A 56024-nucleotide genomic window follows, 5' to 3' on the forward strand; every position below is an offset into this window, starting at 1 on the left:
GAACCTCATGCGAATACGCAGGACGACCCACCATCAACACCATCACCCGTTAATGATCAGGCACGTTGCGACAACCACCCGAATCTGCCAACCGCGGGCGGTTAGTAAAGGCGCACAGCAATGGACGTATCCTGGTCCCATGGCGAACGGCAGCAAATCCGGTAAGGGCAAACCCACCAAAGAGGCAAAGGCTGCAGCGAAGGCTGCCCGCAAGCAGGCTTCCAAGGAACGCAGAACTCAGCTCTGGCAGGCATTCCAGATGCAGCGCAAGGACGACAAGCTCCTTCTGCCGCTGATGATCGGCACCCTGGTTGGCGCCGCTCTGGTCTTCTTCCTGGTCGGCCTCATCTGGGGCATCGAGTGGTTCCTGCTGCCGATCGGCCTCGTTCTCGGCATTCTCGGTGCTTTCATCATCTTCGGTCGCCGTGTGCAGAAATCGGTGTACAAGAAGGCTGAAGGCCAGGCCGGCGCAGCTGCCTGGGCACTCGACAACATGCAGGGCGCGTGGCGCGTCACGAATGCCGTCGCCGGCACCACCCAGCTCGACGCCGTTCACCGTGTTGTCGGACGGCCGGGCGTCATTCTCGTCGCCGAGGGTTCGCCGCAACGCGTCAAGAGTCTCCTCGCGCAGGAGAAGAAGAAGACTGCTCGCCTCATCGGCGACACCCCGATCTACGACATCATCATCGGCAACGACGAGGGCCAGGTTCCTCTCTCGCAGCTCCAGCGTTACCTGAACAAGCTGCCGCGCAACATCGACACCAAGCGCATGGACAACATCGAGGGTCGCCTCGCTGCATTGAGCGCGCGCGGCGGCGGAGCAGCGTTGCCGAAGGGCCCGATGCCCGGCGGCGCAAAGATGAAGGGTATGCAGCGCACGATTCGTCGCCGCTGATTCCGCCCACACAAAAATGACCCGAGTCCGTCGAGGACTCGGGTCATTTTTTGTTCTGTCGAATTGTCAGCGCGAGCGAACGAGGAGCGTGCCCGTCGCGCGGTCCTGCATTCCTCGACCGTCGATGTCGGTGATTGTCGCCGGGATGACAAACACGAGCAGCGCCTGGCGAGCGAGAGCGCGAACGAAGCCGACCCGGATGGGTCCTTCGATTCGCGCCACCTGCAGACCCATGACAAATTGCCCAGGTGTGAAGTTGAAGAGGGTTACCGTGAGAACACCCACGATGAACCACACAATCAAGGTGATGGTCGACGTCTGGCCGTCGAAAAAGTCACCAGTGATCAGGGAGGCAACGCCGACCGCCATGACCCAGTCGATCATGAGCGCGCCCAGGCGTCGGCCGGAGCCGACAAGCGATCCCGGTCCGTCCTGCGGGAAGCCAAGATTCTCACCGCGGTACGCCTGCTCACGTCCATCGGCGTTCTTCGGCAAAGCTGCTTGCGGCCCCGAGAGCCAAGTTCCGGTGATACGTGCCATGCTGTCCAGGATAGGCGTCGTAGCACCGTAGTCCAGATTGCCGTGTTTTAACTGTGGAGCTGATCACACAGATTTCGGAAATCCCCAGGACAATTCGACGTGTAACACTGGCGAAACAAAGGGTTGACGAGCGGGCAACACCAGATACCTACCGTCTGGCTCGACGGATTCAACCTTTCAAACAGTTGGCTGAAGCGACTTAAGGAGCACCAGCGTGGCATTCACCACGGCCGAAGAGGTCATAAAGTACATCGCGGACGAGAACATCGAGTACGTCGACATTCGCTTCAGCGACTTGCCTGGCGTACAGCAGCACTTCTCGATCCCCGCGTCTGCTTTCAACCAGGACGTGTTCGAAGACGGCCTTGCGTTCGACGGCTCGTCCGTCCGCGGGTTCCAGTCGATTCACGAATCCGACATGATGTTGCTTCCTGACGTCACCACGGCCCAGATCGACCCTTTCCGCAAGGCGAAGACCCTCAACATCAACTTCTTCGTCCACGATCCGTTCACTCGTGAGTCCTACAGCCGCGACCCGCGCAACGTTGCCCGCAAGGCCGAGGAGTACTTGGTCAGCACCGGCATCGCGGACACCGCATTCTTCGGCGCCGAGGCCGAGTTCTACATCTTCGACTCGGTTCGTTACGACTCCGGCATGAACTCCGCTTTCTACGAGCTGGATTCCGTCTCCGGTTCCTGGAACACCGGCGCAGAGACCAACGCCGACGGCTCCCCCAACCTCGGCTACAAGGTTCGCGCCAAGGGTGGCTACTTCCCCGTCGCTCCGTACGACCACTACGTGGACCTGCGCGACGAAATCTCCACCAACCTGACCAACGCGGGCTTCGAGCTCGAGCGCGGCCACCACGAGGTCGGCACCGGCGGACAGCAGGAGATCAACTACAAGTTCAACACGCTGCTCGCAGCTGCTGACGACCTGCAGCTGTTCAAGTACATCGTCAAGAACACCTGCTGGCAGCACGGCAAGTCCGCCACCTTCATGCCGAAGCCGCTCTTCGGTGACAACGGCTCGGGCATGCACGTCCACCAGTCCCTGTGGAAGGACGGCAAGCCCCTCTTCCACGACGAGTCCGGCTACGCAGGCCTCTCGGACATGGCTCGCCACTACATCGGCGGCATCCTGCACCACGCTCCGTCGCTGTTGGCCTTCACCAACCCGACCATCAACTCGTACCACCGTCTGGTGCCGGGCTACGAAGCTCCCATCAACCTCGTGTACAGCCAGCGCAACCGCTCGGCCGCTGTCCGTATCCCGATCACGGGCAACAACCCGAAGGCGAAGCGTCTCGAGTTCCGCGCACCCGACTCCTCGGGTAACCCGTACCTCAACTTCGCTGCCCAGATGATGGCCGGCCTGGACGGTATCAAGAACAAGATCGAGCCGATGGCTCCGGTCGACAAGGACCTCTACGAGCTTCCCCCGGAGGAGGCTCGCAACATCCCGCAGGCTCCGACCAGCCTCGAAACGGTTATCAACCGCCTCGAAGCCGATCACGAGTACCTGACCGAGGGTGGCGTCTTCACCACCGACCTGATCGAGACCTGGATCTCGCTCAAGCGCGAGCAGGAAATCGCTCCCGTCAACCTGCGTCCGCACCCGTACGAGTTCGAGCTCTACTACGACGTGTAACCCCGGTGGAGTAGCTGACCTGCACAGGAGTTCGCAGGTCTAGCGCTCCGTCCGCAGTACCAATAGCCGAGTCCACCCGCTTCGTGATCACATCATCGATCACAGAGCGGGTGGACTTTTCTGCAACCACCAAATCGTCAGCAGAGCAACAGGATTGGTACACCCCTGCCGGAGTTGGATTCGCTACGGGTTCCCCGCACGTGCAGATTCGCCCCTACATGCAGCCGAATGCTGGGTGCACTCCTTCACGAATGTGCGCATTACCGTTCGCCGCACCATTCCATCCGCTTGTCGACCCGACACCCAAGCGGGGACTTAAGTCCCTAAGTAATACAAACCGAACGGAATATTCTTGCTCGTGTGCGGACTTCGTGGACCGATGTGCTTCAGTCCGGGGAACGTGCAGGCCTTGCCGGATCGACCGAAAGTCGCCCCGGCAAGGTCCCAGCATCTGCTCCTTCCACTACGACGGTGGGACAGAACAGGATTGATCGCGAGAGAAGCCATGCCCAAAGAACACCGAACCAGTAGCGACTTCGCAATCATCGCGGTAGCTGCCGGCACCACAGGTGGGTTCGTGTGCGGTGCGGGCTACGGTCCGGTTGCGGCGATCACGATAGGCGGTTTTCTCGCGGGCGGATTTGCAGTCGCGAGGTACGCGATCAAAGGCCGTTGACCGCCGCTCGAGCCACTCCGAACGCACGGCGTCACATGCAGGTGGACGACCCAACACCCTGCGCGCCAGCGACTTTGACCTGTCACTGTCGCAGCTTCCGCTACCCACCGGTTGATGCAGTGCCCCCAACACTGACACCGTATGTACAGCCCACCCAGGAGTTGTTACAGCCAGGCGCGCTGCACCCTTTCCTGCTCAGCGTGGTTGATAGCGCGGCCTAGCCAGACTGCGAGGAAGGCCGCGGTTGCCGTCCAGCCCGTCAAAATTTCAACAATCATCATGTCGTGATTGTGACATATGCCGTACATCTGTAACTACAGATCGATTCGATATGTAACGCGGCTCACCGACGAACTCGCTGACCGAACGGACAAAAAGACAGGTATCGCCACAGGTAATTCAGCCCGCGCACACCGAGCCTTGCGCTGACAGGGTCGAAACGTACCGACAACGTGATCGAAGGTGGCGGCAACGATGAACCTGAGAGATCAACTGGACACCTGTCAGTTTCTACTGAACCGTGCCCAACTCGCAGGGGACGTCGACGCCATTCGGCGGCTCTCGGACCGTCGACTCATGCTGGTTAAGCAGCTAGCCAGCACGAGAGCTCACCTCCGCCTGGTGTAGGTACCGCAGTCGGGCCAGCGTTTCTGCGGCCCGGCTGCGACTGTCCGCATCCTGAACTGGCATCGAAAGATGACCGCACTTGATGTCGGCATCACCGTGTCGGCTATCGGAATGTTCCTCCTCGGTCGAATTGTCCGGTCTCGTCGTAAGTCTGGACGAATTGCCTATAAAGCCAGGACGCAGCCAAGCTCCGACCACAGTTCGAATCTCACCATGTAGTCATCGGTCCAGAAGATTCACGCGTCCAGTGCAGTCGGCAAGCCACCGTCCAGAAGGTCAAGCACGTTGGCCGCACCACGAAGCGAGTTCGGCCGGCGGATCGTTCTGCGTGACAGTTGGTTTCCGTCCCAGACGAACGTCTCGGTGGACACGAACCGGCCGAGAACGACGGTTGAGCGCCAACAACAACCGTATCCACCACAATGAGCAGTAGCACCATGTCCAGCAGCGGAGGAGCGAGTAAGCACCATGACAATTCACGTCAACGTCGACAACTTCGTACGGGCCGAAACGGACCGCATGTTCGCGGACCTGCAACGCAATGCCGGAGCAGTCAACACCTTCGCGCACAACCGCGAACCCGCATCCGTCGACAATCAGGCGGTAATCCGTCTCAACCGCGACACCCTGTACAGCTTCGCGGTCGTCGACGTCACCGAGGGCGCAACTCTGACAATCCCGGAACACGGTGACCGCTACATGTCCGCCATGGTCGTCAACCAGGATCATCTCGTCGGAGCTATCTTCCACGATGCAGGCGAATACAAGTTGCGCCCCAACGACTTCGGAACCCCGCATGTCGTGGTCGCAGTCCGCACCCTGGTCGATCCCGCCCAACCCGAGGACATCCGGACTGTTTCTGCGCTGCAGGACCGGCTCACGCTCACATCCCGTTCCGCCCAACCCTTCACCCTCCCGGACTACGACACCGTGAGTATGGACTCCACCCGCACAGCACTGTTGACACTTGCCGCCGGCCTCACCGGTTTCGACTCGACGTTCGGGCGACCTGACCAGATCGAACCGATCCGACACCTGCTCGGTACCGCCGCGGGCTGGGGTGGTCTACCCAGCGACGAGGCCTCCTACATCGGCATCGTTCCCGACGCATCGGACACCAACCAACAAATCACATTGCGCGATGTTCCCGTAGACGGGTTCTGGTCGATCTCCGTCTACAACGCCGAAGGGTTCTTCGAGAAGAACCCCCAAGACTCTTACAGCGTCAACAACATCACGGCGATACCCAACACCGACGGATCGGTCACCGTAAGGTTCGGAGACTTCCCAACTGGAACCCCCAACGCCATCCCCACCACCGACGGATGGAATTACCTCGTCCGGTTGTACCGGCCACGGGCCGCGATACTCGACGGCACCTGGCAATCTCCCCCGCTGGAACCCGCACAAAACTAACTCGGTCCCCGAAACGGACATAAGCATCGCGTTCCCCGTCGAACGCGCCCCTGATGCGGGTGCGATGTCACCCGGCCGACGGGAAGTTCACAATCGCGAGGTTGAGCGGCATCTCATTGGTCCGCGACTCCGATTTCGGCAACCTACCCTGCAGAAACATTCCGCTCAGGTAATCGTCTGCATCAGCGATCTTCGACGGCGCGACCTGCCCGTCGTAATCGAAACTCTTCAGCTCGTACGGCAACGAATCCGCCTCGAGCAGGCTCGGCCCGTCCATCAGCTGAAAATGCAGGTGCGAAGCATTGGCATTACCGGTGTTGCCGAGCCTTCCGAGCACCTGACCTTCGGTCACCTTGTCGCCGGGCTTGACCGTGACCGAACCGGAGATCATATGGGCGTACATCGCGTACACGCCGTCACCCAGATCGAGCACAACGTGATTCCCGTCGACATTCTCGACAGTCAATTTTGCGGCCAAGGCCGGGTCGCCGGCGGGCAGAACACCCGGAGCATTCGCCTCCATACCGTCGAGGATCGAGACCACCGTAGCGTCGGCGACAGCGAGGATGTCCGTCCCGTAGTCGACATAGCTTTCATTGGACGTCTTGTCACCGGTGTAGAACTCGCCCTCGTCATTGGTGCGCTTCCAGTCGATCGCGAAGCGCTGACTGTTGTTCAATTTACCGTTCACCGACATCACCGAACTGCGATGCGGGAAACCCGGTTCGCAGCAACCGTTGAGCGCAATCCAGTTGTCACCACGAACCGGCGGCGAGATAACCGGCACGGCCTGCGTGGACACGGCAACCGGCATCGCCAGGTAGTCGATCGGCCCCGGTGCACCGAATGCCGGTGAGGCAGCGCCGGTCCCGTAGAGGTGATGCAGCAAAGCCTTCGGAGCCTGCTCGAGAGAGTCCAGGGTGAAGTCGATAAACAGAACCCGGCTCTCCTGCGGCGGGATCGCAGCACTGTCGACGTAGCCCGCAGGCAGGTCGCGCAATCTATTGCAGTCACCGAAGACGCATGTCGGATCGACCAGGGCCGAACCGGAGAAGCTGGCAATGATTTTTGTCGGATCGGTGCCGTCGACGACATCGATCTTGTCCAGGCTCGCCGGTACCTTGGTGGCGTTGGTGAGCTGCAGATCGTAGGCAACATGGTACTTGCCGTCGGTTCCACGGAACGGCAACGGAGAATTCCCGATCGGATTGAGCGTCAGCGCGGTAAACGCATCCGGCACAGTCACACCGAGAACGGAACCGGCCGGCGGTGACGCGGTTACGGTGGCGGTCGCATCAGTGTCGGAATCCGACGAACACCCAGCCGCAACAAGTGCGACCGCAGCAACGAGCGAGACGAAAACAATGGGCACGCGGCGAATTGTCACGCTGAAACTCCGTTTCTTCAGTTTTGCAAAACCTACCAGGCCGTTACCGATCCATCGGACGCCGCAGATCTTCTCGTTAACCTCGGAAATACCAGGTGGGCGGTGTAATGCGTCGAACCCGAGATGCAAACAAGGCGCTGAGTAGGGCTAGGGGTAAGTAGGGCTAGGCTCGCGAAGGCACCTTCGACACAACCGAGGACGGACCCTATGAACACCTTCCAGAAGTCTGCGGCCGCGATCAACAAGGTTGTCCTCGCGGCGATGCGAGTGCCGGTCATCAACAAGGTCATCGGCGGCTCGACGGCCCAGATCACATACACCGGACGCAAATCCGGAAAGACCTTCACCTTGCCGGTGTCATACCGCCAGAGGAACGACGAAGTACTCATCAGAGTTGCGCTTCCACAGAAGAAGAACTGGTGGCGCAATTTTCTGAATGAGGGCGGTCAAATGCACGTCAAGATTCGGGGAATCGATCGCACCGGGCATGCGGTGAGTACCCGGGACGAGAAAGGAAATGTGTCTGTGAAGGTATCCCTGGACCCGGTCAGCTGAGCAACTACGGCTCCAGGGTGACGACGACGCCAATGTCACCGTAGGGGAATGAGCCCTTGCCTATATGGCCGAGGACGTTGAATAATTTCGAAATCGGCACCATCACACCATATTTCGCTTTCACTTTACTCTGAATCTCGTCGAAGTCGGAACCTGAGCGCACTAAGGTCGCGACCCCGCGGACCGGCACAGCTCCGGGTGTCACTGTGCCCCGGCTGTTGCACGGCACCACCGTGACCTGCGGATTGTTCCGCAACCGTTTTGCCTTACCGGATTTCGAGGAAGTCCAGAATCCGATGCGCCCGTCGGACAGCGGGACGACCCAGGTGGGTGTCACGACGCCGTCGCCGCTCTTTCGGAAGGTGGTTACCGAGATCGTTTTCTCTTCGCCGAGGGACATCGACCGAGCGTATTCCTGTTCCGCTGAGGTAGCCACAGAACCATTCGACTCGAGCTGTGAAACTCGTGCGGCCGGGTCCGTTTCACCCACTCTTCCTGCGGGAACATCAGTACACGTGAATGCGGAACTGATCGTTCTCCTCGTTGTTGTCGTCACCGCGCTCGCATTCGACTTCACCAATGGTTTTCACGACACCGGAAACGCGATGGCTACCTCGATCGCTACGGGTGCGCTACGCCCCAAGGTTGCTGTTGCCCTCTCCGCATCGCTCAACCTGGTCGGGGCCTTCCTCTCCGTCGAGGTGGCCGCAACTGTGGCCAAGGGCGTGGTGAATCTCGGAAATGTCGGTGGGCAAGCACTCCTGACGATCGTCTTCGCAGGCCTTGTGGGCGGCATCATCTGGAACCTCGCCACGTGGCTGCTCGGCATCCCGTCGAGCTCCTCACATGCATTGTTCGGCGGCTTGATCGGCGCAGCAGTTGCCTCGTTGGGGATGAATGGTGTTGCCTGGAACGGGGTCCTGAGCAAGGTCGTCATCCCGGCTGCGTTGGCACCCCTGGTTGCCGGTCTGGTGGCGGCAGCCGGCACCTGGCTTGTCTACCGAATCACGTCGAAGGTCCGTGAGGATACCCAGGAGCGAGGTTTCCGTTTGGGCCAAATCGGTTCGGCCTCACTGGTTTCCCTCGCTCACGGGACCAACGACGCTCAGAAGACCATGGGCGTCATCTTCCTGGCTCTGGTCGCGCACGGCACCATCTCCGCTGACGCTCCGATGCCCTTCTGGGTCAAGTTGACGTGTGCGCTCGCGATCGCGGCCGGCACCTATCTCGGCGGGTGGCGGGTCATCCGCACACTCGGCAAAGGCCTGGTCGAAATCGCGGCGCCGCAAGGCATGGCTGCCGAAGCATCCTCTGCTGCAATCATTCTTACCTCCAGCCACCTCGGCCTCCCGCTGTCCACGACCCACGTGGCGACGGGTTCGATCCTCGGAACCGGGCTCGGACGCAAAGGGGCTACAGTCCGCTGGAGCGTCGCAGGCCGCATGGGTATTGCTTGGTTGATCACGCTGCCCTCGGCCGCAATCGTGGGAGCTGCGTGCTGGGGCCTGGTAGATATCGTCGGTGGGCTACCCGGTGTGCTCGTGGTTTTTGCGATCCTCATCGCGATGGCCTCCTCGATGTACATCCGCTCGCGCAAAGCGCCGATCGATTCCACCAACGTCAACGCCGAATGGGAAGACACACTGGTTCCCCCCGAAGTTCCCGGACCTGACACCGAAATCCCCACCGACACCACGGCCCTGCACCTACCGAACCGAAAGTAACCACATTGCCTGCACCGATCCCGTCACTGGCTCAGTCGATCCTTGCGTGGCTACGCGCCGGTTATCCGGAAGGCATCCCACCGAAGGATCGAATCCCGCTCATCGCCTTGCTGCGCCGCAGACTCACCGATGAGGAAGTCCGTGAAATCGCGATCGGCGCCGCGCTTGCAGAATTGATCGACGAAAACAGCGACCAGGTAATCCGAGGCGACGAAATCAGCGCTCAAATCACGGATGTGACCAGCCAGAACGCCTCCGACGAGGACATCGCACGCGTTGCGGCGGTCTTGTCCGCAGCGGGATGGCCGCTCGCCGATCTCGATGCGGACCGAGATCCAGGCACCTGAACTGCGTGCGGCAATCGCCCCATTTCTGTATCGAAGCAGTAACGGATCCGCGATATCGCGGCACCGACCGCTCCATGTTCGCCAGAGTTGAACGACTCGGGCACAATCTGAAATCTCGAGTACACCACTATGGGGCGGAGTGGCTGGAATGCGAATTTTTCGACGAGGCGTATCGGAACGGGTCCGGCGGGCATGGTCAGGGTCGGCGGTGCTCGCGCTGACAATTCCGTTGGCGATGGGCCTGATCGGATCGTCGACCGCTACCGCGGCGCCGGTTCGAACCGCACAATCCGGCGGCTACGAAGAAGTCTTCGTCGACTCCTCGATGGGGCCGATCAAGGTTCAGATCCAGTGGGCATCTCGAGGTGGCAACGCTGCCCTCTACCTGCTCGACGGCCTCCGCGCTCGCAATGATCGCAACGCGTGGAGCTTCGAGACAAACGCATTCGACCAGTTCCGCGAGAACAACATCACGTTGGTGATGCCGGTCGGTGGCCAGTCGAGTTTCTACTCCGACTGGTATTCGACCAGCAACCTCAACCGCCAACCCGTCACATACAAATGGGAAACATTTCTCACCCAGGAACTTCCCGCATATCTCGATACCCGCGGCGTTTCGCGGACGAACAACGGTGTCCTCGGCCTCTCGATGGGTGGCAGCGCAGCACTGACCCTGGCGGCCTACCACCGTGATCAGTTCAAGTTCGCGGGATCATTCTCCGGGTACCTCAACATCTCTGCACCCGGTATGCGTGAAGCGATTCGGGTCGCGATGATCAGCGCCGGATCCTTCAACGTCGACGCGATGTGGGGCCCACCGTGGAATCCGGCCTGGTTGCGCAACGATCCCCTCGTTTTTGCACCGGAACTCAGAGGTCTGTCGATGTACATCTCGGCGGCAAGTGGATTGCCCGGCGAACTCGACAAACCGCGACGCCCGGTCGACTTCGTCAACACCGGCAGTGCAATGGGGCTCGAAGCGCTCGCCTTGCTCAACACCCGAGCGTTCCAGGTGCGTCTCAACACACTCGGTATTCCTGCCACTTTCAGTTTCCCGTCCAACGGAACACATTCGTGGCCGTACTGGGGTTCGGAACTCTGGAAGGCGCGCGGTCAGATCCTCGACACGCTCAACGCCTGGTAGGCCTAGTGGTCAGCCGCCCAATTCGGCGATCATCTGACTCAATGAGGCAGCAGCCAAGGTCAATTCGCCTTCGACCGGCGATTTTCCGCCGGACGGAAGTCGCTCGCTGAGCTGCTCCCGGGTCACCACTGAGATGCCGTCGGATTGGAACCCTTCCTCGTGTGGCTCGAAGACTGTAATGCCGCCGTCGACGGCCACCAGTTCCGCGTGCGGACTACTCCGGAGAAGCGCGCGGAGGTGTTCGGCCGTCACAGTCAGATCGTTCATGAGCGTCTCTTTCGCGTCGACGACTCCACATCCGGGCATCGAATAGGTACCCACTGTCGGTGACTCGAAATCAGAGCCGAGAATTCCGGTTTCACAACGCCGGTGACCGGGCACAGCGATCGAGTACAGCGCGAAGACGAATGGACGTGACGGCTATGAGCACGGAGAAGAAGGTATTCCTCGCGACACGGTTGGACGAGTTGATCAGGGACCTCGAAGCGGACGCACCTGCGCCTTCGCCGGGTCCCCCCGGTCATCCCGACGGGTTGCTGGTCACAGCACAACGACATCGGGCAGAGGTGGACACAGCTGACGCGAAGCACATCGACGAGATCATGAGCTTTCACCCGGAGATAGCCGCTGCGTGGTCGAACCGATCGACGTGATCATGAAGGCGTTGCCGGCGATTCTGGCGACCGTCGTGATTGCGGGCGTCGTCGCCGTCGGTGCTTATCTCGTGCTCCATAAATCGCCGCAGGCCGCGACTTCTCGCACGCTCGCCGATACGCCGGCCGTCATCGACGGGCAACCGACGACATGCGCCGAACTGTTCGGCGAGGCGTGCAGCTTCGACCTGCAAACCGAGTACAACCAGTGGGGCCACGCAATCGACAGTTTCGTAGGCTCCGGCGTGCTCGGTCCCTACGCTCGCGGCATCGGCTTCGCGTCGGCCGCAAAACTGAGTCTGCAGGCATGCGGAGTCAGCAGTACCGCAGGCAGAACAGTCTTCGATTTCAACGAGCTGGCTCAAACGGAACACCCCGATGCGAGCACGACGGACCTCTTCCCATTCTGGAACGCATCCCGCCAATTCCTTTGTCCTGCTGTGCCCTAGCGTTGGTCTGAAGCGATCGGTCAGAGCGCGGCAAACAGATCGACCGTGTTTCCGTCCGGGTCGAGGAGCACCGCGTAACGCTGACCCCACACGGCGTCGAACGGTGCCTTGTGCCCGGAAAAAACTGCGGTGATTCGTGCGTACGCTTCATCGACAGCCTCGGGGGTACCGAAATCGAACGCCAACGCCACGGGATGTCGACCGGCCGCAGTCGCATATTCAGGATCGAAACTCTTGATGGTCGACTCCGTGTCCCAAGCCAGACGCAATCCGTTGTCGAACGTGAACTCGACGTGCGGGGCATCGGACGGCGTCTCGGGGATCTCGAGGCCCAGGCTGCGGTAGAACGCAAGGGAACGATCGAGATCGCCGGTGACAATTCCGACAAGATCAAGACGAGGTGAAACCGACACTGTGTTCTCCTGTTTTCGGTTCGAAAAGTAGTCGACGAGTGTGTGACGATCAAGAGATGACTGCCACGGACGCTCGCACCACACACGGTAGTCGCAGCGCGGACACCGGTCTTGAACAAAACGGCCACGCCTACGAAGAAGAACGCATCGACGGCACACACCTCTTCGGTTGCCTGTGGACAAGCACGTCCAGCGCCGGGAACACCGATGCCGTTCATCGGATCATTCCGGATCTCTGCGCAGACTTCATAGCCGACAGCACGGGCAAAGCCTGGCTGGTCGGGCCGGCGACCGTCGCGGATCTGGTCACGACGACGCCGGGAGTAACTCGGTGGGGAGTTCGAATCAGTCCACCTGCCCTACGTTCGGTACTCGGGACCGACGCGGAAGCTGTGCAGGACACCAAAGTCGACTTCGACGGCATTCTCCCCTCCCGGACTGCCCGAGTCCTGGCGGACGCGTTGCGCTGCGGACGCGTCGACGCGACCCTCCTCGAAAAACTTTGGCCGAGTAGCTGTCCCGAAGAGGTGGCCCAGATCGGATATGCAGCGTTGACCGCGTCACCGCAAGCCAAGGTCCGCGACATAGCCGCAGATCTCGGGGTCTCCGAACGACATTTCCGGCGCACAATCGTTGCGTCGACGGGACTCGCACCGAAGATGATTCAGAAAGTCCAGCGTATGCAGAACGTACTGACGTTATCCCGCCGCAGGAACGTTTCCTTGGCCGTTCTTGCGGCGCACGCCGGATACGCCGATCAGGCTCACCTGTCCCGGGATGTTCAGGCGCTGACCGGCGTAACTCCGACCCAGCTACTGCGCGAGTACCGCTAGGGCAGTACTCAGTCCAGTTCGTCGAACCGCGGAATCAGGTATTCCGACACCCATTTTGCTTCTTCGATCAGGGGCCATCCCGCAAGAATGAGTGCGGTCAGGCCGGTACGCCGGCGAAGGGTGCGCACCGAATCGGTGATCGAATCGGGGTCGCCAACGTAGTAGACCGCCGACGAACCGGTTCCGAAGATATCGAGTGGAGACCACGCGGTAATGCCGGCATAGAGTCCGTCACCGACATACAGGTCTTCAGGTTCGGGGAGCCGACCGGCCGCGATTGCATCGACCCACCCTTGGCGCTGCGAGTCGCGGGCGGTGAAGGTCTTGAGATCCTGCGCGCCGTGTGTGCGTCGACGCACCGCGTTGTCGAGAACATGGGCAATCTGCTCGATGCCCGTCTTCTCGAACAGCGATCGGAACCGTTCGAGCGCTTCGTCTTTCGTGGGCCGTACGATCACTCCGGTCAGGGCACCGAAGTCTGTGAATTCGCGTCCTGCGGCAGTTGCCGCGTCCCGAGCGGCCGAGAACTTCTCCTCGATGAAGGAGGTCTCGCGGAGCATCGCCAGGTACGTGTCGAGGACCTTGCCTGAATTGGCCAGACCTGCAGGAGAATCCCCGGTTCCCCACAGCGGAACCTGGTGTCCCACCGGTGCATCGATCCGCAGCGGTGTGTTCGGGAAGTTGGACTCGGTGCCCTCGGCGTAGATGCGTCGGAAATCAGCCCAGTACTGCTCGCCCAGTTCATACCGCTGATCGTGGTCGACGTTCATGTCGTACTTGGTCAGGATGTTCTCGCGGCCGTTGACCGAGTTGATCATCAACCTGCCACCGCTGAAAGCGTCGAAGGTCAGGGCCTTCTCGGCCAGCAGCCGTGCCGGTGTCATGTTCGCGTAGATCGCGACCAGGAACTTCATGCGACTGGTGTGAGCTGCTGCCCAGGTCGCGGAAATGAACGGATCGTTCGGCCAGGTCGCTACCAGTGCACCTTCGAATCCGCCGTCGTCGATCGTCTTGGCAAGTTCGATCTGCCGCGCGCCGTCCACTGGGTACAACCCGCCGGGGCTCCACGGGTAGTCACCGTCCGCCTGGGTGAGGTACCAGAAAGTCTTGACGCTCATCAGTTCTGCACTCCGGTCGGCAGTTCGAAGGATTCGACGCGAGCTCGCGCACGAATGGTGTCGGCGTCTACGGCGTAGAGCGCGTCCAGGTAGGCGACCGCAAAAGATCCGGGGCCGGTGGAGTTCGCTTCGGCAATCTCGGACGCAACGGCAACGTGAGTGTGGGCCGCAACAAGTCCTTCCAACGGGGTCTGCGCCACAGCAAGATACGCAGCAACAAGGCCACCCAACGAGCATCCCGTGCTGGTGACACGGGGAAGAAGCGCGCTGCCGCCCGAAATCTTGACACCGACGACGCCGCCGTCACGGTCGCGCCCGACAACGTAATCGACCGGGCCCGAGGCAGATACGGCGTCCGCGTACTTCAACAGAGCGAGCGCTGCGGGAACAGCGTCGACCGAATCGGATGCGCTGTCGACGCCACGGGTGTCTCCGCCCAGACCGGCGAGCGCGATGATCTCCGACGCATTACCGCGGATTGCGGTCGGACGGAACTGAAGGAGGTCCACGGCAATCTCGCTGCGCCAGGGCAATCCACCGACACCGACCGGGTCGAGAACCCAAGGTGTGCCTGCGGCCTGGGCTGCTTCGGCGGCAACACGGAAAGCCGCGGCAGTCGCGTCGTCAGGAGTTCCGAGATTGACCAGCACTCCCCCGGCGATCGCTGCAAAACCGGCCGATTCGTGCACATTGTCGATATGCGCGTTGCTTGCCCCTGCCGCCAGAAGAACATTGGTCAGGAAGTTGGCCGAGACGATGTTGGTCAGTGATTGAACGAGCGGCACCTGCGCACGAAGCGCATCGAGAGCCGAAGCAACAGTTTCTGCAGAAATATCGGCCGTATTGATGTCAGACATGGGTTTTCCTTCGAGAATGTGAGGTCGGTACGGGGCCGGGCGATCAGGACTCGCGACATCGATCGCTTTCGGTGGGCCCGGTTCCCGCAACCATCGGCAGGTTGGGGTCAGCTGTCCATTCCTCGAGGGAACCGTCGTACACCTTGATGGCGTCGTACCCGCTCATCACCAGGCCGAGCGCGGTCAGGCACGCGGAAACGCCGCCGCCGCAATAGATGATGATTGGAGCGGCACTCGCCGACAGCACGTGCGCCCGCGACGCGAGATCCGTGGCCGGCAGCATCAATCCATTGTTGTCCAGCAGGCTTTTTGCCGACAGATTCCGGCTTCCCGGGATATGCCCGCGCCGCGAGTATCTCGTTTTCTCGGTTCCGGCAAATTGTTCCGGGGACAATGCACAGACAAGCGTGCCTTCCGAAGTGCCGGCCGAGACCGCTGCGACATCGTCGCGATCAACCCACAAGTCCAGATCGGCGACGTCCCAGGCCGCAACAACCTGCGCAGATGCTCGTTCCTCCCCTGATTCGACCGCAAATCCGTTCCACGTCCAGGCGGCGAGTCCGCCGTCGAGGACCCGCGCGTCGATTCCCGCGTTGCGTAGTACCCACCACAGCCGCGACGCCCAGGTCATCGAGCCTTGGTCGTAGATCACGATCGTTGCGCCCGCCCCGACCCCGGCCGCCGCCAGGTCGAGCGCCAGTTGCTCGGCCGTGGGCTTGGTGAAATGCAACGATGCGCCGCGATCGGAGAACGTTGTCATGAGGTCGACGTGGCGGGATCCCGGGATATGAGCCTCGGTCCAGCCTGCGTAGCCCGACTCGGGGCGGTAGTCACCGTCGAAACGCGCGGGCGGGAAATGAACAGTGGCGTCGAGAACTACGACGTTGCCGCCAGGCAGCAGTTGCGACAGCGTCTCACTGCCGATCAACGGTGTGACCGAAGTTTGTGTCACCGACGCACCTCTTCCGTAGCTGCAACCACGTGAGCCGAAACCCACCGAACCGAAATCAACGTCCACGAACTTATGTGAGTACTAGCGTATACGCAAGTACTCACGCGTTGTCAGTGGCATAATCAAACGCGCTTCACTCACGAAGAAGGAACGGGGAAACATGGGCGTCGAGGAAACCACGACCAGCGCAGACATACTGGTGCCGGAGGCAGCACTGGGACGTTCCGATCAAACTTCCCGCCAGTATCTTCGCTTGCGCGCCGACATCCTCGACGGAAAATTTGCCCAGGGCGCTCCACTCCACGAAACCCAATTGTGTGAAACCTACGGCGCTTCCCGCACTCCTATCCGGGAAGCCCTCAATTGGCTTGCGCACGACGGCCTGCTCGAGCGCGCCGCCCGCGGATTCCGCGTACGTTCCGGAACACCGGAAGATGTGATCGAAATCTATGCTGCGCGAGTGGCTTTGGAATCCGAAGCCGCCGGGGCGGCCGCGCTGCGCCACACCGAACTGGATCTTGCACGCCTCGAAGGGCTTCACGAACAGTGCTGCACGGCCACCGACGGCGCCGCGATTCGGGCCGGCAATTTCAAGTTCCACGAAGCACTCTGGCAGTCTGCACACAACGCGACGATCACGTCACTTCTGATCAGATTGACTACCCAACTGCGGATCTACGACAGCGGCCCGCCGTCCAACTACGGTGAACCCGACCTACTGAACTCCGAACATCAGGACATCCTGGCCGCAATCCGAGGTCGCGACGAGAAGTCCGCCCGCGAACATATGCGGGCTCACCTCGAACGCAGTCGCGAGCAACGCATCAAGATGTTTGCAGGTCGCTGACCCACCAGTACTGACCCACCAGCACTGACCTACCAGCACTTCTGACAACAAGACCGCCCGAACCGTCCGCCAGACGGGTCGGGCGGTCTTTGTCATGTCTATCGCGCCACAAAATTAGGCAAGTCAACCCTTAGCAAGGCTATGCTAGCTTTACTCCCGCTAGAAATTGATTTCAGTTTTCGATAACCATCACCACGCCAAGTCTTTTCGGAGAAACCATGCCCCCGAAGCACACCCCGTCCCCTCTTGCCGGCGCCCTGACGCGGCGCCAACTCATCCGCTCGATGGGCGTCGCAGCGGCAGCACTCGGAGCTTTCGGCGTTACAGCGTGCTCGTCTCGGACGCCGGTGTCCGAGACTGCGTCGACCGGCACGAGCACCGGTCCGTTTACCGTAGTGGATCAGTACCAGAACACGATTACCTTCGACACCCCGGTCGGCCGGATCGCGTCCGCAATCATCCCCGTTCCGTCGATGATTGCCGGTTCCGATCAGTCGATCTCGCGCAACGTCGGCGTCAACTCGAGCGCGATCTCGCTTGCCAAGAACGGCATGCTCGGAGTGATGTTCCCCGAATTCCTCAATACCCCAGTCGTTTCGGGACCCGACTTCGTCCCGAACGTCGAACAGATTCTCTCCCTCAACCCGGATGTCGTCATCCAGTGGGGCGACAAGGGCGACGACATTGTTGCACCGCTTCGCAACGCGGGCCTCAAGGTCATCCTCCTCAAGTACGGCACGCAGGAAGATCTCGAAGCCTGGATCAACATCTTCGGTGACCTTCTCGACAAGAAGGAAGAGGCGCAGGAAATCCTCGCGCGCATGGCAACTGACCGCAAGACCGTCGAATCCATTGCCGCTGCCAATACCGCCAAGGCGCCTCGAGCGATGTACTTCTACAGCACTCCCGAGACCAAGGTGTCCGCCGACAACACGTACATGGACTTCTGGATCACCCTCGCCGGCGGCAAGAACGTCGCCCGTGGTGCCGGAAAAGGCACGAGCGTAGCCGTCACCAAGGAGCAGATCCTCACGTGGGATCCCGAAGTCCTGGTTCTCGGAAACTTCGATGCAGCCACCCCGCAGGACATCTACGACGACCCCAACTGGGCATCGTTGAGTGCAGTGAAGAACAAGCGCGTCTACAAGGCGCCGATCGGCGGATTCTCCTGGGATCCGCCGTGCAACGAGTCGAACCTGATGTGGCTCTGGGTCGCTGAGATCTTTTATCCCGAAGCGAAGCTCGATCTCGATCTGCGTAATCGCATTCGTGAGACGTACACGTCGCTGTACGCCTACGACGTCACCGACGCCGAAATCGATCGAATCCTGCATCTCGAGTCCAATCAGGTGAGCACCGGATATGACTCGTTCCGCGCTTGAGCCCAACGCGGCAGCCTCCGATAGCGAGAAGTCCGCCGGAAGGTCCCCCCGGTACAGAGCTTTCGCCGTTCCACTGATCTTGACGTTCGGAATCCTCGCGATCGGTCTGGCAGCCCTTGCCATCGGCCGGTACACGATCCCGGTCAACGAGGTCGCCCGCATCCTCATCAATCGGGTGATACCGCTCGAGCAGACGTGGACCGATGTCGAATCGCAAGTTGTTCTCGGCGTGCGGTTCCCGCGACTTCTGCTCGGAATGCTGGTCGGCGGCGGCCTCGCCCTGGGTGGTTCCGCCCTGCAAGCAGTATTCCGGAACCCTTTGGTAAGCCCCCAGGTTCTGGGCGTCTCGTCGGGCGCTTCCTTCGGCGGAGTCCTCGTCCTGATGCTCGGACTCGGTTCGGCATTCCTGGTCGGTGGAGCATTCATCTTCGGTATCGCCGCCCTGATCATGGTGATGGCGATCGGAAAAACCCGTTCAGGCAGTTCGATTCTCATGATCGTGCTCGGCGGCGTGGTAACCAGTGCGTTTTTCTCGGCACTGGTCTCGTTGATCACCTACCTCGCCGATCCGTACAGCACACTTCCGTCAATTGTCTTCTGGCTCATGGGCTCTTTGGCCACTGCCGACATGGGCAAGGTGGCAATTGCCGCCGTTCCCATCCTTCTCGGCAGCGCGGTCATCCTCGGGTTGCGCTGGCGAGTGAACATCCTCTCGCTCGGCGACGACGACGCCGCGTCGCTCGGTGTGAAACCGCACCGGCTGCGCATGCTGCTTCTGGTCATGGTGGCGTTCATGACGGCAGGTGCAGTTGCTGTGTCCGGTGTGATCGGCTGGGTCGGCCTGGTTGTTCCGCATCTGGCCCGGCTGTGGGTCGGCCCGGATCACCGCATCTCGATGCCGACGACGTTTGTTCTCGGCGCTGCGTACCTGACGGTGATCGACACGCTGTCACGCACGATCAGTCCGGGCGAGATCCCACTGGGAATCCTGACAGCAATCATCGGTGCGCCGGTATTTGTCGTTCTCCTTCGCAAGTCGAGCAGAAGGGCGTTCATCGATGCTTGAGCTGGTTGATCTCGGATTCCGGTATCCAGGCCAGGACTGGGTATTTCGTCACACGAACCTCACCATCACGTCGGGCTCGATCACGTCGATCCTCGGCCCCAACGGCAAGGGCAAGACCACGCTACTGCGGTGTATTGCCGGGTTGTCCACGCCGGAGGAAGGTCGGGTTCTCAAGCATCCGAACATCGGCTACGTCCCGCAGGCCACGGGTTCCAGTTTTGCCTACACGGTCTTCGACATGGTGCTGATGGGGCGAGCGAAAAAGGTGTCGACCTTCGGAACTCCCAGCAAAGCCGATGTGGCACAGACTCGGGCGGTACTCGAACGAGTCGGCATCGATCATCTCGCCGCATCGCATTTCACCGAACTGTCCGGTGGGCAACGACAACTGGTCCTGATCGCCCGTGCACTCAACACCGACTGCACCTTCATGATCCTCGACGAACCCGTCTCGGCACTCGACCTCCGGAACCAAGCGCACGTACTGGGGCTTCTGCGTGAACTCGCAGCGGAAGGAATGGGCATCCTGCTGACCACACATCACCCCGATCACGCGCTCCATCTCGGCGGCGACGCGGTAATCATGTTCAGCCCCGAGGAAATCGTCGTCGGCCGAGTGGAAACTCTTGTGACGGGCGAAACCCTGTCGCGGCTCTACGACATCGACGTCGTCACCGACACGGTCGACGACCGCGGGAAGCCCCGCACCGTGGTCTACACGCGCTACGACAATTTTGCGGTGGCCGGAAACGACCTTCGCCTCACAGAAAGTTCGCTCACATGACCACCGCAACACACGCAACAACTCCGGTTCTGCACTTCGTGATGGGCTCCAACGCCGGCATGGCCGGTGGCACGTCGGACACGGATGTCGTCCGCAACGTAGACCTCTACGAACTCGACGCACTGGACTTGACCACCGTTACCGGACTCATCGTCAACGGCAACTGCGATCAGATCTATTTGGAACGACGCAAGGACGTCCTCACAGACTTCGTAATGGACGGCGGCCGGATCGCGATCATGGGCCATCCCCTGACGGATTTCCTTCCCGGACTGGGACAGTGGCGCAAACTGCAGTACTCCGGCCCCAAGGATCTGGCAATCTCGGCCGGCAGCCCCCACCCCGTCTGGGAAGGAGTCGATCCCGCCGATCTCAGTTTCCGCAAGGAGGTCTCCGGCTTCTACGGTCGCGGTTACAGTCAGAAACTTCCGGACAACGCCATCGTCACCAATTACATCGGCCGTCACGGCCTGCCCGTCGACTACGTCTACCCACTCGGCAAGGGCGAAGTGCTGGTACACGCAGGAATCGATCTGGCTGTGTTCCAGTCCGATCCGAATACGTCCGCACGGGTCTACCCCCAGCTGCTTTCCTGGCTTGCTCAGCTCGACCGAACGGAAATCTGATGACCACCATCGAAACAACCACTCTCGAAGCATTCAACCGCACCGACCGCGCTCCCCTGTCCACTCGCAACCTCGCACTGGTACACGGCGGCTCACACTTTCATCTTCAGACGCTCAAGGATCCAGCCGTTGTCGCGCACCAGCCGGACTTCCATTACCTCGCTGATCTACAGCCTGGCGACCTCGACGACGTCACGACGCTGATTCTTGCCGATCGTTTGCATCCGGAGCTACTCCGCAAGCATGCCGCCGAGTTCCTGGCAGTCGCCGAACGTGGTGGCACGCTTGTCGTGCTGGGTGAAAATGCGGCGCACACCTGGCTTCCCGGCGTGACCTGGAGCCCGCGTCCGACCAACTTCTGGTGGTGGCGAACCGGCGAGGATCCGTTGATCCGCACGCGCAGCCACGACCACGAATCGTGGAAGTATCTCACCACGAAGTCTGTGATCTGGCACCACCACGGACTCCTTCATACCGACGCAGACGTTGTCCCCCTCCTGATTTCGGAGGAGCCTGACGCAAACGGCAACCCACATGATGCCGGCATGATGCTCTTCGAGGACACCACCTCGACACCTGGCCGCATCATCGCCACGACACTGGATCCGACGTATCACCACGGCAACAACTTCATGCCAGGCTCGACGCGATTCCTCTATGCGCTACTGCGCTGGGTCGATCACACCTGATCGTTCGCCAATCGAAGAACGGTGCCCGTATCAATGTATTTCATTTGATACGGGCACCGTTGCGTGTCGGCAGTCAGCGAGAGACGAGCCAGTCGAACAACTGCGGAGTCATCCGCGACGATGTGTCCGCGTCGCCCTGCCAGCCCGTCAGGTCGTTACCCGAATGGACCAGCACGTAGCCATCACCCAATGGGTACACATAGTCGAGGGGCAGCTGATCTCGGCCGATACGAGTAGTGACGACGGCTCCACTCGGAAGTTTCTGCGGGTATCCGCGGGCATAGAAGCCCGAGACACCCTTGCGGGTAGTCAATTCCGCGGCGTCCACGCCCTCCCACACCGGGTGCGATTCACCCACGCTGATCGCCAAGTCCTTCGGACCGGAGAACTGCAGCTTGTGCCACAGAGCGATTCCCTCGAGAAAGTCCGTGACGACATGTCCCATCACGGCGATGCGGCCACCGGAAGACGCAAAGGCCGTCAAGCGCTCTCGCCGCCGCTCGAGGAAGATCTGATCGCAATCAGAGCTGACGATCAGTGCATCGATCGTGGACAGATCGAGATCGTCGAAGGTGTACAGGTCGACGTATCGGACTCGCGAATCGCCGGGATGGGTGGATCCCGCACGCATCACGAGATTCACGATGGACGGGGTCACTGCGAAACCGTGCTCGGAACCACGTCGTAGATCTGGTGAGCCGGACTTGCCATGACACGATCGGTCATCTCGAGCTTCAGCACTACCAACCGTGCGTCTTCGTCTGCTGTTCTGTCAGCCTTTCCGACAAGCTCGATGAATTCGTCGACCACGAATCCTTCACGAATGATCAGCGTCACACTCTGACCGCGGTAGTCGATCTGGAAGACATACTGCGCCAACGTGTTACCGCGCTCCGGACGAGCAAGCGCCTTGTCGACGGTGTATCGCCCCTCCGTGACCGCGCGCGTGACCAGTTCGAAGGTGTCGCGCACGCCGGGTCCGCCGTGTGACGTGGTGATGACCAGTTCGCGGCGCTCGACCGCTCCGTCCACGGCCAACTCCCCGAGCGCGCGCTCGATCACCTTGTAGGCGTGTGCAACACCTCCCGGCGCGAGGGGACCGTGGTATCGCAATGCGTCGTCGAAGGTGAAGTCGAGGATTGTTCCCTGATCGATCACGGAGAGAGTGTTGGTCATGATGTTGTCCTTACAGATCTTTGACTGAAGTTCGAAATCCACGGCATGAAGCCGTCGAGGAATCGTTCGGTTGCGGGCATGAAATACGCGCCGTAGTGCGACATCGGGTCCAATGTGGCAACTACCAACGTACCCCGAGTGCTGACCTGATCAACATAGGCCAGCACGTCGCCATTCGGAAGAGTGAGCAGTATCTCTGCGCCTGCCGGTGGATGTACCGCACCGTGGAAATGCCAAGTGCAGTCGGACAATCCCAGATACTCGAAGAACGAGTGCTCCGGGTGGGGAGTACTCATCCCGAGGTCTGCCCCAGGCTCGAGCCACCACCAGTAGTTGGTCGGACGGTGTTCCCACCGCACACCCGGCAGGAACTCCGGGAGCGGTTCGCCACCGCTGAATGAAACGACCGTTCCACCGCCGGCAAGATATTCCAGAATCCTGGGGGCGGCAGCATTCAGCAGACCACGATGGATTCGTTCCGGAACGATGACGGCGTCGTACCCGGAGAGATCCGTATCGGCCAACTCCGGCAGGTACAGCAAGCCGCCGGTGAGATCCTGCGCGTATTTCGGAGTGGTCAGCGCGTTGTGGTGATGCGAGTTTCCGCCGAACACTGCGGCCACGCCGGAACCAGTTCCCGTGCCGGCAGAAGCCTGGATCGGCGCCCACGCGTCAACGTGCTCACTCTGCCGACGAGGGCTTGACGCCAGTGCGTCGGCTTCGCTCGCAGCCCAGTGTGCCAACTGCTGGGGAATCTTGGCAGCCGTGTTGTTGTGCAAGCCCGCGGCGTAGCCGAACAAATCGCCGGTCGCGTGTACCAGAATCGTTCCTGCAGTCGATACTCGGTCGATGTAGGTGACCTGTTGACCACCGATCAACCGCACCAGAACCTCAGCCCCGTCCGGAACCGGGTGATGGCCCCTGGCAAAGAATCCCGCCACGCCCTTGCGCTCGGTCATGTGCCGCTTGTCGACACCGTCGAAAATCGGATGCTCGACGACATCGGTCACGACATACAGCGATCGGGTCTTCGGGAGCACCGGCTCGAAATGCCGTGCCCCGGGAAGCCAGTCCTGGTCCAGGTGCCCGTTGAAGATGACAACCTTGCCTGCATCCAGGAATCGACGAATCACGTCGCGGTTTCGCGCCAAATGCACCTGATCCACGTTCGACGAGATCACGAGCACGCTGTGCGACGCCAACGCGCCGTCGGTCAACGAGTAGCAGTCGATCAAGGAAACATCATATCCCAGTTCACCTTTCGAGAAGGGTGACCCCTCCCCTGTCGGATACATCGTAACGAGTGCAAATACAGACATGAAAATTCCTTCCCCGCCGCGCTACGAGCGGGCGGCCGCAGCCACGAGGGCCGCGGTGTAGTGATGTCTGGGGCTTCCCAGGACCGACGAGACCGACCCACTTTCGACTACCCGCCCGCCCTGCATCACAACCACACGATCCGATCCACGTTGGGCGAGTGCGAGGTCATGAGTGATGTGCACGATGGCAATGCCCTGGTCCTGGCACAACCGGTTCATGAGTTCAACGATGTCCACTCGCAACGAGGCATCGAGTCCGCTGGTCGGCTCATCCGCGAGAATGAGCTTAGGACCGGCGATCACGGCGCGGGCAAAGGCAACGCGCTGCCTTTCACCGCCGGACAACTCGTGCGGGTACCGACCTAGATATCGCTCAGCGGGAAGTAAATTCACCGATTCCAACGCAGCCACGACAGCATCCCGGCGAGTGGACTTGGCGCCGATCCGGTGGATCACCATTGGTTCGGCGACGATCTCCGCCACCGTCATGCTCGGTGGCAGCGACGCATACGGATCCTGGAACACCAGATGAATATCGCGTCGCATGGACCGAGCCGCTCGGCCTCGTATGCCGAGGATATCCACGCCGTCGAACGTCACACTGCCTGCGACCGGAACGGTCAGTCCGGCAACCACCCTGGCCACCGTCGACTTCCCTGCCCCCGAGCCGCCGACCAGTGCGACGGACTCACCGCGTGCAACCGTCAGCGATACATCCGAGACAGCGCGAACACCGTGGAATGACACCGACAGGTTACCGACCTCGAGCAGTGTCATCGGGAGACCTCCAATTCGGCCACCGGTTCGAGACGCGCAACCGCCTCGATCAACCTCTGGGTATACGAATGTTGCGGATCACCCGTAATTTCGGCGACAGAACCGATTTCGACAACCTCACCATCCTTCATCACCGCGATTCGATCGGCAATCCGTTCCACAACTGGCAGATTGTGCGAAATGATCAGAAGGGACAATCCCAGCGACGCACGTAGATTCAGCAGCAGGTGCAGGATTTCATCTTCCATGAGAACGTCCAGCCCGCTGGTGGGTTCGTCGGCAATCAGAACAGCGGGATTGTTGACCAATGCCATGGCGATCACCACGCGTTGACGCATTCCGCCGGACAACTGATGCGGGTAGGCATCGATACGCGTCGCGGCGATCCCGACTTTCTCCAACAGGTCGGCTGACCGCTCTCGTGCCTCGGAACGGGTGCAGTCCGTGTGCACGCGAACCGCTTCGACTAACTGATCGCCGATTGTGCGAACCGGGTTCAAGGCACTCATCGCCTCCTGCGGAACCAGCGCAATCCTGTTGCCCCGCAGAGATTGCAGCGATGCCGACGACATGCGCGTCACGTCCTGACCACAGACACGAACGATACCGCCTGTGATCTCGGCGCTCGGAGCGAGCAAGCCCATGGCCGCAGCGGCCACTGTGGACTTTCCACTGCCCGATTCGCCCACCAATGCCATTACTTCATGTGCTGCCATCGTGAGCGAGACGTCCTGCACCCCTGGACGATCACGGCCGTACGAGATGGTCAGATTCTCGATCGAGAGCGGTTCAGCAGGTACCGAGACAGAGGACGCAGGAAGAGTCTGTGCGCGGCCCTCATCGCCGCGCTGGACTCTCTTCTTTCGGGCCAGTACCGGCCTCGACCGTTCTTCGAGAGCATTGCCGATCAACGCAAAACCCAGGACCGTCAAGGCAATAGCGATGCCAGGTGGCAGGATCCACCACAGCCACGCATCCGTGAGGAAAGCGTTTCTCGACTGGGCCAACGCCAACATCGACCCCCAACTCGCGGAGGTGACGTCGCCCAGACCGAGGAACGCGAGCGAAGCCTCCAAGAGAATCGCCGTTTTCGTGGCCAGGATGAACTGGGGTACCACCAACGGGAACACTGCACGAGATATGTGCCTGCGCAACACATACCAGGTCCCCGCACCCATCGAATTCAATGCGTGTATGTAATCCCGTTCACGAAGTGACAGAACCTGCGAGCGCAGTTCTCGTGCCAGGCCGGCCCACAGCACTGCCGAGATCACCAGAATCTGGGTTCCCATGCCCGGCCCGACGAAGACGCCGATCACGATGGTCAGCGGCAGCACCGGCAAAGTCAGAATGACATCGACAACGCGCATCAGAATAGTATCGACGGCGCCGCGGCAATAGCCCGCGAGAACACCCACAACAGTACCGATGACAGTTGCCGCCAGCGCCGCGACAACCCCGATGATCAGAGAAATCCGAGCGCCGAAGATCAGTTGCGACAACAAGTCGTGTCCGACGTCGTCCGCCCCGAGCCAATGCGCGCCTGACGGCCTCGCAAATGGTCTCGTGACCCGCTCGTCGGGATCGTATGGCGCTATCACCGGAGCGGCAACGGCGCACAGCACCAAGACCGCGAGAATCGTTCCGCCGGCCACCGCCATACGCTTCGAACGCGACGACACTGCACCGAACAACCTCGTGCCCGTCACAGCGCCACCTCTTTCCGATCGGTTACACGCGCTCTCCGAACCCGTGGATCGATGAGCGGATAGGTGAGGTCGGCCAGGATATTCGCGGCGACGATGCCGAGTGTTGCGAGCAGGAATGCCCCCTGCAACAACGGGTAGTCGCGTGTCGTGACGGCGTCGTAGGTGAGCTTCCCCAAACCGGGATAGGCAAAGACGCTCTCGACGACCACGGCACCGGACAACAAGGTTCCCACCGTCAGCGTGAGACTGGTGAACACCGGCAACAGGGAGTTCCGCAGCGCGTGTCCGAGCGCAATCCGTCTCTCCGTCAGCCCTTTTGCACGCGCGAGTCGAATGAACGGCTCATCCAGGACTCCGACCATCGACGCCCGTGCCAGCAGGAAGAACCCACCGACACTGGCAATGACAAGTGTCGCCACCGGAAGCACCATACGGATTGCGGCCGCCCACAACCACTCCCAACCACTGACGTTGATCGGCACAGCGCCGTACGAGGGAAACCACCCCAATTGCACGGCGAACACTGCGATCAGGATCATTCCCACCCAGAATCCCGGCATCGAATCGATTGCCAATACGCCTGTGACAGTGGCTGTTTCCGTCTTGCTTCCACGACGCCACGCGGCCCAGGTGCCGAGCAACGTACCGATGACGGCGGCAATGAGCATTCCGGTTCCCACCAGCGCGAGCGTCCAGGGCAACTTTTCCATCAGCACATCGAACACGGGGCGGTTGTGCTCGATGGACATCCCCAGATCGCCCCGGAACAGACCTCCCAGGAACGAGAAGTACTGCTCCGGAACGGATCTGTCGAGGCCTGCTTCCGCACGAAGCTGCGCGATGTACTCGGGCGCCAGATTTCCGGTGTCACCGCCGTACAGGTAGCTGATCGGATCTCCCGGCGAAAGGTACGGCAGCGCAAAGTTCAGCGTCACTGCCGCCCACAGCACGAGCAGGTACTGCCCGATTCGACGAAGCGCAGGCATCGTCGTATCAGCGCACAGGTGCGATGGCGTTGACGCTCGCGCTGATCTCGCGAGGCAGGAACGACCACTTGTGCACGATTCCGTATCCGGGCGTCTCGACCCAGCCGCCGAAGGTGTCGGAGCGAACGCCGAAGTACTCGTCGGGGTAGTACAGGCCGATCGTGGTCGGCTGACGGTTGTACAGATCCTGGATCTCGTCGAGAACTGCCAGACGCGCCTCGTTGGTCTCCGTCAGCTTCCACTTGTCGTACAGAGCGTCGAATTCGGGATACGCGATCGACGGAGACTTCCAGATGTTTCCGGAGCGGTGCGACATGATGAACTGAGTCGAATCCGCAACCGCGTGCGGTGAATTCATGGTGATGTACATGTCGTAGGTCTTCTTGGTCGCAATATCGGACAGCGTTCCAGTGTCGACCGCGACAACCGACGTCTCCACGCCGACCTTTCCGAAGTCCTCGGTGAGCAGTTCAGCCGCTCGGACGTCCGGCGACAGTCCTCCGTCGACGTGAATCGTGAACGCGAGCTTCTCACCGGCCGCATTCTCACGAATACCGTCGCCGTCCTTGTCGACATATCCCATGCCGTCGAGGATCTTCTTTGCGCCGTCCACGTCGTACGGCGACTCCGTGGGGTTGGCGTACGGCGCGTCCGGGTGTACGTAACCCTGCGTCGCCGGGCGCCCCTGGCCCAATCCCACGATCTCCAGCAACTGATCTCGATCGACGGACTGATTCAGCGCCGTCCTGAACTGTGCGTCACTGAACGGAGCTTCGAGGAAGTTCAACTTCAGTTCCGGGTATCGCAGCGGCGAAGTCTTGATCACCGAGATATCGGCGGAGTTCTCGAATTCGGTGATCAACTCCGGAGTCAAAGCTCGTGTCGTGGCATCGATCTGGCCCGAACGCAGCGCGGTGAACGTCGCAGACGAGTCCGCGATGACCGGCATGACGATCTCGTCGACCGTCGGGGTTCCGGCAAAGTAGTCGGCATTTGCCTCGAACCGGTAGCCCGATGTCGGACTGTACTCGACCAGCTTGTACGGTCCCGTTCCGACCGGAAGTGCCGTTACCTCTTTGGCTTTGGCCGGATCGACTGAAGACCAGATGTGTTCCGGGAGAACCGGCAGATCCGCGAGGGTCACCGTGCCGAGTTCAGGGCACGCGTAATCGCAGACGAACCGCACCCCTCCGTCTGCCGTCGCCTCCACAGTCGAAATCGACGGAGTGTCGTTGACGTGGTGGGTGAAGCGACCGGTCGGCGCCGAATGCATGTAATGGAAGCTGAAAACTACGTCATCAGCGGTGAAGGCCTCGCCGTCATGCCAGGTGACGTCGTCACGCAGCTTGACTTCCCACGTCGTCGCACTGACCTGGTCGACCGACGTCGCAAGCCACGGCTGCGGGTCGTCGACGTACGGCGACGGCGCCAGCAGCTTGTCGTAGATCATCTCGGTCATCTGATCCGTCTGTCCGGCAAAGATATTGAGCGGACCCGAGTCCTTGTCCGTGGCGATGGTCAATGTCGTAGCCGTTGCCGGACCCGACAGCGCGGTGGTTGCACCTTCACTGGAACCACATGCCGTTGCAAACAACACGGGGGTCAGCACAAGGGCGGAAACGGCACACATGCGACGCCTCGAAGAATTCAGAAATCCCATCACGATCTTTCTAGTTAGGTCTGCATTACCTCAGTTAGGTAAGACTACCTTAAGTAGAATTGATTCTGGACATTCCCCCACATACAAAAGGGCTCTCCGGCACGAATGCCGGAGAGCCCTGGTCAAGCGCAAGCGAGGTCAGTAATCGGCCTCGGTGTACAAGATCATGCCGCGCAAGTTCTTTCCGGCGAGCATGTCCGCGTAACCCTCGTTGATCTCCTCGAGCTTGTAGGTGTTGGTCACCAACTCGTCGAGTTTGAGTGCGCCACTGCGATAGTGATCGAGCAGCTTGGGAATTTGGGAACGCGGGCCGACACCACCGAAGATGGCTCCCTGCAAGCGCTTCTGGAGCAGCGTCAGCTCGAACAGGCTGAGCGTCACCTGCGAATCGGCATAATGGCCCATGCCGACCACCACAACCTGACCGCCCTTACCGGTGGCACTGAGAGCAGGTTGAATCATGTCGCCGTGGATCTCACCGACAGTGATCACGGTGACGTCGGCCATCTTGCCCCACGTGAGTTCGCCGATCGCCGGAAGAGCTTCTTCGAGGGAAGCGTAGGTATGTGTTGCGCCGAATTCCATCGCCTTCTGCCGCTTGAATTCAACCGGGTCGATCGCGATGACAAAGCGAGCACCGGCAGACGCAGCGCCCTGCACGGAATTGATGCCGACGCCGCCAACTCCGACCACCACTACCGTGTCACCGACCTTGGCGCCGCCGATTGCCGTCGCCGATCCCCACCCGGTCGCGACACCACACCCGAGCAGTGCTGCCTTGTCGAGTGGGATGTCCTTCTCGATCTTGATAACCGAGGACTCGTTGACCGTGACGTACGGAGAGAACGTGCCGAGCAGGCACATCTGGATGACGGGCTCACCATCGAGGGTGACTCGATACGAATTGTCCGAGATAGACTGCCCCGTAAGGAGTCCCGCACCCTGGTCGCAGATATTCTGCAATCCCTTCGCACACGAGGGACAGCGTCCACACGCCGGAATGAAGGCCAGCACAACGTGATCACCTTCGGCGACGCTCGTGACACCCGGCCCCACCTTCGTCACCACCCCGGCGCCTTCGTGCCCACCCACGGCCGGATAGAGGGAAAGCGGGGTTGCACCTGTCCGCAAGTGCTCGTCCGAATGGCACAGCCCCGATGCGGCGAGCCGAACCTGCACTTCTCCGGAAATCGGATCACCCAAATCAACCTGTTCGATTTCCCAGGGCTGACCTGGCGCCTTGACTACTGCTGCCTTGACCTTCACCAGCACTCCTCGAAATTCTTCGTGATGCACGGACGACGACGGATCGAATCGAGGAACTGTGTCCCCGATCACACTCCACTGACGAGTGTGCCCGATGACGACAAAAAATGTTGCCGCTCAGACGGTCACTTTCCGACACGACCATCCTCGAGCCAGCACAACCATCTCTCCGCGTGAACGAACTTCGGAACAACGAACTCCATCCTGCCCTCTTCAGGGTCCGACTAGGTATCTACAAGTATCGACATACACATGGCCATCGGGTCGGCACTGACAGTATTCGACAACAAGATCGCACCGTTCTTCGCCGAAGGCGCCTGGGCACGCGTCACTGGTGTCGATATCCACGGAAGTCCCATTTCCGTCGAAGGAAATGGGTACCTGGCGCGGTGCCTTCAACACGAAACCGATCACCTACTTGGCCATCTCTACCTTGACCGGCTGATCGGACGCCACCACCGCGCCGCACGCAGAATGATCAAAAGCAGAGGATGGACCACGGCCGGAAACGTCTGGGTTGCAGGCGAAGAACCGGACCCATTCGGATGGTGACAGGATCAAGCGCAGTTGGCCGACCACAGGCTTAGCCGACTTCGAATTCCACCATCTATGCCGAAATTCCCCCAACCAGCCGATTTCGCATACCGGATTCCGACTATGCAGCCTCCACACACCATGGCGTTGAGGCACCATGGTCGAATGGCGGTTTCTCAGGACAGGTTGGCGCGCGCGACCGGTGCTGTTGCGGTGGCGACCGCGGCGAGTCGCGCGACCGGTTTCCTCCGCACCCTCGCGTTGGCGGCGGTGCTGGGCACAGCGGCCGTCGGGGACGCATACAACGGCGCTAACAGCATGCCCAATATGGTGTATGAACTGCTCCTCGGTGGGGTGATGAGCAGTGTCCTCATCCCTGTGCTGGCGAGGGCACGGCTCCGCGGGCGAACCTATTCGCGGGTTTTCACCCAACGCCTACTGCTGGCGACGGTTCTCGGTGCTGCTGTCGTGACCGCGATAGCGGTGGCGTGTGCCCCGTTTCTGGTTGCCGCATTGGTGTCGGATACGGAGCAGTCGCAGTTGGCGACGATGCTGGCGTATCTACTGTTGCCGGAGATCTTTTTCTATGCAATCGCTGCGACCGTGACAGCCGTGCTGAACGTGCGGGAGAGCTACGCGCCCGCAGCTTGGGCGTCGGCGGTCAACAACCTGATCGTTCTTGCGATGGTCGCGGTTTTCGCGGCGGTACCGGGTCCGGTGACGTTGCTACCGTCGACGATGACCAGTGTGCAGGTGCTCGTCCTGGGTCTCGGAACCACGATCGGGATCGTGGGTCAGGCTGTGTGGACGGTTGCGGCGTTGCAGCGTAACGGATTTCGATGGAGTTGGCGGGTACGTCCCGTGCCGTACACGTGGCGTCCGGTCCGCGTCGGAGCGAGGTTGCTCAGCTGGGTGTTGCTCTACGTCGCGATCAGCCAGGTAGGTGTCGGCGTCGTACTCCGAGTCGCGTTCAGCCACGGCGGAGTCTCGACCTACACGTACGCTGACCTGCTGTTCCAGGTACCGTACGGCATCCTCGGGGTGTCCTTGCTGACCGTGCTCATGCCCCGTATCTCCCGTGCTGTGGCGCTCGGGGACCGTGATGCGCTGGTCGCCGACATGGGCCGCGCCGCGCGGTACTCGGTTCTCGCTCTCGTCCCTGCGGCAGTCGCGATGACTCTACTCGGCCCGATGCTGACCACGGTGATGTTCGTCGGGCGCGTCGATGTCGATGCCGCACGCACTATCGGTGTGGCACTGGCACTATCGGCGTTCGGGCTTCCCCCGTTCGCGTTGGTCATGCTGCAACTGCGAGTCTTCTACGCGGGCAACGACATGCGAACACCGGCCTTGATCAACGCCGCAATGGTGCTCACGAAAGTCGCCGTCGTTGCACTCGCTGTCGCTGGTCTTCCGAACCAGACGATCGTGGTGATGCTTCCGGTCGCAAGTTCACTGTCCTACATCGTCGGTGCCGTCAGCGGGCACCTGGTGTTGCGCCACCGTTACGGCCTACTCGGCTTCCACACGGTGCTCGAAACCTTCTCTCGGGTGCTGTGGGCGTCGATAGCTGCCGGCGTGGTCTGCGTTGTCGCGATCGGATCTATGCACCAGCTCATCGACAATCCTCGCGCGGCCGCAGCAGCAACACTGGCGGCGGTGCTCGTGCTCGGAACACCGACATTCCTCGTCGCGGCCAACAAGATCGGTATCCCCGAGATCCGCAACGCCAAAGCCATACTCAACCCGTAACCACGCAGCCAAGGTGATGAAGAACATGGGTTCGCGGCACACGACGGTCACTTCTTCGATGTTGTCCCATGCGCCGAGATCGATGTTGGGGCCGCCATTTTCGAAGATGTGATCTTCCCCGGACGGTGGGGTCCGCGTCGACCGCCGAGATGAGAAACGCGTGGTGCTCAATCTCTATCGACCCGGTGATCGTCATCGCGTGATGACGGCAGTCGCCAGCCTGCAGTGAATGCGCTCAGCATTCCCCGTTTGCTGCAGCACGAAGACCTTCGATGACCAACGCCTGCTGATGCGGGGTTTGCCCTGCCCAAGGGCCGACCGGCAACGTGATCGTAAGAATGTGGTTCCAACCGGCGCCTTGAAGACCAGCTAGCGCACTGTCCACCGATCCAAAGGCCATCAGTGCCGACTTCACGTCTTCACACGCGGCAAACACTCAGGGTTCGTTGCATACTCAGATCAAACCAGAATCGGTTCGAACAAAGACCCCAGTCTCGCGTGATTGCCGGTCAGTCAGCTTGACCAATCCGCATGCAGCCCAGAATAAATCACCATGGGTGAACACCCTCGACGATGCCGCCGCTGAGCGGCAGTGGCGGCATCGTCGGAAAAATGCTCTGCGGTCAGACAGCGGTACCGATCGCGCCACGCGCTGCTTCGTAGGCTGCACCGACGCGGTACAGACGCTCGTCCGCCATGGCCGGAGCCATGATCTGCAGACCGACAGGCAGGTTGTCGTCCGCCGACAGACCTGACGGCACCGACATGGCGCAATGGCCGGCCAGGTTGGTGGGCAGGGTGCAGAGGTCGGAGAGGTACATCGCGAGCGGATCGCCCACCTTCTCCCCCAACTTCCACGGCGTGAACGGACTGGTCGGCGAGACCAGAACGTCGACCTGCTCGTACGCCTTGTCGAAATCGCGGGCGATCAGAGTGCGAACCTTCAGCGCCGAGCCGTAGTAGGCGTCGTAGTAACCCGAGGACAAGGCGTAGGTGCCGATCATGATGCGGCGCTTGACCTCCGGACCGAAACCGGCAGCGCGGGTGGCTGCCATGACCTGGTCGGCACTCATGTTGCCGTCGTCGACACGCATGCCGTAACGCATCGCGTCGAAGCGGGCCAAGTTGGACGAGACCTCACTGGGCAGCACGAGGTAGTACGACGCGAGCGCGTACTCGAAGCTCGGGCACGAGACCTCGACAACCTCGGCGCCGAGAGCCTTCAGCTGCTCGACTGCCGCGTCGAAGGACACGATGACGCCGGGCTGGTAACTGTCGGAGTGCAATTCCTTGACGACGCCGACCTTGACGCCGCGCAGGTCGCCGTTGGCACCTTCGCGAGCAGCGGCAACCACCGGACGCACCGGGGCGTCGATGGACGTGGAGTCCCGCGGATCATGCCCGGCGATGACCTCATGCAGCAGCGCGGTGTCGAGCACTGTGCGACCGCACGGGCCACCCTGATCGAGCGAAGACGCACACGCGACAAGACCGAAACGCGAGACGGTTCCGTACGTCGGCTTGGTACCGACGGTTGCTGTGACAGCAGCCGGCTGACGAATGGATCCACCGGTGTCGGTGCCGATGGCCAACGGAGCCTGACGGGACGCGAGCGCCGCTGCGCTACCACCGCCGGAGCCGCCGGGGATACGCGTGGTGTCCCACGGGTTACGCGTCGGGCCGTACGCCGAGTTCTCGGTGGAGGATCCCATCGCGAATTCGTCGAGGTTGGTCTTGCCGAGGATCGGAATGCCTGCGGCGCGAAGCTTGCTCGTCAGGGTCGCGTCGTACGGCGCTACCCATCCTTCGAGCATCTTCGACGCACAGGTCGTCGGCATATCGGTGGTGGTGAAGATGTCCTTGAGCGCAATCGGGACACCGGCGAGCGCAGACACGGGCTCGTTTCCGGCGGCCAGGGAGCTGTCGACGGCAGCGGCGGCTTCGAGGGCCTGCTCACCGGCGACGTGCAGGAAGGCGTGGTACTCGGAGTCGACGGCAGCGATGCGATCGAGGTGCGCCTGAGTGACCTCTACCGAGGACACCTCACGCGAATGGATCTTGTCTGCCAGAACCGATGCGTCCAGCGTGGTCAGGTCGGCGGTCATTCGCCCTCTCCAAGGATCTGCGGAACGGCAAAGCGATCCTGTTCGACTGCGGGTGCACCGGACAACGCCTGGTCCGGGGTCAATCCCGGCACGATGACGTCCGGACGGGTGACGTTGGTGACGGCATTGGGGTTCGCCATGGGCGGAACGTCGTCGGCCGCAACCTCGGTGACCACCTTGACGTGGTTGAGAATCGAATCCAACTGACCGGCGAACTCGTCGAGTTCTGCGTCGGACAGTGCGAGTCTGGACAGCCGCGCGAGGTGCGCGACCTCGTCACGGGAGATGGCAGGCACCGCGGGGCCCCTTTCGGAAGAGGACGTATTCATTGCCGGTCCAGCCTAGTTGCTCGGCTCCCGAGACCTGTAGTCGCGCCTCGCGTGTCCACCGCCACGTCCGGTTCGACCGAAGTGTTTCGGTCGTGTCACAACCTCGTATTGCGGGCGTGACAGGGCCGCGGCGCCGACCATCGACGAGGCGACAAGTGCAAAGATGACGTACAGCGCGAGTCACCACGACCCGGGCGGAAACCGAAAGCGAAAGGACGAACGTGTCATACCTGCTCCGCGTCAGTCTGCCCGACCGTCCCGGTAGCCTCGGCGCACTCGCCGTCGCACTGGGTTCCGTCGGAGCCGACATTCTCTCCCTCGACGTCGTGGAGCGAGGCGACGGTTTTGCCATCGACGATCTTGTCGTCGACGTCGAACCGGGAGCGCTACCGGACACTCTGATCACGGCAGCCGAGCATCTCCCCGGCGTATCGGTGGATTCCATCCGTCCGTACGCGGGAATCCTCGACACCCATCGTGAACTCGAACTCATCGACTCCGTCGCCACCGCGAAGGACGATCGCCTGCAGGTACTCGTCGACGGCGCCCCACGGGTGCTGCGCGTGGGCTGGTCCGTGATCATCGATATCGGACCGCAGGGCGCCTATCGGGTGGTCGGCAGCTCGGGCGCCCCCGAAACTCACGCCACCGAGGTCCCGTGGATGCCCCTCGAGAAGCCGGCAGTCCTCGACGGTGAAGCCGACTGGGTGCCCGAGGTGTGGCGCGACATGGACACCAGCCTCGCTGCCGCACCGCTGGGCTCGGGTGGCCGTGTCCTGATGCTCGGTCGCCCCGGCGGGCCGGAGTTCCGGCCCTCGGAGATTGCCCGTCTGGGCTATCTCGCCGGGATCATCGCGACAGTTCTGGGCTGACCTATTCAGGGCTGACCACTCAGGGCTTACTACTCAAGCCAGACCCCGCACCATCACGGTCAGCTCCATGCCCCTGATCGGCTCCCACGCCCGGTCCGGGTCCGGCACAAATCCGTTGCGATCGTAGATACGACGCGCATCGACCATCTCGGGCTGAGTCGACATGACTACCGAGTGATCGCCCCGGTCGTAGGCCTCGGCTATCACTGCGCGCACCAAAGCCGTACCCGCGCCCGACCCGCGAGCATCGGGCGATACCGCAAGCATGCGGAATTCGAGTTCGCCGGTCTTCGCGACGTCCGCGAACGGTGTTCCGGGTTCCGCCACGGTGAGCGATCCCACAACGCGGTCCCCAAGAACTGCAACCAGCACTCGGCCGTCCTGCACCCGAGTTGCCGTGTCGCGCAGACGCTCCGCATACGGGGTTCCCTCGGCAACAAACCCGCCACCCACGTACGCCTGCACCGTCAGCTCCCCCACTGTGTCGAACTCGTTGGGGAGGATTTCGCGAATCTCGATCATGGCGCCACTATTGCACCCTGCCCACCGAACTCGGAAATCGCCGAGCGCGGTGGCTATTCGTCCAATTCGGTGGGCGTGACCGCGTCAGGGCCACCTTCGAGCAACCGGCGGAAGCCGTCCTCGTCGAGCACGGGCACACCCAATTCGACGGCCTTGTCGTGCTTGGAACCCGGCGCTTCACCGACAACGACAAACGCCGTTTTCTTCGAGACGGAACCAGCCGCCTTGCCGCCGCGCACGAGAATCGCCTCCTTCGCCTGATCGCGGGAGAACGTCTCGAGCGAACCGGTGACGACGATGGAGAGGCCCTCGAGATTGCGCGGAATGGAATCGTCTCGCTCGTCCTCCATCCGTACGCCGGCGGCCGCCCACTTGTCCACGATCTGCTGATGCCAGTCCACGGTGAACCACTCGACCACGGCGGCAGCGATCGTGGATCCGACGCCGTCCACAGCTGCCAACTGCTCCATCGACGCTTCCCGAATGCGTTGCAGCGAACCGAATTCCCCTGCCAAGGCTCGCGCCGCCGTGGGCCCGACATGCCGAATGGACAGTGCCACAAGCACTCTCCACAGCGGCTTGTCCTTCGCCGAATCCAGGTTGGCCAGCAAGCGTTTTCCGTTTGCCGACAAGGCTCCGGCGTTGGTCCGGAAAATCGGCACACCGATCAGAGTGTCGGCGTCAAGTGAGAAGAGGTCACCCTCGTCGTCGATGGCCTTCGCTTCGAGGAGACCGGTCGCAGCCTCGTATCCGAGCACTTCGATGTCGAAGGCCCCGCGGCCGGCCACGTGGAACACCCGCTCACGCAACTGAGCCGGGCAGTGCTGCTGATTGGGGCAGCGCACGTCGACGTCGCCCTCTTTGGCCGGCGCCAATTCGGTGCCGCATTCCGGGCATTGCGTCGGCATGACGAACTCACGCTCGGTGCCGTCGCGGACGTCGGCCACGGGGCCGAGAACCTCGGGGATGACGTCACCTGCCTTGCGCAGCACCACGGTGTCACCGATCAACACGCCCTTGCGCTTGACCTCGCTGCCGTTGTGCAGCGTGGCCAACGACACAGTGGAACCGGCTACCGTCACCGGTTCCATGTACGCAAACGGCGTCACCCGTCCGGTGCGCCCGACGCTGACACGAATGTCGAGGAGCTTGGTCGTGACCTCCTCGGGCGGGTACTTGTAGGCAATCGCCCAACGCGGCGCTCGTGACGTGGTGCCGAGACGGCGATGCAACGACATCTCGTCGACCTTGACGACCAGGCCGTCGATCTCATGCTCGACGTCGTGGCGGTGCTCGCCCCAGTACTTCATCTTCTCGACCACGGCGTCCGCTCCGACAACCCGGCTGGTGTGCGTCGAGACCGGCAGACCCCACGCGGCGAGCGCCACGTACGCGTCGTACTGCGATGCGGGTTCGAAACCCTCCATCCGGCCGAAACCGTGGCAGATCATGCCCAGGCGTCGGCGCGCCGTCACCGCGGGATTCTTCTGACGCAACGATCCGGCGGCGGAGTTGCGTGGGTTTGCGAAGGGCGCCTTGCCTTCTGCGACCAACGACGCGTTGAGCGCGGCAAAGTCCTCGAGCCGGAAGAACACCTCACCGCGTACTTCGAGCACGCTGGGGATCGGGTACTCCGCGCTCGCAGTCAGGTACTCCGGGATGTCGTTGATGGTGAGCGCGTTGAGCGTGACCAATTCACCGGTGCGGCCGTCACCACGCGTGGCCGCCCGCACGAGCTTGCCGTTCTCGTAGACGAGGTTGAGTGCAACGCCGTCGATCTTGACCTCACAGAGGTAATGCAGATCCGGCCCGGTTTCCTGCTCCACCTTGGCAATCCAGCCGCGGAGTTCGGACTCGTCGAAAACATTGTCGAGACTGAGCATGCGCTCGAGGTGATCGACCGAGGTGAAATCCGTTGCGAACCCGCCGCCCACCAACTGTGTCGGTGAGTCAGGAGTCCGCAGATCCGGATATTGCTCTTCGAGAGCATTGAGCTGGCCCAGCAGTGTGTCGAATGCGCCGTCCGAAATAGTCGGTGCATCACGAACGTAGTAGCGGAACTGATGCTGACGGACCTCCTCAGCCAGCTCCATCCACTGCTCACGCGCCTCGTTCGGCGCAGGCTGCACGGTTCCCTCGGTGGTTTCACTCACAAGGCAGAAGAATATCGGGTGGCACTGACATGTCTGCGCGGCGCGTCAGAACGCAGACGGATCGTCCACCAAGGCCTTGCTGACGTCGGTACACAACTTCAGCGCCGTGCGGGCGTAGTCGAGGCCCGCGCCGGCCAGACCGCATCGCGGCGTCACTGCCACCTGCGTCTGCAGAAGCTCCCGCGAGAATCCGAGACGGTCGATCAGCGTCACCGCAGGCATCGCGCATTCTTTCCACGTGAGCGGCTTCTCGGGCGCCGTGGCCGGAACCACACCCAACGCCAACTGCTTGTCGGCATCGAACAACTGCCCGACGCCGTCCAGGTCGCGCGAGGAAATCAGAGATAGATCGAAACTCACGGCAGACGCCTTGCTGCGTCGCAGAAGGTCCCACGGAAGGTCCGCGCTGCAACTGTGCACGATGGTCGGCAATCCGCAGCCCTCGATAGCCGAATCCAGAATTGCCAGTGCCTCCGGCTCGGGGAGCGCCGGAACACTTTCCATTCTGGTGCGGCCCGGCAAAGATCCCGCGAGCACAGCAGGCATCTGCGGCTCGTCGAGCTGGATGATCACGCGGGCACCCGTGCGGCGGGTCACCTCGGCGGCATGACGGGCCAATCCCTCGCCCAGCGATTCGGCGATGTCCCGCAATGCGCCGCGATCCACGAGTACACGGGAACCGTTTGCGACCTCGATCTCGGCGCCGAGCGTGAGCGGTCCGGCGGCCTGCAGTTTGATCACGTGATCTCCGCCGACCAGGCGGGCGGATTCCCAGGCTTCCTCGAGCGCGTCGAGATCCTGGTTCAGGAAGTCCTCGCCGCGCTTCGCGATGGTTCCGCGCCGAGGCACAACCCGGTAGGAACGCGTCGACGCATCGAGGTTGATGTCGACGAGGATGGCACCGGTTCGGCCGACGGTGTCTGCGCCTAGTCCCCGCGCCGGCAATTCCACCAGGTGCGGAAATCCACCGAGCTCACCGAGGATGGTGGCTGCGCTCTCCCGGGCATCCGTGCCCGGCCAGGATCCGATTCCGGTGACCAGGCCACCGATGGAAACCTGCTGTGTCACAGTGTGTTCGGCTCGGATTCGGTTCCGGCGATGGTGCCGCTGCCGAGTACCTGATCGCCCAGTTCGCTGTCGGGACGGTACAGAACCACTGCCTGCCCCTTCGCGACACCGGTCAGCGGTTCACGCAGGGAAATCGTGATGCCGCCGTCGACTGCTTCCGCCACCGCCTGAGCCAGCCCGCCGTGCGCTCGAACCTGCACCATGCACTCGACCGGGCCTTCGGGGGCCTCACCGGACGTCCAGATCGCGCGCTGTGCCGTGATCGCCCACACATCGAGATTCTTGGCCGATCCGACACGGACAGTGCCGGTTTCGGGTTCGATCGACGTCACGTACCGAGGACGTCCGTCCACCGCGGGACCTTCGACGCCCAGTCCCTTACGCTGACCGATCGTGAAGCCGTGAACACCGTCGTGCGCTGCGAGCACTTCACCCGAATCGGCGTCGACGACGCTTCCCGGGCGAACACCGATCCGGGCGCCCAGGAAAGCCCGGGTGTCGCCGGTCGGGATGAAGCAGATGTCGTGGCTGTCCGGCTTGTTCGCAACGGCCAGTCCGCGCTCGGCCGCCTCTTCGCGGATCTGCTCCTTCGGTGTGTCACCGATCGGGAACATCGCGCGCGAGAGCTGCGCTGCGGTCAGGACACCCAGAACGTACGACTGATCCTTGTCGGGATCGACGGCGCGGCGCAGAACACCGTCTTCGAGGCGCGCGTAATGGCCGGTGGCGACCGCGTCGAATCCGAGCGCAACCGCGCGATCGGCGAGAGCGGTGAACTTGATCTTCTCGTTGCAGCGCAGGCACGGATTGGGCGTCTCACCTGCTGCGTACGACGCCACGAAATCGTCTATCACGTCTTCTTTGAAGCGATCCGCAAAGTCCCAGACGTAGAAGGGGATTCCCAGAACGTCGGCGGCGCGCCTGGCATCGCCCGCGTCTTCCTTGGAACAGCATCCACGCGAACCCGTGCGCAAAGCGCCAGGTGCCGTCGACAACGCCAGATGAACTCCCACGACGTCATGGCCGGCTGCAACGGCGCGGGCGGCGGCAACGGCGGAGTCGACGCCTCCGCTCATGGCTGCGAGTACTCGCATCAGCGATCCCCTCCACGCGAACCGGCACCGGCAAGACCGGCGGCCCGAGCGCGCTCTACTACTTGTGGCAGCGCTGCGATGAGCGCATCCACATCGGTGACACTCGACGTATGTCCGAGTGAGAATCTCAAGGAGCCCCGCGCAGTCGACGGTTCGACGCCCATCGCGATCAGCACGTGGCTGGCCCGGGCAACACCTGCGGTGCACGCCGAACCGGTGGAGCATTCGATTCCGGCAGCGTCGAGGAGCATCAGCAGTGAGTCCCCTTCGCAACCGGGAAACGTGAAGTGCACGTTACCGGGCAGACGATCCGACCCTGTCGGGCCGTTGAGCACCGACTCGGGGAGAATCCGGAAAACACCCTCGATCAAGCGATCGCGCAGCTCGGCCAATTCCCGTGCGCTGGAATCGATGTGCGCGGTGTTCTCCCGCAGGGCCGCTGCCATGCCCACCACACCTGCGGTATCCGGGGTACCCGAACGAAGATCACGTTCGTGTCCTCCACCGTGCAGGAGCGGCACACACGGAACCTGACGTCCCAGCAGCAGCGCACCGACGCCGTGCGGCCCGCCGAACTTGTGTGCCGCAATGCTCAGCGCCGAGAGCTTGCTCGCGGCAAAATCGACCGGCAGCTGGGCGACGGCCTGAACCGCGTCACTGTGCATCGGGATCTCGAATTCCGCTGATATCTCGGCTAATTCGAGGATCGGCATGATGGTGCCGACCTCATTGTTGGCCCACATGATCGTGACGAGTGCAACCTCGTCGGCATGCACCGACAGCTCGTCTCGCAGGGTCTGTGGGTCGACCACACCGTTGGCGTCCACCGGCAACCAGGTGACCCGGGCACTCTCGTGCTTTTCGAGCCACTCCACGGTGTCGAGAACGGCGTGATGTTCTACCGAGCTCGCCAGGATTCGGGTGCGCCTGGGGTCCGCGTCGCGGCGCGCCCAGAAGATACCCTTGACCGCGAGGTTGTCACTCTCGGTGCCGCCGGACGTGAAGATGACCTCAGACGGGCGGGCACCCAGGCTCGCCGCGATCGACTCGCGCGATTCCTCGACGCGGCGCCGCGCCGCGCGGCCGGAGCCGTGCAGCGAGGACGCATTGCCCACAGTGGCGAAGGTATCGGTCATCGCCTCGATAGCAGCTGCCGTCATCGGTGTGGTGGCGGCATGATCGAGGTACACCGGAAATGCGGTGTCAACACGGTGTGCAGGCAGAGTCATGGCCTGACCAGGATAGCCCAGCACGGTGGCTCTCTTCGCGCCGCTTACCCGACCAGGCGAACATCTTCCGGCCGTACTGTGACCCGCATCTCCAGATCCGGCGCCAGAGCAGTGGTGCCTCGCACCGCCCTCTCACATCGCTGTGCAAGATCTCGTCGGCACTCCCCGGCCTCTTCCAACGGCGCCAACCGGACCTCCACCTCGACATGCTTCTGGCGCAGGATTCGCCCGATGGATTGCCCGATCGTCTCGCTGCCGACAAAACACGGTCCGGTGCACAGGGTGCCGTCGCCGTTGGCATACCGGATCGCCATGGGCTGGACCGGGCATTGCGAATCGACCGCAGCCTGGAACATGGCCGGGCGGAATCCGCCGTACGCTCGCCCGCACCACGTAGTTCCCTCCGGAAAAGCCATGACCCGCACGCCGCGTTCCAGACGCTCACGCACAGTGCCCACGACGTCAGGCAAGTCACGCAGCCGAGCGCGATCTATCGGTACCACCCGCATCCGACGTGCCAGCGACCCGAGGACCGCCCACTCCAGCAGATCGGCACGGGCGACGAAGTTCGCAGGCGCAACGGCACTGGCAACCAGCACGTCCGTCCAGGACACGTGGCCGGCCACCACCAACACCCCGTCCGGTTCCGGCCTGCCCAATCGCTGATCGTCGACCCTCAGTTTCATGCCGAGGCAGCGGAGCAGAATCCGTGAATACGCGCGCTGCAGTCGGGCCCGCCAGGTTCGCGGCAGCAACCAGCCCGCCGACAACATCGGCGCAGTCAGTAGCGCGCAGCCGACCAGCACCGCTCGCATCGCTACCGTGATCTTCGACACACGCGCCGGATCGGGCGGTAGGCACCCGTCGCCGCAGGGGCTCGACGGCACCCAGTACGGGGTCATCCCACGAGGCGGCGTCATCCCACGAGGCGGCGTCATCCCACAGGCCCTTGCTGGGTCGACGCCGCCGATCGCAGCCGATCGAGGTACCGCTTGTTGGCCGAGTGCAGACCTTGCAACGCAACGAAATCTGCGACCCCGAAGGCGGGATCGTAGGCAGGTTCACCACAGATCACGGCGCCCATGCGCAGGTACCCGCGCAGCAGGGGCGGCATGGTCACGCGCGTGGGCGGTGCGATCTGGTCCAACGTGCGCCCGCCAAGCACCACGGGATTACGCGGAACGGCCCGACTCTCGAGCGTGCTCCCGTGCTTGTTCAGCACAAAATCTCGGACGCCGCGCACCTCAGCCCCCGGTACGGCACCGGGGTGCGGTGTGATCGGAACGGACACGCACCCCATCACCCATTCGTGGCCCGTCAGTTCGAGGTACTGCAGAATTCCGGACCACATGAGGCCGAGAACCGAACCGTTGCGATGCGCCGGATCGACACACGCGCGGCCCATCTCGACAATGCGGAGCGCCTCCGGATCCAGAGCCGATATGTCGAATTCCGTTGCTGTGTAATATCCGCCGGCTTTTGCCGCGGCGTCCGGGGTGAGCATGCGATAGCATCCGACGTAGTCGCCGGTGATGTCGTCGCGGACCAGAATGTGATCACAGAATTCGTCGAACGCATCTGCGTCCAGCTCGAAAGGTGAAGCGGGAATCGAGAATCCGGGTTCGGAGACGAATACCCGATATCGAAGGCGCTGCGCGGCCACTCGATGTTCACGGTCGGAGGAGACGATCAGGGAATATCTCGGCGCGGCAACCTCACGGCCGAGATTGTCACTCGCGGGGCGAAGGACTGACGTAATTGTCATGCGCCAGGTTTATCCAGCAGACGCAACGCTGCGGCATCAGCAAAGTGACAGGCCGATGCAGGCCTGGTGAATAACGCACTGTGCGCCTTTATTAACCGCGGGGGGTTAATAAAGGCGCACAGCAGCTTTTTAGCCCTTGTGAGCCTTCACAGCTTCGGTGAGCTGCGGTGCGACGTTGAACAGGTCGCCCACGATGCCGAAGTCGGCGATCTCGAAGATGGGTGCCTCTTCGTCCTTGTTGACCGCGACGATGGTCTTGGACGTCTGCATGCCGGCGCGGTGCTGGATGGCACCGGAAATGCCGAGTGCGATGTACAGCTGCGGGGAGACCGTCTTACCGGTCTGACCGACCTGGAACTGTCCGGGGTAGTAACCCGAGTCCACAGCGGCACGCGAAGCGCCGACTGCTGCGCCGAGGGAATCGGCGAGCTCTTCGACGACGGAGAACTTGTCCGCGCTGCCGACGCCGCGTCCACCGGAAACCACAACGCTGGCTTCGGTGAGCTCGGGGCGGTCGCCACCGACGATGGGCTCACGCGAGGTGACCTTGACGGCACTCTCGTCCTGAGCCGGAACCTCGACGGCGATCTGCTCGCCGGCACCGGCCTGCGGAGCTGCCTCGACGGCACCCGGGCGAACCGAGTAGACGGGAACCTCGCCGTTGGCCTTGGCCTCGACGGTGAACGCGCCACCGAAGATGGAGTGGACGCCCGTTCCGTCAGCCTTGATCTCGATGACGTCGGTCAGCAGACCGGAGCCCAGACGTGCGGCCAGACGGCCGGCAACCTCTTTGCCCTCGGTGCCGGCAGCGGTGATGACCGCTGCGGGGCTGGTGGACTCGACGAGTGCGGCGAGAACGTCGACCTTGGGGGTGACGAGGTAGCCCTCGATGTCGTCGGACTCGGCGACGTAGATCTTCTCGGCGCCGGCTGCTGCCAGTGCGTCGGCGAGCTTGGCTGCGGTGCCCGCGGGGCCGGCGACAACTGCCGACGGCTCACCGAGTGCGCGTGCAGCGGTGATGAGTTCGGTGCTGACCTTCTTCAGCGCACCTTCTGCGTGCTCTACGAGCACAAGTACTTCTGCCATGACTTAACTCTCCCTGAGTTTTTCTGCTGGTTGCCTAGAAGGGCGCGATCAGATGACCTTGTTGCTGACGAGGTACGCGGCAATCTTGGTGCCACCGTCTCCCTCGTCGGCGATGCGCTCACCAGCGGTGCGGGGGGGCTTCGGAGTGGAGGAGGTCACGGTCGTGCCGGCGTTGGCAACACCCACGGTCTCCGGGTCGACACCGAGGTCGGCCAGCGTGTAGACGAGAACTTCCTTCTTCTTCGCGGCCATGATGCCCTTGAAGGAGGGGAAGCGCGGCTCGTTGATCTTCTCGGTGACCGAGACGATTGCGGGCAGCGAAGCCTCGAGGCCGAAAACGCCCTCGTCGGTCTCGCGCTCGCCGGTGACGGTGCCGTCGGCGACGACGAGCTTGCGCAGCTGCGTGAGCTGGGGAATGCCCAGGTACTCGGCAATGATGGCCGGAACAGCGCCGACGCGGCCGTCAGTGGCCTCGTTTCCGGCGATGATCAGGTCTGCGGGCTCTTCGTTCTCGAACGTGATCTGTCCGAGTGCAGCAGCGAGGGTCCACGCGGTCTGGATGGCGTCGGAGCCGTGCAGCGCGGGGTCGTTGATGTGGACGGCCTTGTCGGCGCCCATCGACAGTGCCTTGCGGATAGCGTCGGTGGCGCGGTCGGGACCTGCGGACAGCACCGTCACCTCACCGCCCTGAGCTTCCTTGATGAGGAGTGCTTCTTCGACGGAGCGCTCGTTGATCTCGTCGAGCACTGCGTCTGCGGCTTCACGGTCAAGCGTGTAGTCGCCGTCGGTCAGCTTGCGCTCGGACCATGTGTCGGGGACCTGCTTGATCAAAACAACGATATTCGTCATGGGTCTTCGTCGACCTCCTGTGTGTATTTCACCTGATAAATCGTCTGTGTTGCTACGCGCAGGCCGAGGGATTCCGGAAAAGGATTTCTCGTCTCACGTCGGCTGTGCGTTAGATTACCTCACGTTAAGTTACCCGTCGGTAACTTAACGTGGAACCACCCTCACCATAACGGCACGCGGTGCAAATTATCGCTGTGATCTGAACCACGTGAACATGTTCTACCCGATTGGCACTAATCTCCCTGAGGTGAGTGAAACAAGTGTCAGCAACCACGAGGACGCGCCCCTTCCCCTGACGGGCGAACGAACGGTGCCGGGAATCCCCGAAGAGAATTACTGGTTCCGGCGCCACGAAGTTGTCTACCGCGCATTGATGGAACGCTGCACCGACCGCCGCGTGCTCGAAGCCGGATCCGGAGAAGGCTACGGCGCCAACATGATTGCCGATGTCGCGACCAAGGTCACCGGCCTCGATTACGACATCTCCGCCGTCGAGCACGTCCGCGCCCGCTACCCCCGCGTCGAGATGATCCACGGCAATCTCGCCGAACTGCCACTCGAAGACAATTCGGTGGACGTCGTAGTGAACTTCCAGGTAATCGAGCACCTGTGGGACCAGGGACAGTTCCTACGCGAGTGCTTCCGGGTTCTGTCTCCCGGCGGCGAACTTCTGATCAGCACCCCCAACCGGATCACCTTCTCCCCCGGCCGGGACACACCGCTCAACCCGTTTCACACCCGCGAGCTCAATGCGGACGAGATGACGGAACTACTGGTCGACGCCGGATTCCGCCTCCAACTCATGACCGGTGTCCACCACGGCCGCAGACTGAAGGATCTCGACGCGAAACATGGCGGATCGTTCATCGATGCGCAGATCGACCGCGCCCTCGCCGGTGAGCCGTGGCCGGCAGACCTGACCCGCGACGTCGAAGGCATCACCGTCGACGACTTCACACTGGCCGTCCCCGACATCGACGCGAGCCTCGACCTCGTCGCTATTGCCGTGAAGGAAACCGGCGAGTGAGTAACGCAACACCAGTCCAAGAACCGGGGATGTTCGCCCTGGTCCTGCACTCGCACCTGCCGTGGCTCGCCAACCACGGACGGTGGCCCGTCGGCGAAGAATGGCTCTACCAGTCGTGGGCCGGGTCGTACCTCCCCCTCACCGCGGCGCTACGACGCCTCGCCGACGAAGGTCGGTCCAACCTCCTGACGCTGGGAATCACGCCGGTACTCGCGGCGCAGCTCGACGATCCGCACTGCCTGGCCGGTATGCACCACTGGCTCGGTAATTGGCAGATCCGAGCGCACGAAGCTGCCGGGATGCCAGACGCGGCGCACCGTGAACTCGGCGCGCGGGAGCACCGTGCGTCGGCTGCAGCGTTGGAGGACTTCGAAACCCGTTGGCAGCACGGCGCTTCCCCGGTTTTCCGCGATCTCATCGACCGTGGCGCTTTCGAATTGCTCGGGGGCCCGTTGGCTCATCCGTTTCAGCCGCTCCTCGACCCACGACTGCGTGCGTTCTCCCTCCGCGAGGGCCTCGCCGACGCTCAGGCGCGGTGGAACCACACCCCGACCGGCATCTGGGGACCCGAATGCGGATACACACCAGGCATGGAACGTGGCTACGCCGAAGCCGGCGTCACCCACTTCATGGTCGACGGTCCCGCGCTGCGTGGTGACACGACCCTCGGCCGGCCGGTCCGCGACTCCGATGTTGTGGCCTTCGGCCGCGACCTGCAGGTCAGCTACCGCGTCTGGTCGCCGAAATCCGGGTATCCGGGCCACGGCGCGTACCGCGATTTCCACACGTACGACCATGAGACCGGTCTGAAGCCGTCCCGGGTCACGGGCCGAACCGTCGACTCCGCCGACAAGGCTCCTTACGATCCCGAGTTGGCGGCACGTGCAGTCGACAAGCACGTCGCCGACTTCGTCGACGCCGTCCGGGCGCGCCTGCGCAGTGAATCCGCGCGCATCGGGCGCGACGCTCTGGTTGTCGCGGCGTTCGACACCGAACTGTTCGGGCACTGGTGGCACGAGGGTCCGCAGTGGCTCGAGAAGGTTCTGCGCGCCCTACCCGAGGCGGGCATCCGCGTCGGAACCCTCAACGATGCGCGGGCCGCCGGATACGTGGGTGATCCTGTGCAACTGGAGGATTCGTCGTGGGGATCAGGTAAGGACTGGCGCGTGTGGGCCGGTGACCAAGTCAGCGATCTCGTGCAACTCAACACCGAAGTCGTCGCCACTGCACTGGGCGCGGTGGACAAATCTCGTGGACACGACAATGCCCCCGGACGTCCGGAACTGCGAAACCGGGTAAACGATCAGGTGCTTCGGGAGACACTGATGACGGTGTCGAGCGATTGGGCGTTCATGGTGAGCAAGGATTCCGCAGCGGGGTACGCCCGCGAGCGCGCACACAAGCATGCCCACGCGACCAGAGAGATCGCCGAAGCGGTGGTCTCCGGCAAGGACGCGGTCGCCACTCGCCTCGCCGACGGCTGGAACCGCGCGGACGGCCTGTTCCCCGGTCTGGACGCGCGCCGTCTGCCTGACACAGAACTGAGCCCGTCGTGAAAATTCTCATCGTCTCGTGGGAGTACCCCCCGGTCGTCGTCGGCGGACTCGGTCGGCACGTCCACCATCTCGCCGCCGAGTTGGCAGCGGCCGGGCACGAGGTGGTTGTTCTGTCGCGTCGCCCGTCCGGTACCGACGCGTCGACGCACCCGACGGTCACGCACATCTCCGAAGGCGTGCTTGTGGTGGCGGTTGCCGAGGATCCCGCGCACTTCGTGTTCGGTGAAGACATGCTCGCCTGGACGCTCGCGATGGGTCACGCCATGGTCCGAGCCGGAATGGCGCTGCACAAACCCGGCGTCGGCGAGGGCTGGCAGCCTGATGTGGTCCACGCCCACGACTGGCTGGTTGCCCACCCCGCAATCGCTTTGGCCGAATTCTACGACGTGCCATTGGTTTCCACGCTCCACGCCACGGAAGCGGGACGACACAGCGGCTGGATTTCCGGCCGCATCAACCGTCAGGTCCACTCCGTCGAATGGTGGCTGGCCAATGAATCCGACGCTCTCATAACGTGTTCCGCTTCGATGCAGGATGAGGTCACCGAACTCTACGGCCCCACACTCCCTCCGGTCAGTGTCATCCGTAACGGAATCGACTTGACCACGTGGAACTTTCGCGAGCGCGCGCCACGATCCGGGCCGCCGAAACTGCTCTTTGTCGGACGGCTCGAATACGAGAAGGGTGTCCAGGACGCCATTGCGGCGCTCCCGCGAATCCGTCGTAGCCACCCCGGCACCACTCTCGCGATCGCGGGCGAGGGCACTCAGTTCGGCTGGCTCGCCGAACAGGCGCGCACCCATCGCGTTGTCCGGTCCGTGAATTTCCTCGGCAACCTCGACCACACCGAACTGCTGAGTTGGCTGCACGGCGCCGACGCCATAGTCCTGCCGTCACGGTACGAACCGTTCGGCATCATCGCGCTCGAGGCTGCAGCGGCGGGCACACCGCTGATTACTTCTACTGCAGGCGGACTGGGCGAGGCCGTTGTCGACGGCGTTACAGGCATGTCCTTCCAACCGGGCGATGTTGCGGGGCTGACGTCGGCCGTGCGCGAAGTGCTCGACGATCCGGCCGGCGCTCAGGACCGGGCCATCGCAGCGCGGGCACGTCTCACCTCGGACTTCGACTGGCGCCAAGTGGCCGAGGAAACCGCACATGTCTACGCGGGGGCCAAGCGCCGAGTGCGCCATCCCCTGGCCCGGCCGGTGATTCCGGAGCGACCGCTACCCGGCCGCTGACGTGAACCGCATCCGCGCGTCGCCGAGCAAGTAGCCCGGCGGCAGGATGCGGCCACACAGCACCATCAGCAAGTCCTGTGCGGCGCCGTGCACTTCGGCGCCGGCGCCGAATTCCCAGTCCCGGTCGTCGGCGCGCAGACGTACGCCTTCCAGGTCTGCGCCGAAGTACTTCACGTTCTTGGGTGACAGGCCATCGAGGACACGACTGAGGCGGTCTTCCGGCACGACATAGTCGTCGCCGAGTGCAACGCGGATGTCCTGGCCGTGAATGACGTCGTGGGACAACGCCCCGTCGAAGCCACCTCCCGGCGGCTTCCAGGGGTACGCGACGTTGTCGCGCAGGGAGCTCAGCAACTGCTGCTCGGTCAACTCCCGTGCATCCGCGCGGGCACGACGGTTGGACATGCGGTTGAAGTTGCCGCGCGATTTCACCATTTCGAGAACGAATCTCGATGCGGGATAGCGGTACGGCATGGTGATGTGCGCGATCACCTCACGCACGCGCCACCCCTCGCACAGCGACTGGGTGTCCCATTGCGCAGCGGTGAGGCCGTCCAGGAAGGCCACCAGTTCGCGTCGGTGCTCCACAACCCACTCGGGTGTCTGTTCACTCATGCCGCACGCCCCTCCCGCTTATCGTTTGGCCGACTCGTCCGCCTCGGCTGCCGCCTTCTTTCGCGCGATGTCTTCGAGGGCCGCGATGTACTCGGCGCGATCCGCTGCGCCCGCTTCCCAGGCGGCCTTGCGGTTCTTGACGACCTTGGCCGGCGAACCGACAGCGATGCTGTAGTCCGGGATGTCGCCCTTGACCACGGCGTGAGCCCCGAGAACACAACCCCGACCGACGCGGGTGTTGCGCAGGACGGTGACCTTCGCGGCAACCCAGGTGTCCGGGCCGATACGGACCGGCCCCTTGACGATGCCCTGGTCCTTGATGGGTGTGTTGACGTCGTCCATGCGGTGGTCGAAGTCGCAGATGTAGCACCAGTCGGCCACCAGAGTGGAGGCACCGATTTCGATGTCGAGGTACGTGTTGACGACGTTGTCCTTGCCGAAGACAACCTTGTCCCCGATACGCAGGGAGCCTTCGTGGCAGCGGATCGCGTTACCGTCGCCGATGTGGACCCAGCGCCCGATTTCGAGGCGGGACAGATCGGGAGTCGAGTGGATTTCGACGTTCTTGCCGAGAAACACCATGCCGCGCAGAATCACGTGCGGGTTGGCCATCTTGAACTTGGCAAGACGGTAGTACCGCACCAGGTACCAGGGGGTATATGCCTTGTTCGCCAGAACCCATTTGAGGGAATCGACGGTCAGGAACTTGGCCTGATCGCTGTCGTTTCGGCGTGATCCCCGCCACCGAGTGCGCAACGGTGCGCCCCACATGCTCGTCATGAGTATTCAGACTACGGGCAGTCGACGCACCGACCCTCGGGGTGTGCCCCGTCACGTTGCCTACGGCGGGATAGTCTCTGCTCCGAACTACTTTCGCAAGCGGCAGGGAGATGTGAGATGCGGCGGGTCCTACGGTCGTCCGTGATGGTGATGGCGGCGATCGCTACGGTGATGGCTGCCGGGTGCGGAAGCGAGTCTTCCGTAGTCGACCGCTACGCAACAGCCGGGTGGCCGGCGATGCACGCCGACGCCCGCAACAGCGACACCAGCCCGGTCACGGGATCCCGCGATCTCGAGTTCGCGTGGTCACGTCCGCTCGGCGGCCCGGTTGCCGCCTATGCCTCCGTTGGCGCAAACGGCCAGAGTTTCGTGACGGCGCGCGCCGAGAACGGTTGCAACCTCTTCTCGTTCCAGCTCGATACCGGTCGCAAGGTGTGGTGCACCCGGATGAACGACGGTGTTGCCGCGTCGACGCCCATCGTGGACACCGCGACCAACGTCTACGTGGGTGAGAGCGGCGCAATGGCGTCGTACACCCGTAACGGCCAGTTGCGTTGGCGCACACTTGTTGTCGGCACTCCGCTCTCGTCTCAGTTCACCGGCGACGGCAATCTGCTGTTCATCACACAGCTCGGGCAGATCAATGTGCTGAATCCACAGACCGGCGCCAAGGTTGTCTCGTCGTTCAACCTGATTCCGCCGCCGACGTTCGACCAGCAGACCAATGCCGAACTCATTCCCGACAATCAGGGACTCGACGAGTGCTTCCTCGGCACGTCCGGCTGCCCGGTGGCAAACACTCCCGCAATCGATCTGGCAAGCGGCACGTTCTACTTCACGTTCTTCGGGCCCAATTCGCAGGCCGCCGATCTGGTCGCCATGAAGTACACGGGCGGTGAGAACCCGTCGATCACCCCCGAGTGGTCCACCGACGCATTACCCGGCGGAACCGCGTCGAGCCCTGACCTGTCGAAGGACGGAAAGACCGTCTACACCACTGACAACAACGGCACCCTGTGGTCGATCGACGCGGCAACCGGCGACACCGTGTGGAGTTACGGCATCGGCTTCAACTCCGCGGGGAGCCCGTCCACCTCCGACGACGGATTGATCATCCCCGCGGGCGCCGGCGACGGTCACCTGCTTGCCGTCCAGGACAAGGGCGATCACGCCGAACTCGTCTGGGAGCGTAAAGATCTGCTGCAGTTGGGTGTTCCGGCTCAAACCGCGGGCAACACCGGGTACACCGTCGTGCGCGAAGGCGACAACGGGCTGAGCCTGATCACATTCGATACCCGATCCGGTGAAACCGTTGCTCAGCACACCTTGCCGGGAGCAGTGGGCTTCACTGTCGGCACCTCTGTGGGCCCGAACGGTGAAGTGGTGACACCCAGCGCAATCGGCGAATTGTTCGTCTTCAAGTGAGCTAGCGGGACGCCTCACAGATGAAGGCCGACGCCGAGCGTCCGATCCGCACGATCACGACGCTGAGCGAGCGCGAACCCTTGAGTTTGAGTCGCGGGCGCAGCACAGCCGGATCGACGTCGACGCCGCGCACGAGGATCTCCACGATGCCGCAGTCACGCTTGGCGAGAGTCTGCTTCAACAGCTTTTCGGAGTACTTGATCTGTTCGAGAATCCGGAATCCACGAACGCCATCGGGGACGCTGTTTCCCGTGAGATAGGCAATGCGTGGGTCCAGTTGCCACAGACCATGTCTGGCCGCATAGTGGCGCACCAGACCCGCCCGGACCACGGCGCCGTCCGGGTCGATGATCCACTCCCCTGGATCCTGCTCGGGGATGGTGTCATCCTCGGCGTCGGTCACGGACCACCCGGTGCCGCCGGATCGCAACACCGACGCCCGACGCGTCACGCCGGACTCGGCCAGTCCCGCCGACCACAGGCAGGCCTCTTTGACACCACCGTCGAGTGAGACGACCTCGACCTCGCCGTCCCAGCCGAGGTTGTCGAAATCGAGTCCGGGAGCACATTTCACGGCGATGTCGCGGCCGTCGTATGCATCGAGCAGGTCCGGGAGCGGCGGCATCAATGCCGCCGGATCGTGCGTTCGCCGTCCGCCCGAACGACGCGCCGGGTCGGCAAGGATCACGGTGCCGCGCGTTGTGGGACGCAGAGCGTCAGCGCGCAGCAAGGCCGCCGACGGCACATTGTGACGGGCCATCGCCAGTCGGACGCCGTCGATGTCGCTGCCGACTACCCGATCCGCCACGCCGGCGAGTGCGTGCAGTTCCGCACCGATCGAACACGTCACGTCGTGCACGTCGCGTCCGGTCAGTCGCTGCGCGCGGTGATCTGCGACAGCCGCCGGAGTGGCCTGCTGCATCGCGTCGTCGGTGAACAACCAGCCCCCGCTGCCGGGCAGTTTCGCGGCTGCCTTTCGGCGCAGCAGAACCGTGTCGACAAGCGCGGGCATGTGGTCGCCGAAACGCGTACGCGCCCGACCGATGTCGGCCAGACGCGTACGCGTGGACAGCTCGAACTGTTCTATCTCGGCCAATGCCGCTATGCCGGAATCACTTTCCAGATAGGCGACGTCGTCGAGGGTGAAGTCGTAGCCCAATGTCTTGAGTTGCCGTCTCGAGTTGCCGGGTCTCAGCTGCCGGGCTTTACGCCGGTAATCATGACGTTGTAGAAGAATCCGCGCGGAACGACGTGGCGCAGAATCTTCTCGTCCACCCAACTGAGCGTCTTGAACCCACCGAACGCGAACTTTGCCCAGCCCCACCCGAGCTTTTCTTGCGGGACTGCGGCTTCGAAGGTGCGCACCGGCCAGCCGAGCAAGGCCGCTGCGAACTCCTCCGACACGGCACGCACCTCGGTGCCACCGGCGGAGCGCGCCATCTTCTCGAGATCGGCAGGATCGAACGTGTGAATGTCGACAACCGCTTCGAGAGCTGCTGCGCGCGAGGACTCGTCGAGCTCCTCCTGCGGACGACGCCAGTCGGCGAGGAACGGCAACTTGGTAACGGTGGTGGTCACTTCCCACGTCGCGCGTCCGAGCCAACGGGCGTACATGTTGCCGACCGTGGACGGTTCACCCGCAAACACGAAGCGTCCGCCGGGCTTGAGGACTCGAAGAACCTCGCGCAGCGACTTCTCCACGTCGGGAATGTGATGCAGCACAGCGTGTCCGACCACCAGGTCGAACGTGTTGTCCTCGTACGGAATGGTCTCGGCGTCGGCGACCCGGCCGTCGACGGGCAGACCGAGATTTTCGGCGTTACGCATCGCAACCTTGACCATGCCGGGCGAGAGGTCGGTGACCGAACCTGTCTTGGCAACCCCACCCTGCATCAGGTTGAGGAGGAAAAAGCCGGTGCCGCAACCCAGTTCCAGTGCCCGCTCGTACGGCAGAGGCTGATCACCGGCGACGGCGTCGAACCGGCCCCTGGCGTAATCGATGCAGCGCTCGTCGTACGAGATCGACCACTTGTCGTCGTACGTTTCGGCTTCCCAGTCGTGGTAGAGAACCTGCGCAAGCTTGGTGTCCTTGCGAGCGGCCTCGACCTCTTCGGCCGTGGCGTGCGGCCGCGGTGCGGGGTCCACTACTGATGCCTCGGCAGCAGCAGGCGGCGTGACAATGTCGTCGTCAGTGGGGCTGGCAGTCATTCGGCTATCCTACTCGCTGGTAAGAGATGAACAAGTTCTAATTTAGGGAAGCCTACCGGCCCGTGAACTCGGCCTTGCCGGGACCGTTCTCGATGAACGACGCCATGCCGATCGACTGATCCTCCGTCGCGAACAGTCCCGCGAACAGATGCTGCTCGATCTTGAGGCCCGTTTCCAGATCCGTGTTCAGGCCCTCGTCGATGGCCGCCTTCGCAGCGGCCAGCGCGCGGGATGCACCGCCCACGAACTGCGACGCCCACGTGCGGGCAGCGGTGTACACGTCGTCCGGAGCGACAACCTCGTCGACCAAGCCGATCGCCAACGCCTCGTCAGCGCCGACAAAACGGCCGGTGAACACCAAATCCTTGGCCTTGGCCGGTCCGATGAGCCGGGCCAACCGCTGGGTGCCGCCGCCGCCGGGAATGATGCCGAGCAAGATCTCCGGGACACCGACCTTGACGTTGTCTCCGGCGATACGACGGTCAGCCGACAGCGCCACTTCGAGTCCGCCGCCCAGCGCATAGCCGGTGATCGCCGCAACGGTCGGCTTCGGGATCGCGGCGACGGCACCGATTCCGGCCTGGATCCCGGCCACCGCGTCGCTGATCTGACCGAAGTTCATCTCGGCCATTTCCTTGACGTCCGCACCCGCGGCAAAGACCTTCTCGCCGCCGTACACGATGACAGCCTTGACTGCCGGATCGAGCGCCGCAGCGCGCGCCGCGACCGCCAGTTCGTCCTGGACCTGACGATTCAGAGCGTTCATCGGGGGCCGTGCGAGACGAATCGTGCCGATACCGTCGGAAACCTCGAGAGTTACAAATTCAGCCATGCTCGAGAGGCTACTTGGCGGGCCGGGCAGCCCACGGATGCGGCCCGGGGATGTAGTAGTCGTCTTGATTCGGGAAGTCGATCCGGAATGTCGTCTCGTCGCGGTACAGCGTCGGGAGAATGATCGGGATCTCGGGTTCAGCGGCCAGGACATCGGCAACGGAGTTGTACTTCGCCAACTCCGTCAGCTGAGTCCAGGTGGGCGGCAACAGGATACTGCCGCCGGCGCGCCAATGGTCCAGTGCGTCCTGCGGACTCTGCCAGCGAACCTCGGCGGCCTCGGAGGTAACTCCGTCGGCCACCTGCCCCTGGGGCGACGCGGCCACGAAGAAGCGAGTGTCGTATCGACGGTCCTCCCCGATCGGGGTAATCCAGTTCGCCCACGGACGCAGCAGATCCGTACGCAGAACCAGATTCTCCTGCTTCAGGAAATCGCTGAACGTGAGTTCGTGATTTTCG

Annotated in this window: 56 protein-coding genes and 1 pseudogene (1 of these 57 running past the window's edge); 24 read left to right on the plus strand and 33 right to left on the minus strand. The window is 62.4% G+C overall.

Going from position 1 to position 56024, the window contains the following annotated elements; all coding sequences use genetic code 11:
* The first annotated feature begins 139 nt into the window (after positions 1 to 139).
* On the plus strand, positions 140 to 895 hold the full coding sequence (locus ACFRFQ_RS14415) for a DUF4191 domain-containing protein (protein ID WP_033231047.1): 756 nt from the start codon (positions 140 to 142) through the stop codon (positions 893 to 895).
* A gap of 66 nt (positions 896 to 961) precedes the next feature.
* Here the strand turns inward: ACFRFQ_RS14415 and ACFRFQ_RS14420 are convergent, their stop codons facing one another.
* Positions 962 to 1435, minus strand: coding sequence for an RDD family protein (locus ACFRFQ_RS14420; RefSeq protein WP_033231048.1), 474 nt, complete (start codon positions 1433 to 1435; stop codon positions 962 to 964).
* 214 nt (positions 1436 to 1649) lie between these two features.
* Here ACFRFQ_RS14420 and glnA point away from each other — a divergent pair, with 214 nt between their 5' ends.
* From glnA to ACFRFQ_RS14435, 3 genes are all read left to right on the plus strand, one after another.
* Positions 1650 to 3086, plus strand: a complete 1437-nt coding sequence (gene glnA, locus ACFRFQ_RS14425; protein WP_021344608.1) for a type I glutamate--ammonia ligase — start codon at positions 1650 to 1652, stop codon at positions 3084 to 3086.
* A 505-nt stretch (positions 3087 to 3591) separates the two neighbouring features.
* On the plus strand, positions 3592 to 3762 hold the full coding sequence (locus ACFRFQ_RS14430; RefSeq protein WP_378658603.1) for a hypothetical protein: 171 nt from the start codon (positions 3592 to 3594) through the stop codon (positions 3760 to 3762).
* 1095 nt (positions 3763 to 4857) lie between these two features.
* Positions 4858 to 5805 carry a DUF1254 domain-containing protein gene (locus ACFRFQ_RS14435; protein WP_378658606.1) on the plus strand — a complete coding sequence of 316 codons (948 nt, stop codon included), beginning with the start codon at positions 4858 to 4860 and terminating at the stop codon, positions 5803 to 5805.
* Between the two features lie 67 nt (positions 5806 to 5872).
* Here the strand turns inward: ACFRFQ_RS14435 and ACFRFQ_RS14440 are convergent, their stop codons facing one another.
* Positions 5873 to 7192 (minus strand): M23 family metallopeptidase, encoded by a 1320-nt coding sequence (locus tag ACFRFQ_RS14440; RefSeq protein ID WP_378658609.1) that lies wholly within the window; start codon positions 7190 to 7192, stop codon positions 5873 to 5875.
* A 207-nt stretch (positions 7193 to 7399) separates the two neighbouring features.
* Here ACFRFQ_RS14440 and ACFRFQ_RS14445 point away from each other — a divergent pair, with 207 nt between their 5' ends.
* A complete protein-coding gene (locus ACFRFQ_RS14445; protein WP_378658612.1) occupies positions 7400 to 7747 on the plus strand; it encodes a hypothetical protein in 348 nt (115 codons plus the stop codon).
* A gap of 4 nt (positions 7748 to 7751) precedes the next feature.
* Here the strand turns inward: ACFRFQ_RS14445 and ACFRFQ_RS14450 are convergent, their stop codons facing one another.
* Positions 7752 to 8147 carry a PPOX class F420-dependent oxidoreductase gene (locus ACFRFQ_RS14450; protein WP_378658615.1) on the minus strand — a complete coding sequence of 132 codons (396 nt, stop codon included), beginning with the start codon at positions 8145 to 8147 and terminating at the stop codon, positions 7752 to 7754.
* Positions 8148 to 8262: 115 nt separating this feature from the next.
* Between ACFRFQ_RS14450 and ACFRFQ_RS14455 the strand changes: the two genes are divergently transcribed.
* The 3 genes from ACFRFQ_RS14455 (at position 8263) to ACFRFQ_RS14465 (ending at position 10962) form a co-directional block, all read left to right on the plus strand.
* Positions 8263 to 9471 carry an anion permease gene (locus tag ACFRFQ_RS14455; RefSeq protein WP_378658618.1) on the plus strand — a complete coding sequence of 403 codons (1209 nt, stop codon included), beginning with the start codon at positions 8263 to 8265 and terminating at the stop codon, positions 9469 to 9471.
* Positions 9472 to 9476: 5 nt separating this feature from the next.
* Positions 9477 to 9818: a DUF3349 domain-containing protein gene (locus ACFRFQ_RS14460; protein ID WP_378658621.1), complete on the plus strand. Its 342-nt coding sequence runs from the start codon at positions 9477 to 9479 to the stop codon at positions 9816 to 9818.
* Positions 9819 to 10053: 235 nt separating this feature from the next.
* Positions 10054 to 10962 carry an alpha/beta hydrolase gene (locus tag ACFRFQ_RS14465; RefSeq protein WP_378659611.1) on the plus strand — a complete coding sequence of 303 codons (909 nt, stop codon included), beginning with the start codon at positions 10054 to 10056 and terminating at the stop codon, positions 10960 to 10962.
* Between the two features lie 9 nt (positions 10963 to 10971).
* Here ACFRFQ_RS14465 and ACFRFQ_RS14470 read toward each other — a convergent pair whose 3' ends face one another.
* On the minus strand, positions 10972 to 11229 hold the full coding sequence (locus tag ACFRFQ_RS14470) for a hypothetical protein (protein WP_260684205.1): 258 nt from the start codon (positions 11227 to 11229) through the stop codon (positions 10972 to 10974).
* 155 nt (positions 11230 to 11384) lie between these two features.
* Here ACFRFQ_RS14470 and ACFRFQ_RS14475 point away from each other — a divergent pair, with 155 nt between their 5' ends.
* Together ACFRFQ_RS14475 and ACFRFQ_RS14480 are read left to right on the plus strand one after the other, a co-directional pair.
* On the plus strand, positions 11385 to 11615 hold the full coding sequence (locus ACFRFQ_RS14475; RefSeq protein ID WP_378658624.1) for a hypothetical protein: 231 nt from the start codon (positions 11385 to 11387) through the stop codon (positions 11613 to 11615).
* Positions 11594 to 12064, plus strand: a complete 471-nt coding sequence (locus ACFRFQ_RS14480; protein ID WP_378658627.1) for a hypothetical protein — start codon at positions 11594 to 11596, stop codon at positions 12062 to 12064. Before ACFRFQ_RS14475 ends, ACFRFQ_RS14480 begins: the two co-directional genes overlap by 22 nt.
* A 20-nt stretch (positions 12065 to 12084) precedes the next feature.
* On the opposite strand, the gene ACFRFQ_RS14485 is transcribed toward ACFRFQ_RS14480, so the two are convergent.
* Positions 12085 to 12477, minus strand: coding sequence for a VOC family protein (locus ACFRFQ_RS14485; protein ID WP_378658630.1), 393 nt, complete (start codon positions 12475 to 12477; stop codon positions 12085 to 12087).
* A 56-nt stretch (positions 12478 to 12533) separates the two neighbouring features.
* Between ACFRFQ_RS14485 and ACFRFQ_RS14490 the strand changes: the two genes are divergently transcribed.
* A complete protein-coding gene (locus tag ACFRFQ_RS14490; protein WP_378658632.1) occupies positions 12534 to 13310 on the plus strand; it encodes a helix-turn-helix domain-containing protein in 777 nt (258 codons plus the stop codon).
* Positions 13311 to 13318: 8 nt separating this feature from the next.
* On the opposite strand, the gene ACFRFQ_RS14495 is transcribed toward ACFRFQ_RS14490, so the two are convergent.
* The 3 genes from ACFRFQ_RS14495 to ACFRFQ_RS14505 are packed head-to-tail and all read right to left on the minus strand — an operon-like array spanning position 13319 to position 16237.
* The gene (locus ACFRFQ_RS14495; protein WP_378658634.1) at positions 13319 to 14428 is read right to left on the minus strand and encodes an LLM class flavin-dependent oxidoreductase; all 1110 of its coding nucleotides are present in this window, start codon (positions 14426 to 14428) and stop codon (positions 13319 to 13321) included.
* Positions 14428 to 15285 (minus strand): hydroxyethylthiazole kinase, encoded by an 858-nt coding sequence (thiM, locus tag ACFRFQ_RS14500; RefSeq protein ID WP_378658637.1) that lies wholly within the window; start codon positions 15283 to 15285, stop codon positions 14428 to 14430. The genes ACFRFQ_RS14495 and thiM overlap by 1 nt, the downstream gene beginning before the upstream one ends.
* 43 nt (positions 15286 to 15328) lie before the next feature.
* Positions 15329 to 16237, minus strand: a complete 909-nt coding sequence (locus ACFRFQ_RS14505) for a sulfurtransferase (RefSeq protein ID WP_378658639.1) — start codon at positions 16235 to 16237, stop codon at positions 15329 to 15331.
* 160 nt (positions 16238 to 16397) lie between these two features.
* Between ACFRFQ_RS14505 and ACFRFQ_RS14510 the strand changes: the two genes are divergently transcribed.
* The 6 genes from ACFRFQ_RS14510 (at position 16398) to ACFRFQ_RS14535 (ending at position 21631) form a co-directional block, all read left to right on the plus strand.
* The gene (locus tag ACFRFQ_RS14510) at positions 16398 to 17084 is read left to right on the plus strand and encodes a GntR family transcriptional regulator (protein WP_378658642.1); all 687 of its coding nucleotides are present in this window, start codon (positions 16398 to 16400) and stop codon (positions 17082 to 17084) included.
* Positions 17085 to 17302: 218 nt separating this feature from the next.
* The gene (locus tag ACFRFQ_RS14515) at positions 17303 to 18466 is read left to right on the plus strand and encodes an ABC transporter substrate-binding protein (protein WP_378658645.1); all 1164 of its coding nucleotides are present in this window, start codon (positions 17303 to 17305) and stop codon (positions 18464 to 18466) included.
* Positions 18447 to 19532, plus strand: coding sequence for a FecCD family ABC transporter permease (locus ACFRFQ_RS14520; protein WP_378658648.1), 1086 nt, complete (start codon positions 18447 to 18449; stop codon positions 19530 to 19532). Before ACFRFQ_RS14515 ends, ACFRFQ_RS14520 begins: the two co-directional genes overlap by 20 nt.
* A complete protein-coding gene (locus tag ACFRFQ_RS14525; protein ID WP_378658651.1) occupies positions 19525 to 20316 on the plus strand; it encodes an ABC transporter ATP-binding protein in 792 nt (263 codons plus the stop codon). Before ACFRFQ_RS14520 ends, ACFRFQ_RS14525 begins: the two co-directional genes overlap by 8 nt.
* Positions 20313 to 20942: a hypothetical protein gene (locus ACFRFQ_RS14530; RefSeq protein WP_378658653.1), complete on the plus strand. Its 630-nt coding sequence runs from the start codon at positions 20313 to 20315 to the stop codon at positions 20940 to 20942. Before ACFRFQ_RS14525 ends, ACFRFQ_RS14530 begins: the two co-directional genes overlap by 4 nt.
* Complete coding sequence (locus ACFRFQ_RS14535) at positions 20942 to 21631, plus strand: hypothetical protein (RefSeq protein ID WP_378658656.1); 690 nt, start codon at positions 20942 to 20944, stop codon at positions 21629 to 21631. The genes ACFRFQ_RS14530 and ACFRFQ_RS14535 overlap by 1 nt, the downstream gene beginning before the upstream one ends.
* Before the next feature lie 73 nt (positions 21632 to 21704).
* Here the strand turns inward: ACFRFQ_RS14535 and ACFRFQ_RS14540 are convergent, their stop codons facing one another.
* The 8 genes from ACFRFQ_RS14540 to ACFRFQ_RS14575 all read right to left on the minus strand — a co-directional run bounded on the left by ACFRFQ_RS14540 (position 21705) and on the right by ACFRFQ_RS14575 (position 30524).
* Positions 21705 to 22289, minus strand: a complete 585-nt coding sequence (locus ACFRFQ_RS14540; protein WP_378658658.1) for a hypothetical protein — start codon at positions 22287 to 22289, stop codon at positions 21705 to 21707.
* A complete protein-coding gene (locus ACFRFQ_RS14545) occupies positions 22286 to 22807 on the minus strand; it encodes a hypothetical protein (RefSeq protein ID WP_378658661.1) in 522 nt (173 codons plus the stop codon). The genes ACFRFQ_RS14540 and ACFRFQ_RS14545 overlap by 4 nt, the downstream gene beginning before the upstream one ends.
* Entirely contained in the window at positions 22804 to 24126 is a 1323-nt protein-coding gene (locus ACFRFQ_RS14550) for a hypothetical protein (RefSeq protein WP_378658664.1), read from the minus strand. The genes ACFRFQ_RS14545 and ACFRFQ_RS14550 overlap by 4 nt, the downstream gene beginning before the upstream one ends.
* Before the next feature lie 21 nt (positions 24127 to 24147).
* Positions 24148 to 24903 carry a dipeptide/oligopeptide/nickel ABC transporter ATP-binding protein gene (locus ACFRFQ_RS14555; protein WP_378658667.1) on the minus strand — a complete coding sequence of 252 codons (756 nt, stop codon included), beginning with the start codon at positions 24901 to 24903 and terminating at the stop codon, positions 24148 to 24150.
* Positions 24900 to 26612 carry a dipeptide/oligopeptide/nickel ABC transporter permease/ATP-binding protein gene (locus tag ACFRFQ_RS14560; protein WP_378658669.1) on the minus strand — a complete coding sequence of 571 codons (1713 nt, stop codon included), beginning with the start codon at positions 26610 to 26612 and terminating at the stop codon, positions 24900 to 24902. The genes ACFRFQ_RS14555 and ACFRFQ_RS14560 overlap by 4 nt, the downstream gene beginning before the upstream one ends.
* On the minus strand, positions 26609 to 27598 hold the full coding sequence (locus ACFRFQ_RS14565) for an ABC transporter permease (protein WP_378658672.1): 990 nt from the start codon (positions 27596 to 27598) through the stop codon (positions 26609 to 26611). The genes ACFRFQ_RS14560 and ACFRFQ_RS14565 overlap by 4 nt, the downstream gene beginning before the upstream one ends.
* A gap of 7 nt (positions 27599 to 27605) precedes the next feature.
* The gene (locus tag ACFRFQ_RS14570; RefSeq protein ID WP_378658674.1) at positions 27606 to 29228 is read right to left on the minus strand and encodes an ABC transporter substrate-binding protein; all 1623 of its coding nucleotides are present in this window, start codon (positions 29226 to 29228) and stop codon (positions 27606 to 27608) included.
* Between the two features lie 168 nt (positions 29229 to 29396).
* Positions 29397 to 30524 (minus strand): NDMA-dependent alcohol dehydrogenase, encoded by a 1128-nt coding sequence (locus tag ACFRFQ_RS14575; RefSeq protein WP_378658677.1) that lies wholly within the window; start codon positions 30522 to 30524, stop codon positions 29397 to 29399.
* A 318-nt stretch (positions 30525 to 30842) separates the two neighbouring features.
* Here ACFRFQ_RS14575 and ACFRFQ_RS14580 point away from each other — a divergent pair.
* Positions 30843 to 31076, plus strand: a pseudogene (locus tag ACFRFQ_RS14580) (peptide deformylase); the annotation flags it as partial.
* A 147-nt stretch (positions 31077 to 31223) separates the two neighbouring features.
* Positions 31224 to 32810: a murein biosynthesis integral membrane protein MurJ gene (gene murJ, locus ACFRFQ_RS14585; protein WP_378658680.1), complete on the plus strand. Its 1587-nt coding sequence runs from the start codon at positions 31224 to 31226 to the stop codon at positions 32808 to 32810.
* Between the two features lie 623 nt (positions 32811 to 33433).
* On the opposite strand, the gene gatA is transcribed toward murJ, so the two are convergent.
* Together gatA and gatC are read right to left on the minus strand one after the other, a co-directional pair.
* Positions 33434 to 34915: an Asp-tRNA(Asn)/Glu-tRNA(Gln) amidotransferase subunit GatA gene (gatA, locus tag ACFRFQ_RS14590; protein ID WP_378658682.1), complete on the minus strand. Its 1482-nt coding sequence runs from the start codon at positions 34913 to 34915 to the stop codon at positions 33434 to 33436.
* A complete protein-coding gene (gene gatC / locus ACFRFQ_RS14595; protein ID WP_033231072.1) occupies positions 34912 to 35211 on the minus strand; it encodes an Asp-tRNA(Asn)/Glu-tRNA(Gln) amidotransferase subunit GatC in 300 nt (99 codons plus the stop codon). The genes gatA and gatC overlap by 4 nt, the downstream gene beginning before the upstream one ends.
* A 254-nt stretch (positions 35212 to 35465) precedes the next feature.
* Here gatC and ACFRFQ_RS14600 point away from each other — a divergent pair, with 254 nt between their 5' ends.
* Positions 35466 to 36116 (plus strand): ACT domain-containing protein, encoded by a 651-nt coding sequence (locus ACFRFQ_RS14600; protein WP_138869225.1) that lies wholly within the window; start codon positions 35466 to 35468, stop codon positions 36114 to 36116.
* Between the two features lie 33 nt (positions 36117 to 36149).
* Here the strand turns inward: ACFRFQ_RS14600 and ACFRFQ_RS14605 are convergent, their stop codons facing one another.
* From ACFRFQ_RS14605 to ACFRFQ_RS14645, 9 genes are all read right to left on the minus strand, one after another.
* Positions 36150 to 36638, minus strand: a complete 489-nt coding sequence (locus ACFRFQ_RS14605) for a GNAT family N-acetyltransferase (RefSeq protein ID WP_378658686.1) — start codon at positions 36636 to 36638, stop codon at positions 36150 to 36152.
* A 53-nt stretch (positions 36639 to 36691) separates the two neighbouring features.
* The gene (gene ligA, locus ACFRFQ_RS14610) at positions 36692 to 38791 is read right to left on the minus strand and encodes an NAD-dependent DNA ligase LigA (protein WP_378658689.1); all 2100 of its coding nucleotides are present in this window, start codon (positions 38789 to 38791) and stop codon (positions 36692 to 36694) included.
* Between the two features lie 45 nt (positions 38792 to 38836).
* Positions 38837 to 39859: a methionine synthase gene (locus ACFRFQ_RS14615; protein WP_378658692.1), complete on the minus strand. Its 1023-nt coding sequence runs from the start codon at positions 39857 to 39859 to the stop codon at positions 38837 to 38839.
* Entirely contained in the window at positions 39856 to 40953 is a 1098-nt protein-coding gene (mnmA, locus tag ACFRFQ_RS14620; RefSeq protein WP_378658694.1) for a tRNA 2-thiouridine(34) synthase MnmA, read from the minus strand. Before mnmA ends, ACFRFQ_RS14615 begins: the two co-directional genes overlap by 4 nt.
* The gene (locus tag ACFRFQ_RS14625) at positions 40953 to 42182 is read right to left on the minus strand and encodes a cysteine desulfurase family protein (RefSeq protein WP_378658697.1); all 1230 of its coding nucleotides are present in this window, start codon (positions 42180 to 42182) and stop codon (positions 40953 to 40955) included. The genes mnmA and ACFRFQ_RS14625 overlap by 1 nt, the downstream gene beginning before the upstream one ends.
* 44 nt (positions 42183 to 42226) lie before the next feature.
* Positions 42227 to 43120: a lysophospholipid acyltransferase family protein gene (locus ACFRFQ_RS14630; RefSeq protein ID WP_378658700.1), complete on the minus strand. Its 894-nt coding sequence runs from the start codon at positions 43118 to 43120 to the stop codon at positions 42227 to 42229.
* Positions 43117 to 43947 carry a GNAT family N-acetyltransferase gene (locus ACFRFQ_RS14635; RefSeq protein ID WP_378658703.1) on the minus strand — a complete coding sequence of 277 codons (831 nt, stop codon included), beginning with the start codon at positions 43945 to 43947 and terminating at the stop codon, positions 43117 to 43119. The genes ACFRFQ_RS14630 and ACFRFQ_RS14635 overlap by 4 nt, the downstream gene beginning before the upstream one ends.
* Positions 43948 to 44076: 129 nt before the next feature.
* A complete protein-coding gene (locus ACFRFQ_RS14640) occupies positions 44077 to 45033 on the minus strand; it encodes an electron transfer flavoprotein subunit alpha/FixB family protein (RefSeq protein WP_378658708.1) in 957 nt (318 codons plus the stop codon).
* Positions 45034 to 45081: 48 nt separating this feature from the next.
* On the minus strand, positions 45082 to 45882 hold the full coding sequence (locus ACFRFQ_RS14645; RefSeq protein WP_033231080.1) for an electron transfer flavoprotein subunit beta/FixA family protein: 801 nt from the start codon (positions 45880 to 45882) through the stop codon (positions 45082 to 45084).
* Positions 45883 to 46096: 214 nt separating this feature from the next.
* On the opposite strand from ACFRFQ_RS14645, the gene ACFRFQ_RS14650 reads away from it, so the two are divergent.
* Genes ACFRFQ_RS14650 through ACFRFQ_RS14660 form a run of 3 tightly spaced genes read left to right on the plus strand, consistent with a single transcriptional unit; the run spans position 46097 to position 49706 of the window.
* On the plus strand, positions 46097 to 46909 hold the full coding sequence (locus ACFRFQ_RS14650; RefSeq protein ID WP_378658712.1) for a class I SAM-dependent methyltransferase: 813 nt from the start codon (positions 46097 to 46099) through the stop codon (positions 46907 to 46909).
* Positions 46910 to 46938: 29 nt separating this feature from the next.
* The gene (locus ACFRFQ_RS14655) at positions 46939 to 48465 is read left to right on the plus strand and encodes a 1,4-alpha-glucan branching protein domain-containing protein (protein ID WP_378659614.1); all 1527 of its coding nucleotides are present in this window, start codon (positions 46939 to 46941) and stop codon (positions 48463 to 48465) included.
* Entirely contained in the window at positions 48462 to 49706 is a 1245-nt protein-coding gene (locus ACFRFQ_RS14660; protein WP_378658715.1) for a glycosyltransferase family 4 protein, read from the plus strand. The genes ACFRFQ_RS14655 and ACFRFQ_RS14660 overlap by 4 nt, the downstream gene beginning before the upstream one ends.
* Here the strand turns inward: ACFRFQ_RS14660 and ACFRFQ_RS14665 are convergent.
* Both ACFRFQ_RS14665 and ACFRFQ_RS14670 read right to left on the minus strand, forming a co-directional pair.
* Complete coding sequence (locus ACFRFQ_RS14665) at positions 49692 to 50321, minus strand: maleylpyruvate isomerase family mycothiol-dependent enzyme (RefSeq protein ID WP_378658717.1); 630 nt, start codon at positions 50319 to 50321, stop codon at positions 49692 to 49694. The genes ACFRFQ_RS14660 and ACFRFQ_RS14665 overlap by 15 nt on opposite strands.
* An 18-nt stretch (positions 50322 to 50339) precedes the next feature.
* A complete protein-coding gene (locus tag ACFRFQ_RS14670) occupies positions 50340 to 51101 on the minus strand; it encodes an acyltransferase (RefSeq protein WP_378658720.1) in 762 nt (253 codons plus the stop codon).
* 117 nt (positions 51102 to 51218) lie between these two features.
* Between ACFRFQ_RS14670 and ACFRFQ_RS14675 the strand changes: the two genes are divergently transcribed.
* Entirely contained in the window at positions 51219 to 52526 is a 1308-nt protein-coding gene (locus ACFRFQ_RS14675) for a PQQ-binding-like beta-propeller repeat protein (protein ID WP_378658721.1), read from the plus strand.
* 1 nt (position 52527) lies between these two features.
* Here ACFRFQ_RS14675 and ACFRFQ_RS14680 read toward each other — a convergent pair whose 3' ends face one another.
* The 4 genes in view from ACFRFQ_RS14680 to ACFRFQ_RS14695 are tightly spaced (at most 52 nt apart) and all read right to left on the minus strand, a layout consistent with a single transcriptional unit that may run on beyond the window.
* Positions 52528 to 53685 carry a class I SAM-dependent methyltransferase gene (locus ACFRFQ_RS14680; protein WP_378658723.1) on the minus strand — a complete coding sequence of 386 codons (1158 nt, stop codon included), beginning with the start codon at positions 53683 to 53685 and terminating at the stop codon, positions 52528 to 52530.
* Between the two features lie 32 nt (positions 53686 to 53717).
* Complete coding sequence (locus tag ACFRFQ_RS14685) at positions 53718 to 54734, minus strand: class I SAM-dependent methyltransferase (protein WP_378658726.1); 1017 nt, start codon at positions 54732 to 54734, stop codon at positions 53718 to 53720.
* Between the two features lie 52 nt (positions 54735 to 54786).
* Positions 54787 to 55566 (minus strand): enoyl-CoA hydratase/isomerase family protein, encoded by a 780-nt coding sequence (locus ACFRFQ_RS14690; RefSeq protein ID WP_378658729.1) that lies wholly within the window; start codon positions 55564 to 55566, stop codon positions 54787 to 54789.
* Positions 55567 to 55576: 10 nt separating this feature from the next.
* A protein-coding gene (locus tag ACFRFQ_RS14695; RefSeq protein ID WP_378658733.1) for an NUDIX hydrolase crosses the window boundary here: on the minus strand, positions 55577 to 56024 show its 3' portion. Its footprint extends 380 nt past the window's final position; 448 of the gene's 828 nt are visible here — the last part of the coding sequence; the start codon falls outside the window, past its right edge — the gene reads right to left on this strand; it ends in the stop codon at positions 55577 to 55579.

Source organism: Rhodococcus sp. NPDC056743 (assembly GCF_042790355.1).
Classification (GTDB): domain Bacteria; phylum Actinomycetota; class Actinomycetes; order Mycobacteriales; family Mycobacteriaceae; genus Rhodococcus_F.

What these genes read in the sequence shown, in the direction of transcription:
- thiM (WP_378658637.1), bottom strand. Translation starts at nt 15,285, where the DNA reads ATGTCTGACATCAATACGGCCGATATTTCTGCAGAAACTGTTGCTTCG.
- ACFRFQ_RS14645 (WP_033231080.1), bottom strand. Translation starts at nt 45,882, where the DNA reads ATGACGAATATCGTTGTTTTGATCAAGCAGGTCCCCGACACATGGTCC.
- ACFRFQ_RS14655 (WP_378659614.1), top strand. Translation starts at nt 46,939, where the DNA reads ATGTTCGCCCTGGTCCTGCACTCGCACCTGCCGTGGCTCGCCAACCAC.
- ACFRFQ_RS14445 (WP_378658612.1), top strand. Translation starts at nt 7,400, where the DNA reads ATGAACACCTTCCAGAAGTCTGCGGCCGCGATCAACAAGGTTGTCCTC.
- ACFRFQ_RS14525 (WP_378658651.1), top strand. Translation starts at nt 19,525, where the DNA reads ATGCTTGAGCTGGTTGATCTCGGATTCCGGTATCCAGGCCAGGACTGG.
- murJ (WP_378658680.1), top strand. Translation starts at nt 31,224, where the DNA reads ATGGCGGTTTCTCAGGACAGGTTGGCGCGCGCGACCGGTGCTGTTGCG.
- ACFRFQ_RS14510 (WP_378658642.1), top strand. Translation starts at nt 16,398, where the DNA reads ATGGGCGTCGAGGAAACCACGACCAGCGCAGACATACTGGTGCCGGAG.
- ACFRFQ_RS14470 (WP_260684205.1), bottom strand. Translation starts at nt 11,229, where the DNA reads ATGAACGATCTGACTGTGACGGCCGAACACCTCCGCGCGCTTCTCCGG.
- ACFRFQ_RS14635 (WP_378658703.1), bottom strand. Translation starts at nt 43,947, where the DNA reads ATGACAATTACGTCAGTCCTTCGCCCCGCGAGTGACAATCTCGGCCGT.
- ACFRFQ_RS14495 (WP_378658634.1), bottom strand. Translation starts at nt 14,428, where the DNA reads ATGAGCGTCAAGACTTTCTGGTACCTCACCCAGGCGGACGGTGACTAC.
- ACFRFQ_RS14650 (WP_378658712.1), top strand. Translation starts at nt 46,097, where the DNA reads ATGTTCTACCCGATTGGCACTAATCTCCCTGAGGTGAGTGAAACAAGT.
- ACFRFQ_RS14420 (WP_033231048.1), bottom strand. Translation starts at nt 1,435, where the DNA reads ATGGCACGTATCACCGGAACTTGGCTCTCGGGGCCGCAAGCAGCTTTG.
- ACFRFQ_RS14515 (WP_378658645.1), top strand. Translation starts at nt 17,303, where the DNA reads ATGCCCCCGAAGCACACCCCGTCCCCTCTTGCCGGCGCCCTGACGCGG.
- ACFRFQ_RS14550 (WP_378658664.1), bottom strand. Translation starts at nt 24,126, where the DNA reads ATGTCTGTATTTGCACTCGTTACGATGTATCCGACAGGGGAGGGGTCA.
- ACFRFQ_RS14490 (WP_378658632.1), top strand. Translation starts at nt 12,534, where the DNA reads ATGACTGCCACGGACGCTCGCACCACACACGGTAGTCGCAGCGCGGAC.
- ACFRFQ_RS14570 (WP_378658674.1), bottom strand. Translation starts at nt 29,228, where the DNA reads ATGTGTGCCGTTTCCGCCCTTGTGCTGACCCCCGTGTTGTTTGCAACG.
- ACFRFQ_RS14685 (WP_378658726.1), bottom strand. Translation starts at nt 54,734, where the DNA reads ATGACTGCCAGCCCCACTGACGACGACATTGTCACGCCGCCTGCTGCT.
- ACFRFQ_RS14565 (WP_378658672.1), bottom strand. Translation starts at nt 27,598, where the DNA reads ATGCCTGCGCTTCGTCGAATCGGGCAGTACCTGCTCGTGCTGTGGGCG.
- ACFRFQ_RS14625 (WP_378658697.1), bottom strand. Translation starts at nt 42,182, where the DNA reads ATGACTCTGCCTGCACACCGTGTTGACACCGCATTTCCGGTGTACCTC.
- ACFRFQ_RS14555 (WP_378658667.1), bottom strand. Translation starts at nt 24,903, where the DNA reads ATGACACTGCTCGAGGTCGGTAACCTGTCGGTGTCATTCCACGGTGTT.
- ACFRFQ_RS14675 (WP_378658721.1), top strand. Translation starts at nt 51,219, where the DNA reads ATGCGGCGGGTCCTACGGTCGTCCGTGATGGTGATGGCGGCGATCGCT.
- ACFRFQ_RS14530 (WP_378658653.1), top strand. Translation starts at nt 20,313, where the DNA reads ATGACCACCGCAACACACGCAACAACTCCGGTTCTGCACTTCGTGATG.
- ACFRFQ_RS14465 (WP_378659611.1), top strand. Translation starts at nt 10,054, where the DNA reads ATGGGCCTGATCGGATCGTCGACCGCTACCGCGGCGCCGGTTCGAACC.
- ACFRFQ_RS14535 (WP_378658656.1), top strand. Translation starts at nt 20,942, where the DNA reads ATGACCACCATCGAAACAACCACTCTCGAAGCATTCAACCGCACCGAC.
- mnmA (WP_378658694.1), bottom strand. Translation starts at nt 40,953, where the DNA reads ATGCGAGTACTCGCAGCCATGAGCGGAGGCGTCGACTCCGCCGTTGCC.
- ACFRFQ_RS14475 (WP_378658624.1), top strand. Translation starts at nt 11,385, where the DNA reads ATGAGCACGGAGAAGAAGGTATTCCTCGCGACACGGTTGGACGAGTTG.
- ACFRFQ_RS14670 (WP_378658720.1), bottom strand. Translation starts at nt 51,101, where the DNA reads ATGACGAGCATGTGGGGCGCACCGTTGCGCACTCGGTGGCGGGGATCA.
- ACFRFQ_RS14690 (WP_378658729.1), bottom strand. Translation starts at nt 55,566, where the DNA reads ATGGCTGAATTTGTAACTCTCGAGGTTTCCGACGGTATCGGCACGATT.
- ACFRFQ_RS14605 (WP_378658686.1), bottom strand. Translation starts at nt 36,638, where the DNA reads ATGATCGAGATTCGCGAAATCCTCCCCAACGAGTTCGACACAGTGGGG.
- gatA (WP_378658682.1), bottom strand. Translation starts at nt 34,915, where the DNA reads ATGACCGCCGACCTGACCACGCTGGACGCATCGGTTCTGGCAGACAAG.
- ACFRFQ_RS14665 (WP_378658717.1), bottom strand. Translation starts at nt 50,321, where the DNA reads ATGAGTGAACAGACACCCGAGTGGGTTGTGGAGCACCGACGCGAACTG.
- ACFRFQ_RS14520 (WP_378658648.1), top strand. Translation starts at nt 18,447, where the DNA reads ATGACTCGTTCCGCGCTTGAGCCCAACGCGGCAGCCTCCGATAGCGAG.
- ACFRFQ_RS14630 (WP_378658700.1), bottom strand. Translation starts at nt 43,120, where the DNA reads ATGACGCCGCCTCGTGGGATGACGCCGCCTCGTGGGATGACCCCGTAC.
- ACFRFQ_RS14415 (WP_033231047.1), top strand. Translation starts at nt 140, where the DNA reads ATGGCGAACGGCAGCAAATCCGGTAAGGGCAAACCCACCAAAGAGGCA.
- ACFRFQ_RS14435 (WP_378658606.1), top strand. Translation starts at nt 4,858, where the DNA reads ATGACAATTCACGTCAACGTCGACAACTTCGTACGGGCCGAAACGGAC.
- ACFRFQ_RS14640 (WP_378658708.1), bottom strand. Translation starts at nt 45,033, where the DNA reads ATGGCAGAAGTACTTGTGCTCGTAGAGCACGCAGAAGGTGCGCTGAAG.
- ACFRFQ_RS14430 (WP_378658603.1), top strand. Translation starts at nt 3,592, where the DNA reads ATGCCCAAAGAACACCGAACCAGTAGCGACTTCGCAATCATCGCGGTA.
- ACFRFQ_RS14545 (WP_378658661.1), bottom strand. Translation starts at nt 22,807, where the DNA reads ATGACCAACACTCTCTCCGTGATCGATCAGGGAACAATCCTCGACTTC.
- ACFRFQ_RS14450 (WP_378658615.1), bottom strand. Translation starts at nt 8,147, where the DNA reads ATGTCCCTCGGCGAAGAGAAAACGATCTCGGTAACCACCTTCCGAAAG.